Source organism: Vibrio profundi (genome assembly GCF_043642225.1).
Classification (GTDB): domain Bacteria; phylum Pseudomonadota; class Gammaproteobacteria; order Enterobacterales; family Vibrionaceae; genus Vibrio; species Vibrio profundi_A.
In genome coordinates this window covers 1-57,671 of the sequence record NZ_JBHZSF010000011.1, presented here as the reverse complement: position 1 = coordinate 57,671, position 57,671 = coordinate 1, and the positions used below count along the sequence as shown (strand labels likewise).

Sequence of the window (57,671 nt, the reverse complement as noted above, 5' to 3'; positions counted from 1 at the left end):
TCTGGTATGCTACTGCACGGAAGAATATGATGCTTCTAGGCTCCGTGAATTCTTGATTCTTCGTTTTCCTTCCTTGCCCATCCATGGCTGTTCAACCTGCAAAGGTGTAATGACAGAAAAAGGCTTCGAAGAAGGGCCAGTTGTTGGAATGTTAGCGGTATATGACAGCGGTATTAACGCATATGGAACGGGACTATGTGAATTCTCTGGCAACATCAGTGACAGTGTAACCAAGGCAATTGATATCGCTTTAGATAAAGCAGACCGATGTGGAGAAGTTCCTGAGCTTATTTTACTTCACTCAACGCCAGGGCATGAAGAAGCAGTTTTAGGCGCAATTGATCAAAAATTTGGCACCTTGGTTCCTATCATTGGCGGAAGCGCGGCGGATAATAAAGTTGCTAAACAGTGGAGCGTCTTCACCGAACAAGCATATTCTACCAACGCAGTTTCACTGACTGTCTTCTTTGCCTCTCAATCTATTTACACCTCTCTTAGTGCTGGGCATGCCCCAACTGCGCACTCAGGCATAGCAACTAAAGTCAATGGTCGAGTTTTATTAGAAATAGATGGGCAACCTGCGACTAAGGTTTACCACAACTGGACCCAAGAGCACGTAAAGGAAGAAGACAATTACCTATTTGAACGTGCCACAATCTATCCATTAGGTAGGTATGTAGGCTCCGATCTAACGAGACCTTACTTCAAGTTATCACACCCAATCCGAGAGACAGCTGAGCACGGCATCGAGGTTTTTACAGATATAAAAGAAGGCGACAAAGTCTATTTGATGTCTGGCTGTAAAGAGCAATTAGTTAGTAGAGCCGCTGACATCATTCGTGCCTCATATTATGAAGGTGTAGAGTTAGAAGAAAAGCTTGGTGGTATTAATATATTCTGCGCAGGTCCAATGATTTACTTAAAACAAGATATGCAGCAAGTATGTGACAGAATCAATCAAGCCTTAGACGGTCAGCCATTTATTTGCCCATTTACGTTCGGCGAACAGGGCCGATTGTGTGGGGGCGAAAGTGCACACGGGAACCTGATGGTATCATCAGCAACGTTTTATAGGTTAAAAGTGTAAATGGATACTCAAGAAACCGAAAAGTTGAACGAGACTCTGATCGAGCTGCAAAGAATGAAGGCTAGGGAAGCTAGGCTATCGGAAGAAAACCGAGCGATATTGGCTGCCATTTCTGCAATCAGTCGAGCGACCAATCGGCATGAAATATTCGAAAGCTTGAATAGTGTTCTTAACAAATATATCGAGTTTGATGACTTTATCGTGATTGCGAAGAAGTCCAACCAAAAGACATTTAAGACGTTGCTATCGACCAACCGTATATTTAGCGACCTAGACTGGCCACATGACAGCAAATTCGCTCGATCAATTAACGGTGAGTGCACAATATTATTTGAGCCATATAAACTGAAAGAGTTTAGTGAACTCAACTCAGTAGTGTTAGATCAAATCGGCACAGTATTGCTTACCGGAATTGAGACTGAGCTTACTCATTCCGTCATTATTTTGATTGGTTCACACGCAAAAAACTTTAGCGTAAATACAAAGCACACTCTCAAACGATTTCGTCCTTTGATTGAAAGGGCAGTAATAGACATTGAAAGTAAAGAGAGTCTTGAACAAACAGTTCGTTTGCGAACTGAGGAGTTGTTTCAGGCACAACTAGAAGCAGAGAAAGCAAACCGAGCGAAATCGGAATTTCTTGCAATGATGAGCCACGAAATAAGAACGCCACTCAACTCTGTTATCGGCTTATTCGATGTACTACAACGAACTCGGTTATCTGAGGAGCAACTAGACATTATTTCTAAGATGGAATTTTCGTCTGAGCTTCTTTCTACCATCATCAGTGACATCTTAGATTTGTCCAAGATTGAATCCGGAAAATTTTCCCTTGATTTACAATGGATTGATTTAAATGACACTGTAACATTTGTAATCGAGGAGCAGCAGCGACTCGCTAAAGATAAAGGGTTGTTTCTCAATATTGTAAACGAAATTGACCCTGAACTAAGCTACTACCTAGATCAAACTAGGGTGGCACAAATACTTTTCAATTTGATTGGTAATGCAATTAAGTTCACTCAGGTTGGTGGAATTACCGTAGAGATAAATGCTTGTTCGAAAGAATTGCGTTTAAAGGTGTCAGATTCAGGTATTGGAATTAGTGCAGAAAAACTATCACTGTTATTTAAACCGTTTAAGCAGGCTGATAGTTCAATAACAAGACGTTTTGGTGGCACTGGCCTAGGTTTAACTATTACAAAGCACTTAGTTCAATTAATGAATGGAGCCATTTCTGTTAGTAGTGAACCAAATGTTGGTACAGAGTTTTTTATCTCGATTCCAGTATTAACGAACTTTTTAGATAAACCAAAGCTAAGTCAGAAGGAAAGCTTACAACCGATAAAGACGCATAAAACTCTTTCAATACTTGTTGTAGAAGATAATCCAACAAATCAGATGGTGATACGACTGATTCTAACTCGTATGGGTCATAACGTTGAAATCGTGAGTAACGGTTCAGAGGCCGTAATGTTTATGAAAGAGAACCACCAATATATAGATTTAGTATTCATGGATGTATCGATGCCGGTGATGGATGGTTTAACGACAACGCGTTACATCAGAAGAGATAGTATAGAGACACCAATAATCGCTTTAACTGCACATACATCTACAGGTGATCAAGAAGAGTGTTTAGAAGCTGGAATGAATGCATTTGTTGGCAAACCAGTAAGAACAGCTGAAATTGAAAGAGCCATCAAGTTTGTTGGGTTGAGTTAACCTAATAATCTTAAGCTTAATCGAAGATTAGGATAGTGATTATTAGGTATTTTATGGTAAATAGATTTATGTTCAATAATGTCAGGCTGATATTCAAGTTAGGGGCTTTTACGCATATCAAACCACCACCGCAACACTCAATTTAACATAATATACATAATACGCACTGAGCTAGGGCTTATTTGGTGGGTTCTTAGCTTCATTCAACGGTTCTAAACGTCGTTACGCCAAGACTTTTACGTGCATGCTCCATTGCTTGTTGGCCTGTCTCATATGGCCCATGGATTTTTACGTTGTGGTTTTCATCTTCTCCAACATCTGCAACCGACATGACCCAGTCACCAACCAAGAATATCTCGTCAGCAAGTTCATTCACTTCTTGGAAGTTTAAGCCGACTACATTCGACACCATGCATTGCACTCGGGTGGCTTCATCTCGAAAGCTGAGTATTATCAATTCGTAGCTGGTTAGACGGCACAGTTACCATCACAACGATGAAGGTTATTCTAGTAAGCTGCTCAGACTTCTAGACTATCTAATTACACACAAAAAGTCACACCGTCACGAACCTAATTGTGATGGCATTTGGTTACAACATAGATCGAGTCAGCTTCCCTGGAGACTTAAATTGAGTTTCACGCAATACTGAGCCAGACATTTGAACTTTCGCAAACCAATAAGGTTTATGTTTATCAGAAAAAGCGTTACTTCGCATAAGGCCATCATATATTGAATACGCCCTAGCCTGACCTAATGCAGCACCATAGACACTACGATGTTCAACTGGAGAATCTTCAATATCTTCGTAAAGAGCTTGCTTAATGTAGTTTGTAGACTGATCCCACTCCAAATGATCCACGAGCTTTCTAACTAATGCTTTTTCCATTTTCTCAATGACATTGGGTATAAACGCAAGGTTTGGGGCAATTTCAGAACATGCATAGTATTCTTCTTTTTTATCCGCTTCTCTAAATTTTGTCATTGTATAGACGAGTGAATCTTCAAAAACTTGTGTGAAATGATTACAAATTAAAAATGTAGGCAAAACTCTTAAAGTACCTAGAAGTATCCCCACGTCGGGGTCTTTAACCTCGGTATCTTGCAAGCGCATTCTAGTGACATTAGATGTAACGATAAGATGCTGCCACATTTTAGGAGCGATAAGCTTCGTGTTTTCGTCTGACCATTTTAATGTCTGTCTTGCCATCAAAATTGGGAACAGTAACCGACAATTTTCAATTCCAATCTGGCCAATAGCGATCTTAGGATCAGACACTACTTTATTAGACTTGCCGAATCGTTCGCTGAATTTAGGTTCAGACACAAAATCAATAATACTTGAGCCCAATTGATGGCTCATAACCGTCATATCGTTTAGCTTTGGAAAGCTTAGTGATGGCGAATACGCAATAGATGCAAAGTGAGCAAAATCAGGCAAGCCACTAAATAGATATTCTATATCAGTATCTTGTAGCTTCTGGCACATCATTTTTTCTGCAACTGAAGCGACAGAATCAATGACGTTTTTCAGGGTTTTCTGCTTATCAGCCAATTTCTGCTGTTTAGCTTTTACTTTTTCCTGTTCGCAGTTGAGCAGTATTCTTTGGTTTCTTGTAATTCTATCTTCTTCATTAAAGATGACGTCTTCGCAGTAGCGTCCTTCTAGGCTCAAAAGTGTATCAACTTGACTCTGGTCTACGACAAATTTTTTAGCCGCTAGCCACTTTGCATGACGCTCTTCCACGTTATGCGAAATTTTGTTAGCTATCTTAATGGCTTCATCTGTGTAGTGTTTATTTGTTAGCAACAACCTGCTTACCTGCTGTATCTTTTTTATATGTGAGGCTTATTCAGAATTTTAATTGAAAAGGTCAATTATTTCACTTAGATATATGAATTTAACTTAAAACAAATTAGTTATAGTGCACTATATGTTAGTAATGTGAATGCGTATAAACTTTTCTTTATATTCATACTTGAATCTAAGCCCCTTCCTCAGTGAACGTTTACTGGCTTTACATAATTTGTAGTCTCCTGATGAGGAAACGCGATGAATAATCGCAACCCTACCTTTATGCCGCATTTCAATCATTAGGTCGCAGTAACCTTCATATACGTCACCATTTAACCTCTTAATCGATTTAGTTACTTTATTTTTGATTTGCTTCGCGACCATATTAGTTTCAGCATCATCCGCCCAACAATTGGTCATCGAAAACCCCATAACAAGCATCAACATATACTTCATACAATACCCTCTAAGAAATTGGTTCGTTCATGTTGAATACAAATCAAATTCTTCCAATGCAAAAAGTAAAAAAACGCTTCCAATGAAGCGTTTTTTTGTAATGAATATGTTGAATCAAAATGATTTATGCTTTCTTCGTTCCTTTGGATTTCAACCCTTGGTGAGGGAAGACATTTCGTATTCTTTGTTGGATTTTCTTAGGGATGCCCTTGGAAAAGTTAAGCTTATAACCCGAACGTTTGCTGTATACCTTCATCACACCATCAAAAGATTGCTTATCTCCAATTTCGATTAAATTGTGTTTAAATGATGGAGGTAAATGACCTTTAAATGATTTGATTTCGCCAGACTGAAACTCAACTTTTAGGATCGGTCTGTCTACGCCGACCAACCAAAAAATCAATATTACGGCAATAATAACGACATAAAGCATAGGCTCTCCTAATCTGACAACAGTTTACTCAAATCTTCTTTCAGGCTTGTAACCGTTTTACTGGCCTTTTCGCTCCTGGATGCCTCACTAACCAAGTACTCGATCGCGTCTGACAACGTGCAACCTAACTCGCTAGCTCTTTGAGAAAGTTTCTCCCAAACACGGTAGTCCAAATCGATCGATTTTTTCTTGGTGTGAACCTGCTCTGCATTAAAGTGACGCTTTCGCTTAGCTCGAATGGCTTGCTTAAGCTTATTCTCCAGCTCAAGAGACATATGATCTTCAATCCACTTGAGAACGAGTGTTGGCTCATGTTCAATCTTCCTAAGTTCAGAAATGGCAACGTCAGCTTCACTAGTATCGATATGTCGTGTTATAGCCTCACCATCTTTCCATTTTTTGATTAAGTACTGCCACTTCCAACCACATTCCAAATTTTCTAGCTGCTGATATTTCATTTTTCCACCCCAAAAACACACCTTGGTGACAGCGTAACCCAAGACCATTCAATTGACAATAAATCCAATCGACAAAGCGACTTAGATCAATATTTATTCCCTTATGCAAGTAAGATTATTCTATTCGATAATTCAATTTTTCTATATACTCTTCTGCTCGATCCTATATACAGATTTCTCGATGACTCAAGTAGATTGGCGCTTTGTCACACCGCAATATGATCAATTTAGCACTCAGCTAGCTCATTACGATCAAATAGAATTACAATCCTTTTTAGATTTACAGCCTCGCGCAAGGTCAGCAATTCAACGCTTCCATGAACTGGATAGCTTGTCAAAAGTGCTAATAGTAAATGCGCCGGATAACGCGGTCTATCGCCAGCTACTTGTCGAAAGCTTACGCTCTAGCGTAACTAGTGAAAATGTCCCGGTGTTAAAGACTGAGTCTTTACGTGCTGAAACCTTGTTTGATCAAATTGAAGTTAACGACAATCAAACTGTTAAGAAACCAGGTCTACTCACCCAGGTCAAAAATGGTTACTTAATTGTATCGGCAAACTTGATATTGGCTAACCCTGGTTGTTGGTTATTACTAAAGTCTGCTTTGCTTGGTGAACCCATCGAAGACCTGAACGTCAACTCTAAACGAATTTCTTCTAACAGTTCTTTTTCTACGTATGACGCCAAGCTTGTAATAGTTGGAGACAGAAATCAGTTAGCCGACCTCGACTACCTAGATTCAGATATTCAAAGTGGCTTTTGCTTGTTTAGCGAATTAGAAATGGCTCTCAAACTATCTGAAGCCTCTATTACGAATTATCTCGGCTATTTAAAGTGGCTAGGTCAAAGGTTCAACTTACCCGAAATTTCATCTAGTGCACTGAAACCAATCCTAATCGCTGGTGCTAGAGAGACTGAAGACCAACATTACGTTCCGCTATGTTTAGTTTGGCACAATGCCTTACTGTCAGAAGCAAAATTAGAAGCAGAATCGGGCTTAATCGAAGAAAGTCACATACTCTCAGCACTTGTTCATAAATCTAATCGAGAAGCATATTTACCGGAAAGAGCGCTTGAAGATATCCTTGATGGCCAAGTGATAATTGAAACCGATGGTGAACAAGTTGGCCAAGTGAATGGCTTAACCGTCATCGATGTGCCTGGTCACCCTGTATCTTATGGTGAACCCGCTAGAATTTCATGCGTGATTCATTTCGGTGACGGTGACATCTCTGACGTAGAACGCAAAGCAGAATTAGGCGGTAACCTACACGCTAAAGGCATGATGATCATGCAAGCATTTTTGGGAAGCTCACTCAACCTTGATGAGCCTCTGCCTTACTCTGCTTCTATTGTATTTGAGCAATCCTACTGCGAAGTCGATGGTGATAGCGCTTCACTGGCGGAGCTATGTTCTCTTGTGAGTGCCCTATCTGAATACCCTATCGATCAACAAATCGCGGTAACCGGAGCTGTCGACCAATTTGGACGAGTTCAAGCTGTAGGCGGCCTTAACGAGAAGATTGAAGGCTTCTATGAGGTGTGTGCTCATCAAGGGCTTACCGGTTCTCAAGGCGTTATCCTGCCTAAAACAAACTTAAAGCATCTCGCGTTAAAGCAAGAAGTCGTAGAAAGCATTAAAAACGGTCAGTTTCATATTTGGTCAGTCTCTACAGTTGATGAGGCAATACCACTAATTATGAACAAGCCATTTAGAGATGAAAATGAAGAAAGCGTTCTCAATAAAATTGCGGAACGTATTGAAAACTTTGAAAGACATGAACATCCCCCTGGATTTGTGGAGCGCATCAAAAACTGGTTTGTCTAGTACTGATCGGACTTGTTTAGCGTACACCTGTTCACTAAGATGCACCTATCAAAAATTGGAGTAATTGATAATGCAAAACAAACGTGATTCTTACACTCGTGAAGAACTTCTAGCATCAAGCCAAGGCGAATTATGGCCACAAGGCCCTCAACTACCAGCACCAAACATGCTGATGATGGATCGCATCACTAAAATGTCTGAAACCGAAGGTGATTTCGGTAAAGGTTTGATTCTTGCTGAGCTAGATATTACTCCTGACCTATGGTTCTTCGATTGCCACTTTCCAGGTGACCCTGTAATGCCTGGTTGTCTAGGTCTAGATGCTATGTGGCAACTTGTTGGCTTCTACCTTGGTTGGGTTGGTGGCGAAGGTAAAGGTCGTGCTCTAGGTGTTGGTGAAGTGAAATTTACTGGCCAGATTCTTCCGACAGCAAAAAAAGTGACTTACGAAATTCACATGAAACGTGTTGTGAACCGTCGTTTAGTTATGGGCTTAGCTGATGGTCGTGTTTTGGTAGATGGCAAAGAAATCTACGTCGCAAAAGACTTAAAAGTTGGCCTTTTCCAAGATACTTCTTCTTTCTAGTAAATAAATCTAATTTAGCAGCTTTCGGGCTGCTTTATTTTACTCCAAAATATTTAGTTATAGTGCTTTAGATGCAAGACTCATAAAAAAGGCTCATCAACATGAGCCTTTTTCGAATTCCTTATCATAGTATGTGGGATTATTTGTAGAGACCAGCTTGTTTATCATCTCTGGCATCACGCCAACCGCCCAGCCAATAAGACCGCGAATCCATTTGATTATAAGGGCATGCTTCCTGTGAGCGGCCATTTAGGCCAGCCTTATAACCTTGGGATTGTGCTCGTTCTAAGCGATCACGCTTTTGTCTCTTCATAGTTCAGTCCTCATACGGGTGTTAAATTTACTAACGTACAACTATTAAACTTCTATGGAGGATTTGTTACTCCACAATTAAGAATCGACCACATTTGGGTTTTTCTCAAGACAAAAAAAAGCACAGATTCAAAAATGTGAACCTGTGCTCTAGTTTACAAAAATTAACTATTTTCTACGGAACCCCAAGAAACCAAGAACAGTCAATACGAAGATCCCTACGCCAGCTCCTTGTCGCTCGACGTTTTGAAAATCTGTACCTCGAGTTTGAATGTCAGCAGCCGTCGCACCAGCGATAGGAACCAACTTAACCGCTACAATCTCTTCTACAGCCGATGATGACGCGTTTCCACAATAAGAGTTGTGTGACGTAGTGTCGTACTGCTGTGGTATGCCATTAACTGTACATTTGATGGCTGTAGCAGAAATTACACCAGCATCGTTTATATCTGATGCATCGATAATACGGAAAAAGTTATTCTGGTCTGAGAAATCTTGCCCATCAGAATTAACACCATTGGTAAGGTCGTCTAACCACCAAGCCTTGCTATCAAACAATGCTATTCTTGAAGCATCAGTGCCATCTGCTTGATGTGGATAAATGAAACCACGATGACGACGTTCACTACCATCGACTTCACGGTTTGTGTCTGCATCAACCTGACCTACAAACTCATTGAAGTTATTAACAGCCTTGGCTTCTGAGCCTGCACCAGAGAAAAATATTGAACTTTGCAAATTAAAGTTCGCAGACGGAGAACCGACTTCAATACTCTCAACGATGAAAGCCTTGTTCGCTACTGAGCCATTCTCAGGAACATACCCGTTGCGTTTTGCATAACCTACCGCTAACAAGTTTTTATTAACATCGGTCACTACCGAGTTACTAAATATAGCATCATCGCGCGATGAGCCTGACTTCACCTCAGCTCCAGACACAGATGTCGTTGTCCAGGTAACAGAGGAAAGATCGATAGGTGATGAAAAATCGAGAGCATTACTAACAAAGATACTCGCGTTTAGATCATGAAGATCACCGCTTCCGCTGACAGTATTGTACCCCACACCGTATAGTTTATTGCCAACTTCAACCAAGCCACGCATGCTGCCTTGAGCAAAGTAGTCACCAGTTCGCGATGGATAACTGTCATTGTTACTCCAAGCAATTTGGTTATTTTCTGTAGCATTCCACAAAGAGGCTTTAGAGCTAAAAGTGGTACTAGACGTGCTCGTACCTGCACCTTCTTCGGAAATACTACCGTAATTCAATTCAGTGCCTTCCGAGAGAGTTAAAGCGCCCCAAGCTCTTGATTCAGAGTCAGAAGTTAACGTTACCGTAGATATAGCGTTGTTTCGTACACTATCTTCCCCATTAGAATCGCCTTCTGAAGCGACGCCGAGGGGCTGAGCAGTAGTATCTAACGCGTTGATAACTGAGTTATATTGGCTAACGCTAGACGTTGAACCTTCAACAAATGCTTGAGCATTGACATGTGTCAAGTCATTAATTTCTAGCTTCCACGTATTCCAACGCTGTAAAGCCCAACTTTCACAAGTTGAATATCTCAATTCACGATTACAGTAGTTTTCAAAGTCATTAAATTCTTGGATATATTGAAACGCAGCATCCATCGCAAAAGGGACTTCTTCACGGTAGCTAACCGCTTCTACAGAATTACGAGTTTCGCCCGCTAGCTTATACCCGTCACATTCAGCGCTAGTAGCATTCTCATCAAAACATCCAAGGTTGCCTAGTGCACTTCCAGTTGACGGCTGGATGGCAACACCATAAGTCTCATTGGCATCTATAGGGCTTTCGACTTCTACCACAGTATAAAGCGCAGCATTGGCTTGAGTTGCCGCTAATACTAAAGCGGCAACTGTGGTTAATTTAAATTTAGTACGACTCATCAACGATTAACTTTCCTGTTGTAGTGCTTCGAGCTCTTCCCATCGCTCAAAGGCAACTTCAAGCTCCTGCTCAGTAGCAGACAGCTTATCTAATATCACTTTGGTCTCATCTACAGGCTTACTGAAAAACTCAGGGCTATTCACCTGTTCCTGTAGTGACTCAATTTCGGCTTCCAATTCTTCTAAACGCATAGGGAGCGCTTCTAGTTCTCGTTGTAGCTTATAGGATAATTTCTTCGTCTTAACTTTAGCTGGTGCAGTTTTGGGAGTTTCCTCAACTACTTTTTCAGGCTTTGCCGGCTTTTCAACCTGTCGAGCCTGTAACACCTGAGCTCTTTGTTGCTGGGCATCATGATAGCCACCAACAAACTCTTCGATTACGCCGTCACCTTCAAAGATCCAACTTGTCATTACGGTATTATCTACAAACTGACGATCGTGACTTACTAGAAGTAACGTACCCTGATAGTTGGCAAGTAAATCTTCCAAAAGTTCCAATGTTTCGATATCTAAATCGTTAGTTGGTTCATCGAGAATCAATAGATTGTTTGATTTAAGGAAAATACGAGCAAGCAATAAGCGGTTTTTCTCACCACCAGACAGTGCTTTCACCGGCGTACGGGCGCGTTTTGGAGAAAATAAGAAATCTTGCAAGTAGCTCAATGCATGACGCTCTCGCCCGCCTACCGTGACTTCTTGCTTACCATCCGCTAGGTTATCGATAACCGACTTCTCTGGGTCAAGAATTTCACGGTATTGGTCGAAATAAGCCACTTCAAGCTTAGTACCGCAATGTAGCCGACCAGAGTCAGGTTTGAGTTGGTCCAATAACAATTTAAGAACCGTACTCTTACCACAGCCATTTGGCCCAATAAGCGCAATACGGTCACCACGCATGATATTGAAGCTGAAGTCTTTAACAATCTCTTTGCCTTCAAAGCCAAAGTTAATGTTCTCGGCTTCAAATACAATCTTACCTGAACGCTGAGCATCATCGATTTGAATAACCGCTTTGCCCAGCACTTCTCGGCGATTCAAACGCTCCTCGCGTAGCTTCTTAAGCGCACGTACACGGCCTTCGTTACGAGTTCGACGCGCTTTGATGCCCTGACGAATCCACACTTCTTCTTGTGCGAGCTTTTTATCGAATTCCGCGTTCTGCATTTCTTCAACACGAAGTGCTTCTTCTTTCTCTACCAAGTAGTTTTCGTAATCACCAGGGAAAGAACTCAATTTACCGCGGTCAAGGTCGACAATACGTGTTGCCATTGATTTGATAAACGCACGGTCGTGAGAGATAAAGATGATTGAGCCACGGAAATCTTTAAGGAACCCTTCTAACCATTCAATGGTCGCAACATCTAGGTGGTTAGTCGGTTCATCTAGTAGAAGAACATCTGGGTCACACACAAGCGCACGAGCAAGAGCTGCTTTACGTTGCCAACCACCCGACAAATCTGTCAGTTTGGTTTCTGCGCTTAGCTTCAGAGCCGCCAAAACATTACTTACGCGGTCCTCAAAGCGCCAAGCATTCGCATGATCCAATTGCTCTTGAACACGAGTAAGACGGTTTAGATTCTTTTCACTCGGATCCTTAGTAATGAGATCCAAAAGATCATGATAGATCTTTAATTGTTCGCCGATTTCCGCAAGGCCACCAGCTACGTAGTCATAAACTGTTCCTTGCTCATTACGCGGTGGATCCTGTTCCAAACGAGACACAACCACGTCTTGCGTGATCTGCATCTTGCCGTCGTCCATGATGATGTTTCCAGATAGGATTTTCATCAAGGTAGACTTACCCGCACCATTGCGCCCAACTAAACACACACGCTCGTTTTCTTGCAGCGCGAAGTCTGCTCGGTCTAATAACGGGTGATCGCCAAACGCCAATTGCCCATTATGAATTGTAAGTAATGCCATTCTTCTTTAACCAATCATTAAGTTCTAACAAGCCAAATGGCCAGTTAAGCTCTGAGCTTTGAGAACCGTCAGAGCTTTCAAATTTGAGCACAGGAATAGTGACCCCGTAACGGGAAAAGAGCTCATCGTCGAATGCAATGTCAACAACATTGACATGATGGCTAATGTTTAACTGTTCCGTGAGTTGGAATGCCATCTCACATAGATGGCACCCTTCTGTACTGTATAAAGTCAGCACTATATATCCTTATACAATCTCTTGATTACTTATGTGTAATCAACCAGCAGTTATGAATATGCTTATTACGAGAGAAATCTAGAGGCAAAGTCTTAGAGGAAATATTCTGAGCTTTAAGACCCAGTTCCTCTAATGCTTCTAAATCCATTTTGAAGTGGCGTTTATTGTTAGAGAAAACAATCGTGCCTTCTTCACGAAGCAGACGCTTAAGGTTCTCCATCAATTGAATATGATCACGTTGAACATCAAAAGATTGATCCATACGCTTCGAGTTTGAGAACGTTGGTGGATCAATGAAGATCAGATCATACGAGCCCTGTTCTTTAGCTAACCATTGTAAGCAGTCAGCTTGAACAAATTGATGTTGACGACCAACACGGCCGTTAAGCTCCATGTTTTCTTTCGCCCACTCTAGATAGGTATTAGACATATCAACAGTTGTTGTAGAACGAGCTCCACCCACAGCAGCGTGTACAGATGCACTACCTGTATAAGCAAACAGGTTTAGGAAATCCTTGCCTGCCGCCATTTCACCGATACGACGACGAGTGATCTTATGATCAAGGAATAAACCTGTATCTAGGTAGTCGTGAAGGTTAACAATCAGCTTAACGCCGTACTCATTTACTTCTAGGTTCGATGAATCTTGAGAAAGCTTCTGGTATTGAGAGCGGCCTTTTTGCTTCTGACGAACTTTAAGCACAACGTTATTGGCCTCAACGCCGGTCACTTGAATAGAAGCACGGATGATATCGGTTAGGCGACGTTTTGCTTTCTCTTCCGGTACATCTTTAGGTGCTGCGTATTCTTGAATCACCAGATGACCTGGGTATACATCAATCGCTACATTGTATTCTGGTAAGTCAGCATCGTAGATACGGTAACAATCTAGTTGCTCTTTCTTAGCCCACTTGCCAATTTTGCCAATGTTCTTTTTAAGACGGTTCGCGAAATCAGGAGCAATCATCTGCTCTTTTTGTTCTGTTGGACGCTCTGACATCGGACGGTCGGAAATTGAGTAGTTCTTTTGGTGACACGGTAACGCACCGTTATTCAATTTGAACTGTTTATCTGCACGCATACGCAAGCAGCTTAGAAGCTCGTCTGAGCTAGAGAAGATAGATGCGTTGCAACCACCAAACTCGGCTTTTAGCTGCGCGCCAAATGCGGTGTAAAGTGCAATCAAGCCAGGCTCTGTACCTAGACGCTCACCATAAGGTGGGTTTGATACAACCACGCCATTATCGAATTCAGCAGGACGCTTAACAAGTGCAGCATCGCCTACTTCAAATTGAATTAAATCTTCAACGCCAGCACGACGCGCATTATCACGAGCAGTTTTGATCATTCGCTCGTCATTGTCATAACCGTAGAACTTACACTCTACTTTCTTCACGCCACGGCGACCTTGAACATTCGCTTCTGACTTAATTTCAGCCCATAGCTCAGGTTCGAAGTCTTCTAGAGATTCAAAGCACCATTTCTGACGCTTAACACCCGGAGCCATGTTCGCAGCCATCATCGCAGCTTCAATAACAAGCGTACCTGAACCACACATTGGGTCTAAGAATGGTTTCATTGCATCCCAACCACTACGAAGAAGAATTGCTGCAGCCAATGTTTCACGCAATGGTGCACGGCCTGATTCTGGACGGTATCCACGTTGGTGAAGACCGCTACCCACCATATCCACACCAAGAATCGCTTTATCACGGTGTAGACGAACGTGGATACGAACATCTGGGTTCTCTTTACTAATCGAAGGTCGAGGCAGTGACTTCTTTTCGAAGCAATCGACGATAGCGTCTTTCACTTTCATCGCGCCGTATTGGCTGTTTCGGATTTCGCGGTTAGTACCGTTAAAGTCGACAACAAAACGCTTACTACTGTGGAACTGATTCACCCAGTTAACCGCCATCGTTGAAAGGTAAAGATCCATATCATCTTGGCAGGTGAATTCAGATAAAACACGAACAAATCGAGACGCTAGACGACTCCACAAACAACAGCGATATATTTGCTCATTGGTCGCTTTGAATTTAACGCCTGCTTGAACAGGTTTCGCATTTGAAATCCCTAATTGGGTTAGTTCTTCAACTAGTAAATTCTCAAGGCCATTTGAGGTAACCGCTAGATATTGATTCATAGTGTTCTTGTATTGATAAAAATGAACTCGATTATACCTGACTTTCCTTCCATATCATCACACTAAAGCAGTCTTTTCTTAGTCAATCTAAGTAATTGCTTACCAAATAACCGTTCGAATAAGCATGTTCACTCAACCCCATATTTAGTCACTCAGAGAGTTGGTGAGTACTTGCTCAAGTGTGAGGTGAATAGATATTCACATCAATTTTGGTATATACCAGGTCACATTTACAGCTGAAAGTTAACGACAAAAGCCTTTAAATAGGGAACTTAAGAGGCATATTTGACCAGATCAGGTTCAGAATAGTGGTTACAAAGCACTCAAAAAGTGTGCTATTACTCCCAAATAAATTTTGGCCTTCAAAGGCCAAGGCGGGTTTTCATTTATTTTAAGCAAAAAAAATCAGCCATAAGGCTGATTAAACACTAGGAACGAATTTATTTATTGATAGGAAAAGAGCTAGCCGACGAGGGCCATTGGAACCGACGCTGTCATCGAGTTTGCGCAAACCATTCGGTCATGCATGACTTTTATAAACTCGCCAAACTGAAGCACTTTGCTTCCGCTCAGCGTGAAATCAGCTAGCTCTATTGACGCACATAAACTAGAGCTCTCCCCGACTTCAAGAATAATAAACAAACCAGAACTCATATCATTGCTCAACTGAACGATATCCCCTTCGTTTGGAGAATGATGGTGATTATTTTGAGTGTTGAAAAACCAGCTCTTAGGTTGAACAGGCTTATGAAAACGCTTTGCAGCGACACAATATAAGGTAAGTTCAGCTTGTCTTGGCTCAGAAAGCTCTAAACCGCTTATTCTCTCTTTGAAAGTTTGATAGGAAGATGCGTCATCAACTGTGAATTCATTCTCTTGGAATGCGCATTGCACCAACGTCTTCTTAGCAAGATTAGTTTTGAACAACATATCTTGCCCTAGATTCAGCATTAATGAGCCGTGCTGCTCATCGTAGTACCAATTCCATGTATCGCTGGGTTTAAGCATTGCATCGTCTCACACTGATTAATGTTTCATTAGGTAAAACGCTTAATTACCTTCCTAATATTCGTAATTCTACTAACCAGAAGACAAAAAAAAAGAGGAAAACAATTCCTCTTCTTTTCATTTAAATATGTAAGTTCAAGCAGTTACATCGATAAAATTAAAGATTTTTAACGATATCGCGGACTAAACCAGGGCCTTTATAGATAAAGCCTGAATACACTTGTACTAATTGAGCTCCAGCCATCATTTTCTCTTTAGCTGCAACATAAGAGTCAATACCACCCACACCAATAATAGGTAATTTGTCTCCAAGCTCCTCATGTAGGCGGCGCACTACTTCAGTACTTCTAGATTGAACCGGACGACCACTCAAGCCCCCCGCTTCACTTGCATGCTTCATCCCTTCTACGATACTACGATCTAATGTCGTGTTCGTCGCGATCACGCCATCGATCTTATTTTTGATCAAAGACTCGCAAATTTGGCTGATTTCATCATCACTAAGATCTGGTGCGATCTTCAGAGCTAATGGAACATACTTACTATGCTTTTCTTCGAGTTCTTTTTGTTTTGCTTTCAATTCAGATAGCAAATCATCCAGAGCTTCACCGTATTGAAGTGAACGAAGGCCAGGAGTATTTGGTGATGAAATATTAACAGCGATGTAACCAGCGTACTGATAAACCTTTTCCATACAGATTAGGTAATCTTCAGCACCCTTTTCGATTGGTGTGTCTTTGTTTTTACCAATGTTAATACCAAGGATACCGTCATAGTTAGAACGCTTAACGTTCTCTACAAGATGATCAACACCTAGGTTATTGAAACCCATTCGGTTGATGATACCTTCAGCTTCAACTAGGCGGAACAAGCGTGGCTTATCATTACCTGATTGAGGACGTGGAGTAACAGTCCCTACTTCGACAAACCCAAAACCCATTGCACCAAATGCATCGATGCACTCACCGTTTTTATCAAGGCCGGCTGCTAAACCAACTGGGTTTTTGAAAGTGAGTCCCATACATTCAACAGGTCGGTGTGGCAACTGCTGACGGTACATCAAATCGAGAGGAGTACCAGTGAAACGTTTGAAGTTTTGAATTGCAAGATCATGTGCCTTTTCGGCATCAAGTTGAAAAAAGCCAGTTCTGGCTAGACGGTAAAGCATTGTGCCTCCGAAAGAAAAAAGCCCCGTATAAACGGGGCTGTATTATTTACTCATTTGAGGAACAATTCAAATTTAATAGCATTAATTCCCGTAAAGCGACCGAGAATTTTGCAAATTCATGCACTGAACCGACTTTAAACTCATTCAAGATGCTTTCCCAACGATGCAATGAGATTGAATTACTTTCCATCCACTCATCCAACGCTTTAATAACATCGAGTTCTTCAACAGTACAACCACAGTTAAGAACCTGCCCTGTCAGTTGACGTTGTTGCCAATCTAGATCTTCTCTAAACGCAGCTCGAGCCAATGCTTGCCAGTTGTTGTCCACCGCTTGACTGTTGATTTGCTTCAAGAACCAGTGCAAAGATAGACGGTCACCTAGATTAAAGTACAACTTAGATGCTTGTTGAACCGTTTTACCCGTTTCACGAGCCACTGTGGATATATCCAGTGCTGAGTAAAGGCTAGATAAACGAGCAACATAATTAGCAAGCTTCTCACCAACGCCTTTATCAATCCATTCCTGAGCGATAACGTTATGCTCTTCTACTTCTGATAGAACTAGCATGTCATCTAACGTTTCAGTAATTTCGTGAACATCACCTTGATAAAGTTCAACAAGAGCTTTAACTGACTGCTTACCTTTACGATTTCGTAATAACCAACGAGTTAAACGGCGCATGGTACGGCGTACATGGAAAATCAAATCATACTGAGCATCAGATCCTGCGATATTGTCCAAAGCACGGATTTCTTTCAGAATATCCCCTAAACCATAGATCTCTCGCGATGCCGCATAAGCGTTTGCGATATCAACAATATCTGCACCCGTTTCTTCTTGGAGACGAGTAATGAAATTACAGCCCATTTCGTTAACCATTTGGTTAGCAAGAGACGTAGCAATAATTTCAGCACGTAGTGGATGGTTATCCATGTGCTCCAAGTAGTTACGGCGTAACTCTGTTGGGAAGTATTGTGTTAGTTGCTGTGCGTGGAACTCGTCATTAGCGATGTCATCACATACTAGATCTTCTTTTAGTACCATTTTGCCGTAAGCAACTAATACTGAAAGCTCAGGACGAGTTAATGCAAAGCCCTGCTTCTCACGTTCTAATAGTGTTTCATCATCAGGAATATACTCTAATGCACGATCCAGGTAGCCTGCTTTTTCCATTGTGTGGATGAAGCGAATCTGTTCTTTCACTAAACCAACACCTTGGTGCTCTGTTACCGATATCGATTCAGCTTGGCAATACGCATCATCAAGAACAATTTCGCCAACTTCATCTTCCATAGATTCGAGGATTTGGTTACGTTGCTTAACGGTTAGATCACCGTTAGAAACAAGGCCATTTAAGAAGATCTTAATGTTTACTTCGTTATCAGAACAGTCAACACCACCAACGTTGTCCACAAAGTCAGTGTTAACGCGGCCACCTGTTAGTGCATACTCAATACGACCCAGTTGAGTCATGCCTAAGTTACCGCCTTCACCAACAACTTTCGCTTTTAGATCTTTTCCATCAATACGAAGCACGTCATTCGCACGGTCACCTACATCAGTGTGAGTCTCTGAAGAAGCTTTAACATACGTACCGATACCGCCATTCCAAAGTAGATCCACTTCCATTGATAAGATCATTTTGATCAAATCATTTGGTGCCATGGATGCTTTCTTTGTTCCAAGCATTTTTTGAATTTCTGGTGTTAGCGCAATGGATTTTGCTCGTCTTGAGAAAATGCCACCGCCTTTAGAAATCAGTTCTTTGTTGTAATCTTCCCAGCTTGAACGTGGAAGTTTAAACAGACGATCACGCTCTTCCCAGCTGGTTGCTGAGTCAGGATTTGGATCAATGAAAATATGCAGATGGTTAAACGCTGCTTGTAAGCGGATGTGCTTAGAAAGCAGCATACCGTTACCAAATACGTCACCTGCCATATCACCTACACCAATTGCGGTAAAATCTGTGGTTTGGCAGTTAATGCCCATTTCACGGAAGTGACGCTTAACAGATTCCCAACCACCTTTTGCAGTAATACCCATCGCTTTATGGTCGTAGCCGTTAGAGCCACCTGAAGCAAACGCATCACCTAACCAGAAATTGTACTCATCCGAAACAGAGTTAGCTAAATCTGAGAATGTTGCTGTGCCCTTATCAGCCGCAACAACTAAGTACGGGTCATCTTCATCATGGCGAACAACGCTCTTAGGTGGAATTACCTCACCTTCGATGATGTTATCCGACACATCTAATAGTGCGCGGATGAAGCGTTTGTAACAACGTTGGCCTTCAGCGAAGATCTCATCTCGTCCCGTCATCGTGTGTTGACGCTTACACACAAAACCACCCTTTGCACCAACCGGTACAATCACAGTGTTTTTAACTTGTTGCGCTTTCACTAAGCCTAGGATTTCCGTACGGAAATCTTCTTGACGATCTGACCAACGTAAGCCACCACGAGCTACTTTACCGCCACGAAGGTGGACACCTTCAATGTCAGGTGCGTATACGAAAATTTCAAATGCCGGAACTGGCGCTGGAATTTCTGGGATTTCGCTAGGCTTCATTTTAAGAGCTAGCCAAGGTTTAAACTGCTTATTCGCATCAAGCTGATAGTAGTTGGTACGAAGCGTTGCTGTGATCATTTCCATATAACGACGGATAATACGATCATCATCTAAGCTTTCTACTTGATCTAACTGCTCAGTGATCTTCTTGATCAGGTCAGCCTGACCTTTTTTGCTGCCTTTGTATTTAGGATCAAAACGTTTTTCGAATAACGCAACTAGCCCTTTAGCCAAATCTGTATGTTGCGAAAGAGTCTCTTCGATATAGTGTTGGCTGAATGGGAAGCCAACTTGGCGCATGTATCTCGCATAAGCACGAAGGATTGAGATTTCACGGCCTGATAGACCAGCACCAAGAACTAAGCGGTTAAATCCATCGCTCTCTAGCTCGCCCGCCCAAATTGCGGCAAATGCTTGTTGGAACAAATCACGAGCTTCACGTAAATCGACCGTTTGTTCACTCTTATGAAGCATTGAGAAATCTAGGATCCAATAGGTACAGCCATTGGTTTTGCGAACTTCATATGGAGATTCACCAATAACACGCAAACCTAAGTTTTCTAGCATTGGCATAACGTCAGAAAGGTGAATCGGATCATCACTGTGATAGAACAACTTCAAACGTACTGCTTTGGAGTCTGCCGCCTCTTCTTGTGGACGGTAGAAAAGCATTCCTAGTTTGTTGTCTTCACATAGTTCTTCAAGACGTTCGATGTCTGCTACTGCAGAACCTGGCATCATGTCTTCTTTATATGAACGAGGGAATGCACGTAAGTATTCTTTTGAAAGAGGCAGTCCCTTACTTTCACCAAAGTTTGCGATAATTGATTCTGATAAACGATCATCCCAAGATGAAGATACTTCCATTAAGTTTTGCTCTATTGTCTTAACGTCTACGTCCATGTTGTTGTTATCAACACGTACGATGTAATGCGTTCTTGCTAGCGGGCTTTCAGAAAAGTAAGTTGTAAACTCTACTTCTTGCTCACAGCCAAAGTACTGCTTGAGAATTCTTTGTGTTTGACGACGAAGTTCTGTGTTGTAACGATCTTTTGTCACATAAACCATGCAGCTAAAGAAGCGGCCAAACGGGTCTTTACGCACAAACAAACGTAATAAGTCACGGTCTTGCATTTGTACAACACCGGTACCGACTTCTAACAAGTCTTCTTCTCGAGCTTGAAGTAATTCGTCGCGAGGGTAATTTTCTAAAATGTTGTGAAGTGCTTTATATGAGTATGAACCATCACGATAGCCACTTGCTTCTAATATACGATCTACTTTTTCACGTACCAAAGGAATGGTTTCGACCGTTTGATTATAAACCGCAGAGGTATAAAGACCTGTAAAGCGGTGCTCACCTATCACTTTTCCTTTGGAGTCAAACTTCTTAATACCAATGTAATCCGTATAAGCTGGGCGGTGAATTCGAGATGCTTTGTTACCTTTGGTCACGATCAGTACAAAAGGTTTTTTCGCTTCAAGTCTTGCTGAGTCAGAGAATTCAGACAGCTTAACGCCTCTTACTCGTTCTGGTTTCGCAAAAAGACCCAAGCCTTTGTCTTCAGTCGGGCGCAGTTCAGTGTCACCATCCACACTCACTAGGTCATACTCTTTATAACCCATGAATGTAAAGTTGTGATCACCTAGCCAACGTAGGAAAGCAAGCGTTTCATCAAATCGCTCACTGTCTACTGGAATATTCGCTTTCTGTGCTTCTACCTGGTTTGTCACTTCTTCTAAGCGTTCAACCATAAGAAGCCAATCATTAACCACAAGACCAGCATCTGTAAATATATCCAGTAGTTCAGTTTTAAGCGCTGTCATTTCTGCTTTGCTGCTTAAACGGTCTACTTCGATATGAAATAAAGATTGGAAAACACCGTCATCGTTATTAACACCAGTCACTTCACCACTTGGGGAGCGTTGAATTTGTGTTGGGTTGTGTAACATCAGGTGGGAAGAAAGGTCTAGGCGGTTTAATGCCATTTTTACTGAGTCCACAAGGAAAGGACTATCAGGTACAACAACTTCTACGATGGTATGTGTCGACTGCCACCCTTGGCGGCTTACCGTAGGGTTAAACACACGAACCGAAATGTCTTCCGGCTTCTTTTCATTAATATGGTGCCACAAGCTTACAACAGCGCCATATAAGTCAGATTCATTCCTTTGGAATAGATCGTCTTGAGAAACATTGCTAAACATGTGTTGAGCAAGTTGAGTTACTAGAGGTCGATGAGCAAGGTCAAGTTTGTCCTGAATCAGCTTGTACACTTTTTCAAGTAAAACCGGTACCACAGTTTCACGTGCGGTCATAGTCACACTCCACAATTAGAATTGTATTTTATTATAGGGGGTTTACTCAGAAAACTAGTAAAAACAGATGTTTTTTTAAGCTAACTAAGCAATGGGTAATGCATCTATTTATTGTAAAAGCATTATTGATAAATAGTTAATAAAAATAGCGGTGGTAGGAGGTGAAATGTTTGATTATGTGATTAAGATTCCTTTTAACTCTCTAGAATTCATTGGGTTCACAGAGCTTCTAACTTTATAAACTTATTATTATGGTCAGTTGTTAGTCTAAACTGCCCTTTAACGCCCATTTGTGTAAGAAAAGGTCTGAATCGAGTTGCGGGTAATTGTAAGCGGATTCCATGATCAGTAATCACTTGAACTTGGCTCGCGGCACCTGAATAATGTGAAAGGAAGTGCTGATATGTGATGTTTAAAGTGAAACGATAGTAGTTCATAAAGTTTCTCAAAAGATAAGTGGTGTACTCTCATACACCACTTTATGTTTATAGCCTTAACGCAACTATGCTTCTAGTGCCTTAGTTACTTTTTCAAACAAGTCTTTTGCTAAATTATCCATGGCTTTAAGTGCTTCAAGCTCTTTTCTCATTAGAGCCTGACGCTCTTCATCATAAAGTCTGTACTTTAACAATGGATCGATTAAACGAGACGCAACTTGTGGGTTACTGCTGTTAAGTTCTTTTAGAATCTCACCAGCAAACTCATAACCTTTACCAGACTTATCATGGAACTGAACAGGGTTTTGCGTTAAGAATGAACCAATTAGATTACGTGTGCGGTTCGGGTTTTTCAAGCTAAACGCAGGATGCTCCATCGACGCTTTGATCGTTTCAAGAACATTTGAATCTGGGTTACTGCCTTGTAACGCGAACCATTTGTCCATAACTAACCCATCGTGTTTCCACTTTTCGCTGTAATCTGCCATTAGTGATTCACGACACTCTAACTGAGCACCATTTGCCGCCGACATTGCAGCAATCGTATCAGTCATGTTGTTTGCTTGTTCATACTCAGCAACAACCAAGTCATTACCTAAGTCAGTAAAGGCTAAGTAGCTTAAACAGATCTTACGCAGAGTACGCTTGCCAATCGCATCGTGATCGACAGTGTATTGGGCTTGTACATGGCTGTGGTAAACCGCCACCAGCTCGTCCACAAGTTCTGTCGCCAATGTCATTTTCATCTGTTTCAAGACTAACGCGATAGAATCCACATCTACCTGAGTATACCAACCAGCCACTTCATTTGAATTTGGCAATGCTAGCATTTCTGCAATGAATGCAGGCTCTAATTTGTCGCTTAATAGTACGCCACGGAAAGCATCAACAACCGCATCAGACAGCTCGAATGACTCACCATTTTGAACCCTCAATACGTTGGCACGAATGTATTTTGCCAACAACATCTGCCCTGCATCCCAGCGAGCGAATTCGTTACGAGCATAAACCATCAAGAAAATAAGCTCGTCATCAGAATAGTCGTAGTTCAATTTTACAGGCGCAGAAAACTCTCTCAATAGAGATGGAACAGGCTGTTCAGTGACGTAATCAAATACAAATGTTTGCTCTGATTCAGTTACGTTGAGTACATGGTGCACCGGCTTCCCGTTACATTGTAACTCAATCACATCGCCATTGGCTTTATACAGCTCGATATCAAATGGGATATGCAAAGCTTGTTTAGTTTCTTGCTCATGAGTAGCTTCAGTTTTTTGGCTGATTGTCAGCGAGTATGTTTTTGCTTCAGCATTGTAGCTACTTTCTACATTGACAGATGGTGTACCAGACTGGCTATACCAAAGTCTGAATTGTTTCAGATCTACGCCCGATGCGTCTTCCATTGCAGCGACAAAATCTTCACAAGTAGCAGCCGTTCCATCGTGGCGTTCGAAGTAAAGTTTCATACCTTTTTGGAAACCTTCTTCACCCAGAAGTGTGTGCATCATACGAATAACTTCACTACCTTTTTCATACACGGTCAAAGTGTAGAAGTTATTCATCTCAATCACTTTCTCTGGACGAATTGGGTGAGACATTGGGCTCGCGTCTTCTGCGAACTGCGGACCTCGAATAATGCGCACGTTATTGATTCGATTAACCGCACGAGAACCTAGATCTGAAGAGAACTCTTGGTCTCTAAATACCGTTAGACCTTCTTTTAAACTTAATTGGAACCAATCGCGACAAGTAACGCGGTTACCTGTCCAGTTATGGAAGTATTCATGGCCAATCACAGCTTCGATGCCAAGGTAGTCAGTATCGGTTGCAGTTTGGTCATTGGCCAACACGAACTTAGAGTTAAAGATATTTAACCCTTTGTTCTCCATTGCTCCCATGTTAAAGAAGTCCACAGCCACAATCATGTAGATGTCTAGGTCGTACTCTAGATTGAAACGTTCTTCGTCCCATTTCATTGAGTTGATTAAGGAAACCATTGCATGGTTTGCACGATCTAAATTTCCTTGATCTACAAAGATCTCTAAGTCTACTTTGCGTCCTGACTTAGTGGTAAATTCATCGCGCAATACATCAAAATCACCCGCGACAAGTGCGAACAGGTACGCTGGTTTTGGGTGCGGGTCTTCCCATTTTACCCAGTGGCGCCCACCTTCCAAGTCGCCAGAGTCAAGTCTGTTACCATTACTCAATAAGTACGGGTATGTTTCTTTCTCAGCAATAACTGTCGTTGTGAACTTAGCTAAAACATCCGGGCGATCCATGTAGTATGTAATCCGACGGAATCCTTCCGCTTCACACTGTGTACAAAACGCACCGCCAGATTTGTATAAGCCTTCTAGAGCACTGTTCCCTTCAGGGTCAACTTCCGTCACGATTTTGAGTTCAAACTCACTTGGCAAGTTTGTTAACGTTAGCTGTGTCTCAGATTGCTCAAAGCTTCCCCAAACCTCATTGTTAACTTCTAGTGAAATTAACTTTAAGCCCTCTCCTTCTAATACTAGCGTCGAGCTTTCACCTTCTTGTTTTACACTCGATACCGCGGTAATAATTGACGCCGTATCATGCAAATCGAAGGTTAAGTCGATGTCAGAAATACTATGAGATGGAGATTGATAATCTTTACGATATTTGGCTTGTGGGGTATGCGCCATGTGTTAGTCCTTTTCGATCGTTTACTATTAATTTATTTAGCTTGTCTATATCTAAGGGCGAGGTCAACAGAAGACAAGGTTCAAAATAAAAAAACGAGGTATCTGTGGAAAATACCTCGCAAACTTGCTGTAAAATTATACTGACCCATTATGAAACACTATAAGTATGCACAAGGGCGACATATTTTGTTACTACCTTATCCTGTTTAAAACGGCATACATATCACCTTCTTCTCCCTCAAGGGTCAGAACATCGCTGTTCAAAGTGTAAGTGGTATCGTGCTCTCCATTTTCATATAAAAGAACGAGATGATTACCTTCAGTGTAATAAACACCTCGATGAACAGCCTCACCACCAACATCGTCAGATACCCGGAACATAAACACAAAATCAGGTTGTAATATCAGATCCATTTTTTGAACATTGCTGGCCAATAAATCCTCGCCGGCCAATACTTCGCTCGACCAAATTCCAGCTAGCGCATTCGGTAATGCTTTTGTAAACATAACACCGTTAAGGTTTAGCATGTTGTGATTGCTACTGTAGGCGTAGACTTGAGGCTCCGAAGAATCTAAACCCAATATGATGGTATCTTCGTTTGCTGTATATAAACCTTCCCAATGATCCACACTGTAGTCTTTCTTTTGGATATCTATTTTAAACGAGTAATTTGAATTTAAGCTAAGTTTAATAGCCAGGAAGTTTTCACTTCCTTCGTCAGGATTTTGATTAACTAAATACCAATCCCCTAGTAGTAATGGTTGGTCAAAGTAAGAAAGATCACCTTTATTCGTGCTTTCATTACTGGCTACGCCCAAACTTATGCAGGCAAGAAAAATTAACATCCATCTCATAAGCGTCACCCTCGCTTTTTCTTTAAGCTTAGGCATGGATTTTGGTTAACGCTAAAAATTTGATCTAAATCACTTAATTTTTGATGCAGCTAAAACAAAAAAAGCGAGCTTATTGCTCGCTTTTTATTTTAAAACAATATGTTACTTAGCTTTGTCTAAAAGCATATCAATCATGATAGAAACAGATTCATTTAAATATGCATCCGGAACTTCATAATCTTTAGGCACATCATCTAAGCTTGCGTACAAATCTTCCTTAGCCGCTTTCTGACGTAGGTTAATTCGTTCAAGGCGTAATACATCAGCTTCATCAGACTCTTGCTGACGAATCTTTTCACTCAGAGACAGCTTATTGTCATCTTTGTCTGCCTTGTATTTCAGGATATCATCGGCAATAAAGTTAAATTCCATGTCATTCGCGATACGTTTCTGATGCTTCTCTGTAAGAGATGCGATTTCAGCTTCATTACGCTGTAACACTTCATATTTTGCTTTATCAATACTATCCCAAGGCAGTGCGTTATCCTCAACACTCTCACCTGTATCTGCAGGTTCGATTGGTGTTGGATAGGCAATATCAGGAACTACCCCTTTGTTCTGAGTACTACCACCATTAATTCGATAGAACTTTTGAATCGTGTATTGAACATAACCCAACTCTTTATCGAACAAGTCATAGATATGATTCAAAGAACGATGTTGTTGAACCGTTCCCTTACCAAACGAGTTTTCACCCAGAACAATTGCACGACCGTAGTCTTGCATTGCCGCGGCAAAAATCTCAGATGCAGAAGCACTGTAACGATTCACTAAAACAGTCAATGGACCCTGATAACTGATTTCACCATCAGTATCACTGTTCACCTTAACTCTGCCATAGCTATCTCGAACCTGAACAACCGGCCCTTTCTCGATAAATAATCCAGATAGAGCTGTCGCTTCCGTTAGAGCACCGCCACCATTGTTTCTTAGATCAACGATAATGCCTTCTACGCCTTTTTGTTTCAGTTCGGTAATCAACTTATCTGTGTCTTTAGACAGCCCAACGTAAAAACTCGGTACTTCTAACACACCGATCTTACGGCCATCTTGTTCAATAACCTCAGACTTAACCGCTCTGTCTTCAAGGCGAATCTTATCTCGAACAATTGTGACAACGTGACTTTTTGCATCTTTACCATCAGGTAATATCTGCAGCTTAACCTTCGTCCCTTTAGGGCCTTTGATCAATTGCACTACGTCATCTAAACGCCAACCAATGACGTCGACAATTTCTTCTCCGTCTTGACCAACACCAACAATTCTATCGCCTTCACCGAGTTGCTTGCTATTTGAAGCCGGGCCACCAGCAACTAAAGAACGAATAACTGTGTAGTCATCAGTCATTTGTAAGACAGCGCCAATACCTTCAAGCGAAAGGTTCATTTCTGATTGGAACTGTTCAGCATTGCGAGGAGACAAATAGCTAGTATGCGGATCAACTTCTCGAGCGAATGCATTCATATAAAGTTGGAAAGCATCTTCATTATGCGATTGAGTAATACGCTTCATCGCATTGTTATAACGCTTTTCAAGAACTTCTTGAATTTCAAGCCACTCTTTACCCGTCAGCTTGAGGTTCAACGCGTCATACTTAACACGCTTTCTCCATAACTCATTAACTTCTTCTAAGTTCGCTGGCCATGCAGCTTCACTACGATCTAATTCGATGCTTTCATCAACATCAAATTTGATTTCATTGTCGAGAAGAGATAACGCATATTGAAAACGTTCAAACCGCTTTTGCATCGATAGGTTATAAACATCGAACGCGACTTGATTGTTACCCGATTTCAACTGCTCATCTAAGGAGATTGATCTTTCTTTGAAAGAATCAATATCAGCTTGAGTGAATATGTTGCGGTTATAATCGAGCATCTCTATGTAGCGATTGAAAATAGCTTGAGAGAAATCGTCGTTAAGATTGAAGTGTTTGTAGTGAGAACGAGTAAAACGAGAAGTAACTCGTTTGCTCGCAGTTTCGTGTTGAATTTCTGGAGCGAGGACAGGTAAGTCGTCTTTATTTAGTTTGGCTTCTAGAGCCTGAGCTGAAGCTGCTAGCCATAAGCTAGCAGCAATCAGTGTCAATTTTGAACGGCATTTCATGCGTAGGAGTATCTCCTTTATGCGCGCAAGTGCTCCGCTTTAACAACCATTTGTAGGCCGTTTGCTAGTTGAACACGTACATCTTCCTTATTGATTTCAACAATGGTCGCAGCCATGTTTCCTTTACCCATGTTCACATTTACTTCTTTGCCAGTGATGAACTCATCAGCATTTAGAGCACGTGTTTCTACAGGCTTTTCTACTTTTGGTGCTTTAGGCGCTTGACGACGAGGCTGTTGAGCTTTCTTCGCCTTAGCTTTCGCTTTGCCTTCTTCACGAGCTTTCTGAGCTTGCTCTTTACGACGAGCTTGTACTTTAGCTTTGCTTTCTGCAAGTGTCGCTTTCGCGTGTTCTACGTGTTCTTCTTCAAGTTTGCCACATGCATTACCGTCTAAATCTACACGTTCTGCATCTAGTTTAACACCATGAAGATAACGCCATGATGAAGTGTACTGTCTTAACGCTGCACGAAGTTGAGTCTTACTTACTTTTTCATCTTCACTTAGACGTTCAGCAAGATCTTGAAAAATACCAATTTTAAGTGGCTTTGCTTCACCTTCTAAAGTAAAGCATTTAGGGAAACATTCAGCAATATATGCGATAACTTCTTTGCTGTTTTTTAACTTTTCAGTGTTTTCCATGAGGGTTCCTGGTTGTTGCGGTCTTTCCGCGAGCATTAAGAAAATATTTTTTACGTATTATAGAGAGATGCAAACGAAAAACCACTCTAAGAGGTTAAATTATGCTTTGTTCGCGTGTGAATTGAGCAGCTTTTCCACTTCGAGCATCAAATTTGTTAACCCTTCTTCATCAATTTCACTAAAACGACCAACATTTGGGCTATCGATATCTAAAACACCTGCGATTTTTCCACCGATTGAAAATGGAATGACTATCTCTGAGTTACTTGCAGCATCACAAGCGATATGACCTTCGAATTCATGAACATCGTAAATACGTTGAACTGTATTCGTCGATACCGCTGTTCCGCATACCCCTCGCCCAACAGGTATACGAACACACGCAGGCTTACCTTGGAATGGACCTAATACTAATTCACCTTCTTTCATTAGATAGAATCCAGCCCAATTCAAATTGTCCAGTTCCATAAATAAAAGTGCGCTAATGTTTGCAAGATTTGCAATCAAGTCATGCTCAGATTCAATTAATGCTGCGGCCTGTTTGGTTAAGCGCTGATAATGTTCTATTTTCATATTAACTTCCGTTCAATTGAGACTTCCATTATTAAGAGATCTACGTAGAATGCGTCGCAATCAATCTAAATAGGACTTATTCTCATTATAATGACAAATGCAAATGACACTATTAGCCGTTCCTGGTTAATAACTCAAGTAAAAAAACACAAGTCCAAGCTCTTGTTTGCAAATGGTATTGCCGTACTAGCGACTTTAGTTAGTGTCCCTATCCCACTACTTATGCCTTTAATGGTTGATGAGGTTTTATTAGACCAGCCAGGTTCTGGCCTCGAGTTGATGAATCTAGTCCTTCCGGCCTCAATGCAGACTCCTACCGGCTATATCGCGCTAACATTACTTTTAGTCATATTGATGAGAACGGTTAGCCAAGGTTTCAACATCATTCAAAGCCGCCAGTTTACACTCGTATCCAAAACGATCACTTACCAAATGCGCAGCAAGATGATCGACAAGCTGGGTCGAATCAGTATTCGTCAATATGAAACAAAAGGTAGCGGCGGTATCAACGCCCACCTGATCACAGATATCGAAACCATAGACAAGTTTATTGGTTCTACTCTCGCTAAGTTTGTGATTAGCCTATTAACCGTGATTGGGACTGCTGGTGTCTTATTATGGCTAGAGTGGCGCTTAGGCCTGTTTATCCTACTCGTTAACCCAATAGTGATTTATTTCTCGCGTAAGCTCGGTGGCATGGTTAAACACCTTAAAAAAAGGGAAAACCAATCATTCGAGCGTTTTCAAAACCGCCTGGTAGAAACTCTAGATGGTATCTATCAACTGCGCGCTGCTAATAAAGAAAGAATATTCCTCGAAGAACTTAAACAACAGGCGGACCAAGTACGCCTAGATGCAGATAAGTATGCATGGCAATCAGAAGCTGCCGGGCGAGTCTCGTTCCTTCTATTTCTACTAGGATTTGAATTATTCCGCGCTGTCGCCATGCTGATGGTCCTATTTAGCGATCTGACTATCGGACAAATATTTGCCGTATTTGGTTACTTGTGGTTTATGCTTTCGCCCGTTCAAGAACTATTAGGGATTCAGTTTTCTTGGTATAGCGCTAAAGCTGCGCTTAATAGGATCAACGAACTACTGCAGTTAGAAGAAGAACACCGACCAGTTAGCAAGGTTAATCCCTTCTATGAAGGAAAAGAAGTGGATGTTTCTATTGAAAATGTTACATTCTCTTACAATATAGAAAACACTGTTTTAAATAATATTTCATTAACCATCCCAGCAGGACAAAAAGTGGCGCTTGTCGGAGCAAGTGGCGGTGGTAAATCCACTTTAATCCAGCTATTGATAGGTGTTTACCGAGCGAATGAAGGCCATATTCGTTACAATGGTGAAACGGTTGATGACATCAGTTTCGATGTTATCCGAAACCAAATTGCGGTTGTATTACAACAACCTATACTTTTTAACGATAGCTTAAGGCATAATCTCACTCTTGGAGAAGAGTACGATGAACTGTCTCTGTGGCGAGCTCTCGAAGTTGCTCAGATGCAAGATGTTATTACACAGCTAAGTGATGGTTTAGAGACGCAAATTGGACGTAACGGGATACGTTTATCAGGTGGCCAACGGCAACGTTTGGCTATTGCTCGTATGGTATTAAGTGATCCTAAATTTGTTATTCTAGATGAAGCAACCTCTGCATTAGATACTGCAACCGAAGCTGCGCTTCACAAAGCACTTGGAGAGTTCCTAAAAAATAGGACGACTTTAATCGTTGCTCATCGATTGTCCGCGGTCAAACAAGCGGATTTGATATATGTACTAGAAGATGGTCAGGTTACACAAACAGGGACGCATGGTGAATTGGTTGAACAAGAAGGGTTATATCAAACACTCTATGGTAGTGTGCAAACGCACGCCTAGGACCAAGTCATGCACCGCTCGTGATTGTAATGGGGAGGTCAAATGACCTTCCTTTCCCACTCTCCTCATGAGCAAGAGGCCACCAGAGTTAGGTTATGCCAAGGGTGTGAGCTACCCGTTGATATTGTAGAAGTTCCTAAAGGGAAATCAGCGTCCTGTCCTCGTTGCGGGACGCAACTCTATCGTGGCGGCTCTCCTAGCCTTTCTGGTAATCTAGCAATAGCGGTTACCTGTCTATTGCTCTTTATCCCTTCGCACTTTTTCGATTTCATTAGTATCCGACTAATTGGCGTTATGATCCCAGCAACTCTGCCATCAGGGATGCTCACCTTAATAGATGAAGGTTTTACTCTACTCGCTCTGTTAATCCTGTTTTGCAGTTCGATTGCCCCTTTTCTCGTTTGTTCATCGGTTCTTGTTGCTCACTTTTCACTAGCGCATCGTTTATTTGCCCCTTTTCGATATTCCCTAATACTTATTCAAGATCTAAAGCACTGGATGATGCTTGATGTTTTCCTTGTGAGTATCGCCGTATCGTGTTTTAAGCTACAGGACTATTCAGACATTTTTGTTGGCCCCGGATTGATTGGGCTTTTGTTGCTACAACTATTTAGCGTGTTGTTAGTCAGCAGAATTAGCGTGAGGCGATATTGGGAAGCATGGAAAGCTGAAAGTAGCTATGACTTTGAAATCAAAGAAGTACATTGCCAGAACTGTCACCTATCACAGCCAGAGGGGCATCGTTGTATTCGTTGCCATAAAGGTCTTCATCACAGAAAGCCTAACTCTATCCAGAAAACTTGGGCATACTTGATCGCTGCATCTGTTGCTGTTTTTCCTGCTAACATCATCCCAATTTCCATATTAATAACAAATGGTCAGCGACTCGAAGACACCATTTTTTCAGGTGTCGCCTCTCTGATAAATAGCGAAATGTATGGTATTGCCATCATTATTTTTGTCGCCAGTATTGTTGTGCCTGTCGCCAAGATCCTCGGACTCGGATACATACTACTTTGCATACATTTCAAACGAACGCTTTACCATCGACAAAGAATGACGATTTACTTCGTTGTTAAATGGGTTGGTAAATGGTCGGTTATGGACTTGTTTGTTATTTCTATAATGATGACATTAGTCGATCGTGGCCAAATTCTAAACTTCACCCCAGGCTACGGAGCCGTAGCCTTTGGTATGGTGGTTGTCTTCACCATGCTTGCAGCCGAAAGTATTGACCCAAGATTAATCTGGGATAATTACACATCTAAAGATGAGTCAATGAATGAACGATAAGAACGTAACGAATAAGTCTTACACTCCTGACATCAAAAAGAACAAAGGGGTCTCTCCCCTTTGGATTCTCCCGATTCTGACCGTGCTACTTGCTGGTTGGCTGGTGGTCAAGTCAATTCAAGATGCCGGTCAAAGAGTTCAAATCTATTTCTCTGATGCTGCAGGTTTGGTCTCGGGCAGAACCACAATCCGCTATCAAGGTTTAGAAGTGGGTATGGTACGAGATATTACACTTTCTAAAGATCTCACCAATATTTACGTAGACGCTGATATCTACCCAGAGGCTGCTAAACTACTGTCGGAGCATACACAGTTTTGGCTAGTGAAACCTACTGCAAGTCTATCAGGAATATCGGGATTGGATGCCTTGGTTTCCGGTAATTATATCGCGATACAACCTAGTGACATCGAAGGTGAACTCGAAACGGTTTTTCGTGCATTAGATAAAGCCCCTGCCGATCTGCATACCTCAAAGGGTTTAAACATTAGTCTTCAAGCAAAAGATTTAGGCGGTATTTCCATTGGTTCTCAGATCATTTACAAAAAGATCCCTATTGGAGAGGTTTATAACTACAAGCTTAATGACGATGCTAAATCCGTAACGATCCAAGCGTCAATTCAAGACGAATACAGCCATATCATTACCAATCAAAGCCGTTTTTGGAACGTGAGCGGCCTTGGAGCTAGCATCGGATTTTCAGGTGTAGACGTGCGCTTGGAAAGCCTTAGCGCCTTACTTGGCGGCTCAATCGCTGTCGATTCACCAGACGGTGGAGAGCCTGTCGATAAAGACACGAAATTCAGACTCTACCCAGATCTAAAGACTGCAGGGCGTGGTATCCCTGTCAGAATTTCAGTCCCAGACGATAACAAAATCAGTTCAACTGGTGCGCCAATCATGTATCGCGGTATCGAGATAGGACAAGTAACCGACCTCTCGTTAAGTAAAGGTCGCGAACAGATCATTGCTTCTGCGGCCATACAACCTGCATTTAGTGACCTCCTCAAATCTGGTAGTAAATTCATTTTAGAAGAAGCTAAGGTTTCGTTAACTGGCGTAGAAAACATTGCTAACTTAGTAACGGGCAATTTCTTGACCTTAGTGCCGGGAGAAGGCCAAAAGGCCCGCCATTTTAATGCGATACGTAAGCATGAATTCAACCAAGAGCAAGAGAAATCTATTGTCATCAAACTTACTTCTAACAACTCATTTGGGTTAGATGTCGGTGCAAACCTGCTCTATAAAGGGATTGTAGTAGGCTCGATAATCGACGTTGGCTTAGTCGAAAATGTTGGTAAGAGTAATGTCCAGAATGAAGTCTTCATGGATGCGCTTATCGACAATCAATACGCGCATCTTATCAGAAGTCATAACCGATTCTATGTCACTGGTAGCGCGACGGCCGAGCTTACCGAATCAGGTTTGAGTGTTACGGTACCACCCGCCAAACAGCTACTAACAGGCTCGATCAGTTTCGTAAGCGAAGGCGGCGATAAGGTCAGGAAGCAGTATCAGCTTTTCCAAAGTCAATCATTGGCCGAGCTAGCCAAGTACAATCAATCGGGGTCGCAAACGATCTCACTGTTTGCCAGTGAATTGCCGCCGATTTCAAAAGGAAGCCCACTGCTCTACCGTAACTTGCAGGTTGGTAGCGTTTCAGACTTTTACCTCACAGATGGTGGCGTAAAAATCAAAGCGACGATTGAAAATCGATACAAGCACTTAGTGACTTCTCAAACCGTCTTTTGGAACCGTTCTGGGGTTGAAGTCGACGCATCCCTATCCGGGATCAGCATTAAATCGGCGCCAATTAAGACATTAGTGCAAGGCGGTATCGCATTCGACTCATTACCTGGTATTGATAATAAAATTGGTAAACAGTGGAAGTTATATAAAGATCAAAACTCAGCGAGAAAATTTGGCCGTGCAATCAAACTCACTTCGGATGGAACGGCTGAAATAACAAAAGGCATGCCGATTAAATATCAAGGAGTAAAAGTCGGCGAAGTGACTTTAGTCGTCCCTAACTTCAAGCACGGCGGTATCGAAGTAACTGCGAGAATTCTCCCAGAGTATGTCGATGAAATCGCGATTTCAAATAGCCACTTTTGGGTTGCAGAGCCTGAGATTGGACTGAATGGCATAAAAAACATGTCAGCCATCATTTCAAAATATATTAATGTGCACCCAGGCAAAGGTGAAACACAACTTAGCTTTTCACTTAAAGACGGTCCTTTAACAAACAAAGGAAAGCGATTTACGTTACAAAGCGAAACGAGAGGTTCAGTCTCAGTGGGTACACCAATACTATACCGAGAGATAGAGGTCGGTACAGTAACTGATGTGCGTTTGGGAGAGTTTGCTGATCGCATAATTTCAACGATTGAAATTCAACCTCAATACGCTTATTTAATTCGCGCCAATAGCATTTTTTGGAATGTTTCGGGAGTTGACGTATCTATCGGGCTTTCTGGAGCCAACATCAAAGCCGGCACAGTTGATAGCCTGATTCGTGGCGGAATAACGTTCTCGACACCGGAAAAGAATGCTCTGCAGTCTATCGCCGAAGAAGACCAATCTTTTTACCTTTACCCAACTGGCGAAGATGACTGGAAAAAGTGGCGTACACCTATACCGAAACCATAGAATCTAAATACACTGGCTAAACAAAGGAAATGCAGCACTTTTGCTGCATTTTTCTTGTTTAGACTGATGTGTTTTTCATTTAGAATCCCCACTCTGACTTGTCTAATAAAAAATTGGAACATCCTTTTGCACGCTAACATCCATATCCCAGAAGATTTTCTCAAAAATATCGAAGAAACCATGCCTAAGCATTTAGACATGGAATCATTTATCGCAGCTTGTAAAAGACCTCTTCGTAAGAGTATCCGTGTTAACACCTTAAAGATTAGCGTCAAAGAACTCCTTATTAGGGCCGAGCAGAAAGGCTGGGCGCTAGAACCTGTACCATGGTGTGAAACTGGCTTCTGGATTAACGCAGATGAAAGCATCATTCCATTAGGAAACACCGCTGAACATATGGCAGGCCTCTTTTATATCCAAGAAGCAAGTTCAATGATGCCAGTATCGGCTTTATTTATGAACGAAGATAAATTCAATTCAGTTCTCGATACTGCGGCTGCTCCAGGCTCCAAGACCACGCAAATAGCGGCCAAAATGAATAACGAAGGCGTTTTAGTTGCTAATGAATATGCCGCTAGCCGAGTCAAAGTACTCCACGCCAACATTGAACGTTGTGGTGTTCGAAATGCAGCATTGAGTAACTTTGATGGACGAGTCTTCGGTGGTTGGTTACCTGAACAATTTGACGCCGTATTGCTTGACGCTCCTTGTTCTGGAGAAGGCATTATTCGAAAGGATGCCGACGCCATGAAGAATTGGAGTAGAGAGTCTGTTATCGATATCGCGGCAACTCAAAAAGACCTGATCGAAAGTGCTTTTCATGCACTAAAAAAGAACGGCACTTTAGTTTACTCCACCTGTACACTGAACTTAGAAGAAAACCAGCAAGTTTGTCATCACCTTAAAGAGACATTTGGTGATGCTGTCGAATTCGAACGACTAGACTCATTGTTTGAAAATGCAGATCAAGCGATCACAGAAGAAGGTTTTCTTCATATTTACCCTCAGGTTTTTGACTGTGAAGGATTTTTCGTTGCTAGAATCCGTAAGTTGGCCTCTGTAACGCCACCTGAAGTGAAAAAACGAATGGGCAAGTTTCCTTTTGAAAAAGCGTCCAAAAAGATTCTAGAAGAAATTAGAAGTGAACTTCATGCAACTCTAGATATTTCTCTACCGGATGATTCTCAAATCTGGTTACGTGATAAAGATGTATGGCTATTTCCTGCAGCTTTAGAGCCAATGATTGGGGAATTACGCTTTTCAAGAATGGGAATCAAGATCGCAGAGACTCATAAAAAAGGCTATAGATGGCAGCATCAAGTCGCCACTGCTCTTGCGACCGGACAAGAGAAACATTGCGTTCAACTTTCAATTGACGATGCGCGTGAGTGGTTTATGGGAAGAGATGTTCGCCCTGAAAATCAATCAGGAAAAGGCGAAGTTTTAGTGAAGCTAGAAAATGATGTAATTGGGCTGGGGAAATGGGTTGGAAACCGAGTTAAAAATGGCTTACCCAGAGAGCTAGTTAAAGACAAAAATTTATTCTAAATATTACCTTGGCTCAGCTCTATTTAAGTTTTCCTAGATAGAGCTGGCTATGCCTAACACCTGTACTACACTTACTGAAACAGCGCGTTTTATAAAGCATTCTGGTTGGATTTAGCAAACAATTAAGTCAACAGTCCAAACTTACATTTTAAGTTAGCGCAGGCTCTTTAGGAGCCATTTCCCCTAGGCCCAAAACATGAACGTTTCGGGCCTCTTTTTGTATAGGGCACTATTCGATAAGTGCCCTACCAAAATTATTCAGCGATACGAATACCATCTTTCTCAATCGTGATTTTGCCTTGCTTGTACAAACCACCAATTGTTTTCTTAAAGGTACCCTTACTCGTTCTGAACGCAGAGAAAATAGCCTCTGGTGTTGATTTATCATTGAGTGGTAAGAAACCACCTTTCTTTTCGAGCAAATCGATAATCTTAGTACTAAGGTCATCCATTTTAGCGATGCCCACTTTTTGAAGAGACAAATCAATTTTGCCATCTTCACGAATGTTCTTGATAAAGCCTTTTAAGGTTTTGCCAATAAACAGCTTACCAATAACATCCGAAGGGAAAATCATTCCCCAGTGTTCTCCATTTACAATCGCTTTATAACCAAGCTGGCTTCGCTCAGCGATGATAAGTTCTACTTGCTGATTTGGCTTATAGTTAGCAGGTGTGTTATCTAGCCATTTGTTAAATTTAGTCGTACCAACGATACGACCAGACGCTTTATCTGTGTATACATACACTAAGATGCTTTGACCTTCATGCAAACGACCACGCTGCTCACTAAAAGGAATCAATAGATCTTTTCCTTTCACGCCCCAACCAACAAATGCACCGATACTGTTCACGCCTTCTACAGTCATCAAGCCCCACTCGCCTACTTTAGCAATTGGTGTCTCAGTGGTTGCTGCGATTTGGTTATCAGAATCGATATACAAAAATACTTCTAGAGTTTGACCAATTTCAGTCCCTTCAGGAGTAAATCGTTTAGGCAGCATTACCGTTCCAAATTCACCTGCATCAAGGAATACACCGAAATCTGCTTGTTTTACTACTTCTAGGCTGTTTATTTGACCAACATTAATCATCAAAATTGTCTCTCATTAAATTTGGCGGAGATTATACGTGATCTCTGTTATGCTTTCGCTAGTTTCAATTAATATTTTTCATTATCTAGGAGCTTTAGTTGATCACCGTAGATAAACAGGATGCAATAACTCTAAAAATTAACCATGCCATGGCGAAAACCAAAAAGCTGGACATGGATGTATATCTTTTTATTCCCGGCGAACTTGGACTCTCACCTGAAGTTTTATCTGAAAGTGAATTTTACTATAGCTCTATTACGCAAAAACGCGCTTACTACAGTGACAAAACGCTGTTACCGCTAGTTCACAGCCGACTCGCAAAACGTGGTCGCCTTTCTATTACACAGTATCGTGTTAGTTTGAGTTTGTTCGCATACCAATATGTAATAGCGCTAGATAAAGCAGTTAGTGGCTTGAATAAAACACCTGGTGACAACGTCACTGCAGACGAAGTAGACGAAGTCATCGAACTCGCTTTAGATATCTTAAAGCGTCTAAGGCGTAGTATTCCGTATGAAGAGAACCTAAAGCGCTACTACGCAAATATTGATAACTACTTGTCTTGGTACACTGAACAGAAATTTCTTTCACTTGTCGCTCACCTCCCTCGCGGTGAGGAATATTCGACCATCAAAGAACGCTTAACGACCTTATGTGAAAAAGAAACGGCCCATAGAAAATTAAATCACTATAACTCTAAGCAAGTTCGCGATGACGTAACACGCTTGAGCAACAAAATGCGATTGCTAAGGCGTTTAATTGAACACCCAATCGTTCTTAAAGAAAAAACCACATCGATGGGTAAAAATATCAAGCGCGCCGTCAAAGGTATTGCGACTGGTTTAGTCATGGTATTCGTGACCACTACCGTTATTTTAGCCCGAGACTTCTTAGGAGAAATTACCGCTTCATTCATTGTCGCGATGTCTTTTATCTATGCTCTGCGCGAGATCTTTAAAGATGACCTTCGAGATATTCTCTGGCGTTGGATTCGAAAAGGTAAGCCGAAATGGAAGCGTCGCTACTATGATCCGACGACCAACAAATCTGTTGGACATAAACTAGAGTGGCTTGATTACTCTAGTTTTTCAAAATTAGCGGATAAAATTCAACTGATCAGAAAAAAGCGCGTAGTACAAAGAGAAGAACAAGTGCTTCATTACCGCTCGCACACTGAAATGTCGACGTCTACCTTCATGAGTGGCTATGAAGAAACGCGTGAAACCGTGTCGATCAGCTTACGAGCACTTACCCGCTTGATGGATAAGGGTTCAAATAAAATTTATAGGTTGAATGAAGGTCAAGTTAGCAGAGAATCCGTCGAAAAACGCCATCTGCTCAATTTAATCATCAAAGAAGATAACCATGATTCAGAACCAAATTACTACCGTTATAAGATAGTAATGAGCCGTTCGAAAATTGTTGATATCGAAGAAATCGACCAAGACTCTTAATAATAAAGGCGGTATTCGATACCGCCTTTATTGTTTATGCCACTTTTTTGATGGATAACGTCAAAGAAAATTCAGCCATTGCTTCTTCACCATGTAAGCTTGGACAAGTAGCAATAATAGTAACGTCTTGATTAATACGTTCGCCCGTTTCAAGCGTTGACTCAAGCATGTTATCAATCACACCTCCATCAACACACTTAAAGTGGACATCTGCTTCGGGCCTTTTGAAAAACTCACCTTTAACGCCTTTAAACGCTAAAGATATTTTCTCCCCTTGCTGCTCCGCCTTATTCATTGCCAGAAACCCACCTGCAACATCGGCCCCGACTGCCAATACACCAAAATACATGCTATTTAAGTGGTTCTTGGTACGTCTTTTTAAAGGGATTTTCACCTCGACTTCTTTGTCATCCAGCTTTAAAATTTTCGGTCGGCACAGCCAAATAAATGGGACTTTGAAAAAACCGAACAAGGAAAGGTAAAGGTTAGCTTTTTGAAGAGGAGATAACATGAATCTGGCCTAAAGTTGCAAGTAGTCAGACCAGTTAATTATGTTCACGGCGAGTTGTCAAAAAAATGTTACAAAAAAGAGATACTAACCGGGTCAGTATCTCCACTATTACGAACTACATTACAGTTACGCCGTAACTACAGTATCTACATTCTCTAGATCCGAAATATACCCTTGAAGCTTAGGATAACCGGATAAACCTTGAGTAACTAAAAGTACTGGCTTTTTAGTATGTTGAGCAGCTTTAACCATCATATCAACTAACGTAATCACAGATTCATTTTGAGGATCAAATTGATACTGTTGCTGTTCATTCTGTTTATCTACGCCCAACGCAAACTGAGCCAAGTTATCAACATTGACCACGACACCATCAAAATAGTGCAGCAAGCGTTCCGCCAACAATACCGACGAAGGAACATCACATGAGAATAAAACTTTTAGCCCGTTCAAGCCGCGAGGCAAAGCTTGCTCAGCAAGTAAATCAATAATTTTAGCCGCATCACTTAACATACGAACGAAAGGAACTACGACTTCAATATTCAAGCCTTGCTCACGCAACGTTTTGATCACTACGCACTCTAAAGCAAAAGCATGGCTGTATGCTTCAGTCGCATACAAGGACACGCCTCGTAAGCCCAAAGCTGGGTTCACTTCACTTTCAACGTTTGATCCACCGATCAATGAGTTATACGCGTAACTGTCTGCGCCACTCAGACAAACTCTAATCGTTTTATGAGTTGGAGAAATCGTCCCTTGAATCGCTGACACTAAAGTATCAACAAAATGCTCTGAGGCCGTTTTACCGTTTAAGATTGCTTCTAGTGAGGACTTGTCGAGTTCTGAAAGGGAGTCCAAATGATTTTCGATACTAGGGTGATAGAAGATACGCTCCATCACTAGTTCAGAAAGAGAAACATAAAGGTGGTCTGAATTATTATTATCATCGTAAGACGGTAAGACATCACCAAGCACTAATTCTGGGTGAAGATCGCCTTGATTTTCTTGGGTCATTGCTGCTCCAGCGATTTTTATGTTGTGTGATTCGAAAATACCGAGTGAAGCTAACGAATACAAGCACTAATCATACTTTTAGAGTCAACCAACTGATAAAATAGCCATTATTGTATTAATGATAGATAAGATTGACGTTAAGGAGTTTATTCCTAAGTGCAATTCCGTTATCTTTACTGCTTCGCAATAGAAATAAAAGCTATCACATGCCATTAAAAACTGATGAGTTGAGAACACAAGCCTTAGGGCCAATGCCAACTCCTGCCGAATTAGGCTCTGCACATCCCATTACAGATGATGTTGCTGAACGTATTGCAACGTCTCGTCGTCAAATTGAAGATATTCTAACAGGTCGTGATAACCGATTACTGGTTATTGTTGGCCCTTGTTCAGTACACGATACTGATGCCGCGCTCGATTACGCTGAGCGCCTAAGTAAGATTCAAGAACAATACAATGATGAGTTGTTCGTGGTAATGAGAACTTACTTTGAAAAACCTCGCACTGTTGTTGGTTGGAAAGGCCTAATCACAGACCCTAACCTAGACGGCTCGTATGCGCTTGAAGCAGGTTTAAACAAAGCACGTAAACTGTTGTTAGATATTAATAAACTTGGTCTAGCTACTGCTACCGAGTTTTTAGATATGATCACAGGTCAATACATCGCCGATCTAATCACATGGGGCGCTATTGGCGCTCGTACAACAGAATCACAAATTCACCGTGAAATGGCCTCAGCCCTTTCTTGCCCAGTCGGTTTCAAAAACGCGACAAATGGCAATGTGAAGATCGCCATCGATGCGATCCGTGCTTCTCAAGCGTCTCACTACTTCTACTCTCCGGACAAAAACGGCAGAATGACGGTATACCGTACATCTGGTAACCCATACGGGCACGTTATTTTACGTGGTGGAGACAAGGGTCCAAACTTCGATGCTGACTCAGTAAATGATGCCTGTGAACAACTGGCACAGTTCGACTTGCCACAACGTTTAGTCGTTGATTTCAGTCACGCTAACTGCCAGAAACAACACCGTAAGCAGCTTGAAGTGGCTGAAGATATTGCAGTACAAATCAAGTCCGGCAAAAACCAAATTGCAGGAATTATGGCTGAAAGCTTTATCGAAGAAGGCAATCAACCAATGACTGACATAAACAACCTTGAATATGGCAAGTCCATCACTGACCCATGCTTAAGCTGGGGTGATACAGCTAAGATGCTAGAAATCTTGGCGAATGCTATTAAAGAACGCAATTTAGATTAAGGAACATAGAACAATGCCTTCATTTGACATTATTTCTGAAATCGATACGGTTGAAGTGCGCAACGCCGTTGACAACGCTAATCGTGAACTCGCTACACGTTTTGATTTCCGTGGTGTTGAAGCTAGCTTCGAGTACAAAGACGAAGCCGTAAAGCTTTCTGCAGAACATGATTTTCAACTTAATCAACTTCGCGATATTCTCCGTGGTAATCTAACTAAACGTGGTGTGGATGTTAGTGCAATGGAGTCACAAAATGCCGATCAGTCAGGTAAATTCTGGCACCAAAACATCATTTTCAAACAAGGCATTGAAACGCCTGTAGCGAAGAAGATTGTTAAGCTGATTAAAGACAATAAAATCAAAGTGCAAGCTTCAATTCAAGGTGAGAAAGTTCGCGTAACCGGTAAGAAGCGCGATGACCTGCAAGCGGTAATGGCTTTAGTTCGCAACGGTGAACTAGGACAGCCTTTCCAGTTTGAAAACTTCCGCGATTAACGTAGCAAGTTTCAAGTAAATAAAAGGCCTCTATAATAGAGGCCTTTTTTAATATTCTGACGATACAGTAAGTCGCAGGTCATTTCCGATAAGTAAATTGAACGATGAGTCACCGGGTGGTACAAAGATACACACACGCAAGCTTTCGTTTTTCGCCTTTTCCAATAATGTAGACAGTTCACCACTGCCCTTATAAGTATCACGCTCAGCATCACGTCGGCATAGGTCAATAAAGGAAAACGGGCATTGCTCTGGATATAAAACAAATTCCGCTTCTTGCATTAGCCTTAACGCTTTAATTGATAGCAGCTCAACATCAGCGCCAAAATCTATCCAAGTCACTCTAGCCTTACTATCAATCCCCTGTTCCAACGCCTTTTGGTAAAGCGATTCTAACGTTTCCCTGTCTTGTGCTTGTTCCACCTCAGGTGAAGACAAGTAGCTTTCCCAGAATTTACGCCTTTCATCTACTGTTAAGAAATAATCTTTAATTGAGTTTCGTTTAGACGCACCAAAGTCTGCTAGTAACGATAAGTTTTGGGGAAGCGCAGTTTCAAGCTTTTCGCGAATGTTTCTAACTAGTACCGGAGAAGAGCCACCGCTGGAAACAGCAATTTGTATACGGCCTCTATTTATCATAGACGGTGTAATAAAATCACAATATGGTAAGTCATCTACGACATTAACGAGAATACCCAATTTTTTTGCATCTCTATGAACTTGATGATTAAGCTCTGGGTTGTCTGTCGTCGCCCAAACTTGCAAATAATCAGGAGAGATAAGTTGCGAAGAATAGAAGTTCTGAATCCAGTGTAATTTCTTATCATCTATAAGTGTTTTCAAGTAAGGTTCGACCTTAGGTGAAACAAGAGTTACTGCAGCTCCCGCACGTAACAATGAATCTACCTTTCTACATGCGACCTCACCGCCTCCAACAACTAATATTGGTTTGTTTTCAATATCTAAAAACAGTGGAAAATAACGCATTTTCTTCCTTGAGTCTGATAAATAACTATTCACTCATGCTACCAAATTTGGAGCATATTAATAACACCCAAAGACCATTTAAAACAATTAACGACCAAATTTTAAACTAATTGAAGACCATAACTTCAATCGATTATTACCAAAACAGACTAATCGCCTGATCTATTGATAAATTTAAAATCTAAATCCTGTTGCACCAACAATGTGATCTTTTGCACTATTTACATTCAGTTAACATTTAGTCATTCTAATTGTGTTCGGATTTGTGATTTCACTCAAAAATCTTTTTAAATTATATGTTTGTGAAACTCTAAATCCTTTCCTAATCTTATAAACGGTTGTTTCAAATTACTTCAGGATTCGTAATTTCAAACGCTTAGATATAGTAAACACAACTTAATTGAGCACGTGTATCAGGTGTCACCTGGTTTAACATTGATCATACAGGAAGGATACAAATGACAAATAAACTAACACTTCTTGCTTCAGTAGTAGCTGCATCAACTGCAATGATGGCAACATCAGCATCGGCAGCAGAAAGCACTCTGGACAAAGTTACATCTCAAGGCTTTTTAACTTGTGGTGTAAGTACGGGGCTTCCAGGGTTCTCTAACCCTAACTCAAAAGGTGAATGGGAAGGAATTGATGTTGAGTATTGTCAAGCTCTTGCTGCTGCAGTACTTGGTGATAAATCAAAAGTAAAATATGTACCATTAACAGCAAAAGAACGTTTCACTGCACTTCAATCGGGTGAGATTGACGTACTTTCACGTAACACAACTTGGACACTTCACCGTGATACAGCCCTTGGTCTAAACTTTGTGGGCGTTAACTATTACGATGGCCAAGGCTTCATGGTTAAGAAAGATCTTGGTCTTAAGAGTGCTAAAGAACTGGATGGCGCATCTGTATGTGTTCAATCTGGTACAACAACAGAGCTAAACCTTGCGGACTACTTCCGTAATAGTGGTATGTCATACAAGCCAGTTGTATTTGATACAGCAGCTCAAACCTCTAAAGGTTTCGATGCAGGTCGTTGTGACGTGCTAACAACAGACCAATCTGGTCTATATGCGCTTCGCCTGAACTTGAAAGATCCTTCATCTGCACAAGTACTTCCTGAAATCATTTCTAAAGAACCACTTGGTCCAGTTGTTCGCCAAGATGACGACAAATGGTTCAACGTTGCTAAGTGGACGCTATCTGCAATGATCAATGCGGAAGAGTACGGTATCTCATCTAAAAATGCAGAGGAAATGCTTAAATCTAAAGATCCAAATATTAAGCGTATTCTTGGTGTAGACGGTCCTAAAGGTAAAGGCTTAGGCATCCGCGATGATTGGGGCTACCAAGTGATCAAGCAAGTGGGTAACTACGGAGAAAGCTTCGAGCGTACTGTTGGTACAGGCTCTCCACTACAAATTTCTCGTGGTGTAAACGCACTATGGAATGCGGGCGGCTTTATGTACGCTCCACCTATCCGTTAATAAAAAATCAGTATCAAATTAGGGCGGAGCTTTCCGCCCTATTTATTAAATGGATTTGAGGTTATAGCAGTATGAAACCTAATGAAACTCTTTCTCCATCTCAGGAAAAGCCACAAGCTAAGAGTGCCAACCTTCTTTACAACCCTACCTTTCGATCGGTCGTTTTCCAGCTTATTGCAGTTGGAGCACTCGGCGCTTTCATTTACACCATTGTAAATAACGCACTCACAAATTTGGATGCCCGTGGTATTGCCACTGGTTTTGACTTTTTAACTCAAGAAGCTGGCTTTGGTATTGGCCTTACTCTTGTCGAATACGATGAAACCTATTCTTACGGTAGAACCTTTGTCATCGGCTTATTGAATACCGCTTTGGTATCGGTGCTAGGTATAATCCTTGCGACCGTTGTCGGCTTTACTATGGGTATTGCGCGTCTATCTTCTAACTGGTTAGTTAGCCGATTCGCCGCTGTATACATTGAAATATTCCGAAACATCCCTCTTCTACTACAAATCTTTTTCTGGTATTTCGCAGTACTACAAGCACTCCCTTCTACTCGTCAGAGTATGAGCTTAGGTGAAGCTATTTTCTTAAATGTGCGTGGTTTATATTTCCCTGCACCTATTTTCGAACAAGGTAGCAGCATTGTTATCGCGGCGTTTATAGCAGGCATCATCGCTACCATCATCATCAACATTTGGGCCAACAACAAACAAAAGCTAACTGGCCAACAAACCCCTATGGGACGTATCGCTTTAGCTCTAATAGTAGGTTTACCTTTAGTAACTTACTTTATTATGGGCATGCCGATTTCAGCTGAATACCCTGAGCTAAAAGGGTTCAACTTCAAAGGTGGTATCAGCATTATTCCAGAGTTAGCGGCTCTAATGTTGGCGTTAAGTATCTATACCGCATCATTTATCGCCGAGATCGTTCGTTCGGGTATCAACGCCGTGAGTCACGGACAAACAGAGGCTGCAATGTCTCTAGGTATTCCACGCTCGCGAACTCTTAAGCTTGTAATCATTCCTCAAGCATTAAGAATCATTATTCCACCACTAACTAGCCAATTCTTGAATTTAACTAAGAACTCTTCGCTTGCTATGGCGATTGGTTACCCTGACCTAGTTTCTGTATTTGCTGGTACAACCTTAAACCAAACGGGACAAGCGATTGAAATCATTGCGATGACGATGGGAGTTTACTTAACCCTAAGTTTGCTTACTTCTGCATTGATGAACGTTTATAACCGTAAAGTAGCTTTGGTGGAGAGATAAGATGAGTGTACATCAATTTCAACCTGATCTTCCGCCACCGGCTAATACGGTAGGTTTGGTAGGTTGGCTAAGAAAAAACCTATTCAATGGCCCAGTAAACAGCGTTGTGACTGTAGTTTTAGGCTATTTTGCACTGTCTTTGGTATGGACTGTCCTAGATTGGGCATTTATCAACGCAGACTGGATTGGAACCACACGCGATGCATGTACTAGCGATGGTGCTTGTTGGGTATTTATCAGCGTGCGCTGGGAACAGTTTATGTATGGCTTCTATCCAGAAGCAGAGCTGTGGCGCCCTCGCCTATTTTACTTCACCTTAGCTATTTTCGTTGGCTTACTCGCTTACGAAAGAACACCGAAACGTACTTGGATTTGGCTGTTCTTCGTGAATATTTACCCGTTCCTGATCGCAGGCTTACTCTATGGTGGCGTCTTTGGACTTGAAGTTGTGGAAACCCATAAATGGGGCGGCTTACTGGTCACACTAATCATCGCGCTTGTTGGTATCGTGGTATCGTTACCGATTGGTGTCGCGCTTGCTTTAGGTCGACGTTCAGAGATGCCAATCATACGTAGTATGTGTACGGTTTACATCGAAATTTGGCGTGGCGTTCCGCTTATCACGGTACTGTTCATGGCATCGGTAATGCTCCCTCTTTTCCTTACCGAAGGATCAGAGACAGACAAATTAATCCGTGCCCTAATTGGTGTTGTACTCTTTAGTGCGGCATACATGGCAGAAGTAGTTCGTGGTGGCTTACAAGCAATACCAAAAGGCCAATACGAAGCCGCAGATGCTCTAGGGTTAACCTATTGGAAGAAGATGGGACTAATCATTCTTCCTCAAGCTTTAAAAATTACAATTCCTTCAATCGTAAACACCTTTATTGGGTTGTTTAAAGATACAAGTCTGGTTCTCATCATCGGTATGTTCGATGTACTGGGTATCGGACAAGCAGCGAACACCGACCCTGAGTGGTTAGGTTTTGCAACAGAAAGTTATGTATTTGTCGCGTTAGTGTTCTGGGTGTTCTGTTTTGGCATGTCGAGATACTCGATTTGGCTAGAAAACAAACTTCACACCGGTCACAAACGATAATTAAGAAGATCAAGGACGTATTATGACGCAGCAACAAGACAATAATTCACAAGAACTCATGATCGAATTGAAGGACATGAATAAATGGTATGGCGAATTCCACGTACTAAAAAATATCAATCTTGAAGTTAAAAAAGGCGAAAAAATTGTAATTTGTGGTCCTTCAGGTTCAGGTAAATCAACCATGATTCGCTGTATTAACCGTTTAGAAGAGCACCAAAAAGGCCATATTTTCGTGTCGGGTAATGAGCTGACTGAAGATCTCAAGAATATCGAAGCGGTAAGACGTGAAGTGGGCATGTGTTTCCAACACTTTAACCTTTTCCCTCACCTTACTGTTTTAGAAAACTGCACATTGGCTCCTATTTGGGTGAAGAAAATGCCTAAAGAAGAAGCGGAAGCAATTGCAATGAAATATCTTGAAAGGGTTAAAATCCCAGATCAAGCCGACAAATTCCCGGGGCAATTGTCTGGTGGCCAGCAACAACGTGTAGCTATCGCTCGTTCCCTTTGCATGAGCCCACAAGTCATGCTATTTGATGAACCAACTTCAGCACTCGATCCAGAAATGGTTCGTGAAGTACTGGATGTAATGGTAGAGCTTGCTGAAGAAGGTATGACCATGCTTTGTGTTACGCATGAAATGGGCTTCGCGAAAGAAGTTGCCGACAGGGTGATCTTTATGGATGCGGGGGAAATCATTGAGGAAAATAATCCTGTAGATTTCTTTGAAAATCCACAATCAGATCGTACTCAGAACTTCCTAAGCCAAATTTTACATCACTAATATGTTGTAAATGTTATATCGAAAGGCGGCTTAGGTCGCCTTTTTGTTTATAATGTCGAAAGCAGTAACATTGTGTTACACCTTCAAAAACACTTAACCAGTTATTTTGATTATTATTTTATTTACTCATAGGGAATGAAAGACTTGATTTTCTGAACTTTCAGCCCCATAAATGAACTAATAACTATGAAGTCACCTTACGAGGAAGATTATGAACAGCCCTATGTTTACTCGCACAGCAACTAAAGAAAGTGCTTTGCAAACCAATAAAGTATTGCGTAACACCTACGCTCTACTTTCTATGACACTACTTTGGTCTGCTGTTGTAGCAGGCGTATCTATGGCGATGAACTTACCTCGTCCTGGTATTATCATCATGCTAGTTGGCTTCTACGGCCTACTTTTCTTAACTGAGAAAAACCGTGACAACAGCATGGGCCTAGTCTTTACATTCCTGTTCACGGGTTTCCTAGGCTACACAATCGGTCCAATCTTAAATATGTATGTGGGCGCAGGTATGGGTGACGTCATCCTAACTGCTCTTGGTGGTACAGCACTGGCGTTCATGGGCGCATCAGCTTACGCTCTGACAACTAAGCGTGACCTGTCATTCCTTAACGGTATGCTATTAGCTGGTTTCGTTGTTCTGCTTGTGGGTATGGTTGCGAATATCTTCCTGCAAATGCCTCTACTATCTTTGGCAATGAGCGGCATGTTCATCTTGTTCTCGACTGGTGTTATCTTACTTACAACGCAAAACATCATCCGTGGTGGTGAAACAAACTACATCTCAGCGACTGTTAGCCTATACGTATCTATCTACAACATTTTCATCAGCCTACTAAGCATCCTAGGCATCATGAATAGCGACGACTAATATTTAGCCAGTCACAAAAATACAAGCCCAAGAGTTAACCTCTTGGGCTTTTTTATTCCCGCTGAACCAATAATACTTGGGAAAAGCGCACACGCTCATGTACCCTAAAGATAAAAGTTACAATGTTTAATGGACAATCGCATGTTTGAATATCAAGGCAATCAAATAGAAACCGACGCACAGGGCTACCTACTCGATCACACACAATGGGAAGAAGGAATGATCCAAATCCTAGCTGACGATGAAGGTATCGAGTTAACTGAAGCTCACCTTGAAGTAGTCCATTTCGTGCGTGATTTCTACGAAGAGTTCAACACCTCTCCAGCAGTCCGTATGTTAGTCAAAGCAATGGAAAAGGCACATGGCCCTGAAAAAGGTAACAGTAAATACCTTTTTAAATTATTCAAAAAAGGGCCAGCAAAACAGGCAACAAAACTTGCAGGCTTACCAAAGCCAGCAAAGTGTCTGTAAGCGGTAGTCGCCTACCTATCTATAACTTGTTTAATCTGAAATACTGTAGCGGCTTGGCTCTACAGTATTTCAAATTCAGAAGTCGTTGATTCCAAGCTATCTCCTAACTCTCTAACATTCTCTACCAAAGCGGTCTTAGGCCCAGTTTCAAGCCACTTCCCTAGAAGAATAACTTTTTCTTCTTCGCCATTAGCTAACACCTCCACGTCGCCATTGGATAAGTTTTTAGCATAACCAGTTATTCCAAGTTTCACGGCTTGCTCTCTAGTAAAGTAACGAAAGCCCACCCCTTGTACGATCCCAGAAACGATGTAGAGTTTGCATTTATGTTTCATAACATTGCCTCTAAATTCTCATAAATGATATAGTTATTAAGATCTATTCAAAAATACACTATGTGAAAGCAATACACTGAGAGCAATAATTATGAAAGAAATGCCGTTTCGATGGATTGACAAGTATCTCATTCACCTAAAAATCCAAGAAAAGTTTTACTTACTTTTCCTCCTCCCACTCATCGCCTTAATAATCCTTACTCTCGTTTTAGATAGTGCAGCTGACTCTCTACTTGCACATTTATATCAAGATGAGCTTCAACTCATGAAAAGCTTAATCGAAGCTGGCGATTTAACTCGTGAACAAGTCGCGAATTTGCTAAGAAACTCCGATACGATTTCTATCGGTTCTGGTGCTGGTTCTATTTCTGTAATGAATGGAGCATTTAGCCTAGTCGCAACTCATGATCAAGACCTGTGGACATCTCTGACGACAACTCAAGTCACTATTATTGCTGTGACATTGTCACTGATAGCTTTAGGTGTTTACTACATCATGACGTTCATCGGCGGTGCAATGTTTGCTATGAACAAGTCATTAAATACACTTGCAAGTGGTGATCTCACAAGCCGCATGAACTACTTCCCTGTTAGAGACGAGTTCAGCGAAATCGCAATTACTATTGATAAAGTGGCTGAGCGTGAACAACAAATGGTGCTTTCTATCCAAGAGTCCGTCGCTTTGATGCAACAAATCAGTTCAGATTTAAACCTCTCTACACAACAAAGCTCTGAAATTTCGAACACTCAACAGGAGCATTTGAACGGTTTGGCGAGCGCAACAGAGCAAATGGCAGCAACAATTAGAGAAGTGGCTAACCTTGCTCATGAATCAAGCTCCCAAACTATGGATGCACGTGGCGTGGCTCAAAGTGGTCAAGTTAAGGTATCTAACACCCTGAATTCTATTTCCAATCTCTCAAATGAAATTCAATCTGCTTCTCAGGCAGTTGAAGAATTAGATGCAAATGCTGCTCAGATTGATGAAGTTGTAACAACCATCAACGCAATCTCAGAACAAACTAATTTACTTGCGTTAAACGCGGCGATTGAGGCTGCACGTGCGGGAGAGCAAGGTCGCGGTTTTGCGGTGGTAGCAGACGAAGTTCGAGCTTTGGCAGGACGTACGCAGCAAGCAACTGTTGAAATTCAAACCATGATCGAAGCTTTGCAACGCAACAGCCAGTCACTGACCAAGCTAATGGAAGTGACCGTAACTAACGCTAACGAAGGTCAAAACTTAATGGCTGAAGTGAACGTTGAGATTGGCTCTTTAGCAGAGAAAAACCAAACTATCTCTGACAGTAGTACACAAATTGCAACTGCAGCTGAAGAACAAGGCGTGGTAGCTGACAACATCGCACACAGCGTAGAAGAAATTCGAAATCAATCCAATAACGTTTGCGAAATGATCAGCATGACAAATAACAACGTCGATCAGTTACGTAAACAAAGTGATTCTATGGAAGGTCTATTAACTGGCCTAAAAGCGTAACTTACTTTACTTAACAAAAGGGCTGCAATCGCAGCCCTTTTTCATATTTGCTTTTCATCGACGCATCCACGACAATACAGCCCCTTCGAAGACAATTAAAAGATCTAACTATGACTCCAGCAATTTATCTAGCTAAAGGCCGAGACAAATCATTGCGCCGTAAGCACCCTTGGGTATTCTCTCGCGGCATCGACAAAGTTGAGGGCGAGCCAAAACAAGGTGAAACTGTCGATGTTTATGCTCAAAATGGCAAATGGCTAGCTAAAGCTGCTTATTCACCTTCATCTCAAATCAGAGCTCGTGTTTGGAGCTTTGAAAAAGAAGAAATTGACCTAAATTTCTTTATCAAACGTATTGAGAATGCTCAGCTCCTTCGTGAAGATATTATTGAGCGTGATGGTCTTACAGGTTATCGCCTAATTGCAGCTGAGTCAGATGGCCTTCCGGGAATAACTATAGATAAATATCAAGATTACTTGGTATGCCAACTGTTAAGCGCTGGTGCTGAGCTAAACAAACCAACTCTAGTCAAAGCACTTGTTCATTGTTTTCCTAACTGCCATGTCTATGAACGCTCTGATGTGGCTGTTCGTAAAAAGGAAGGACTAGAGCAAGCTGTTGGCGTACTTCATGGCGAAGAGCCTCCAAAATCCGTTGTGATTGAAGAAAATGGCGTAAAGATTAGTGTTGATATCGTTGAAGGCCACAAAACTGGCTTTTATCTCGATCAACGTGATAGCCGTAAGGAAGCAATGAAATACGTAAATGGAAAAGACGTATTAAACTGTTTCTCTTACACCGGTGGTTTTGGTTTATACGCGCTTAAAGGCAACGCAAAACGAGTTATCAATGCAGACGTATCGCAACCAGCACTTGATACCGCTAAACATAATGCCGAAATCAACCAGTTCGACATCTCTAAAAAGCGTGCTGTTTTCTTAAACGCAGACGTATTCAAGTTACTTCGCGAGTATCGAGACCAAGGTACGAAATTTGATGTGGTTATCATGGACCCGCCAAAATTCGTCTCGAGCAAAAACAACCTAACCTCTGGAGCTAACGGTTATAAAGACATTAACATGTTAGCAATGCAAATTTTGAAGCCTGGTGGCACGCTGTTGACTTACTCATGTTCTGGTTTAATGGGAACAGACTTATTCCAAAAAATCATCGCAGATGCAGCACTTGATGCTGGACGTAGTGTGAAGTTTGTAGAACGCTTTGAACAAGCAGCTGACCATTTAACGGACACAGCTTACCCAGAAGGTTTTTATCTAAAAGGCTTTGCTTGTAAAGTGCTTTAATTGTTTACTCCTTCTCCATGCACAAAAATGAAAAAGGGCCTTTCGGCCCTTTTTGTATAAACTAATCTTAGTCTGGTAGATTAATCATCAACGTGTTAACCAGGTTTGTGAGTTCTGCCCCTTCATAAACATTATCACCTCCAGCCAAACCACTTAAGTTAGTAGCCTGATCTTCTAACACGATTTTCTGTGTACCTTGGTCATTTGTCACTACAATTTCGACATCATTACCTTTAATCTCAGCTGTCAGGTGACCTAACAGTTCTTCCATAGTGTTATCGTCGTGTAGAAGTTCTGACAAATCGATGTGGTCTTTTCCAACTTCAAAGTCAGTAATAATATCTTCGTGATTGCTCAAAGGCTCATCTAACCACTTAAAGATATCGTCCCCTTCGTCACCGGTGAGAATATCACTGCCTTGACCACCGATTAAGATATCGTTACCTTCTCCGCCATAGATAGTGTCATCACCCGCACCGCCTAACAAAATATCATCGCCATCAGCGCCAAGCAGGACATCATTTCCAGCGTGACCCAGAATAATATCGTCACCGTCTGTACCTTGGTACTGATCATCTCCAGTTGATGCATTAAATGAAGACGTCGGTGCAATATTAACTTCACCATTAGGACTAAGATTCAAAGTAACAAGCTGTTGTGATTGAACGCCATCAGTGTCTTCAACGGTAACAAGAATTTCAAATGCTACTGCTTTTCCTGCCTCTATAGGCTGACTTTCACTTGAAGGCTGGAAGTAATAAGAACCATCTTGACCGATACGGAACTCGCCGTATCCAGTATCAACAACTAATTCATTACCAACGCTGTCTTTGGTAAATGAAAGACCTGTTGGAAGATTGACTATTGTGCCATCAGAATCAACTTTTTGAATTACTGAAGCTTTTGAATCGTCAATCATAACAGCAACCGCATCCAAACCAGAAAGCGCTAACAATAGCGAACCAGCGATACCAATAGTAGGACGTAACTTCGGAAGCTCAGTAGTTATCAATGAGTCAGGAATGTAAACAACTTTCCCGTTACTACCTGCGACTTCATTAAGCCCGTTAGCTGGAACGTTATTCGCGTTCCCCACGCCGACTGCGGTCACATCTTTATCGGCAATGAAACTATCCCAGTCAGTATTAATGTCACTATCCCAACCGCCGTTGTTTCTACCGTCACTCAAGAAGTAAACAACACCATTTACATCATCAGGGTTCATTGATGAAACTGGCGCAGAGTTATAACCATCGATTGCTGCTTCAGCTGCATCTTCATAATCAGTACCACCCTCAGCATCAAAGATTCCATTGTAACCGTAATCATCAACACCGTTTTTAGCAGTAGTCAGGATTGCAATGGCTTCATCTACTGTTTTCCAAGCGGTACTAGATGCATCTGAATCAAAATCAATCAATTGCACCAATACGTCTTGGCTACCTTCTTGAGAAGCAACATTTTGTAGAAGACTAATGGAAGCATCTAAGACATATTCAATTCGCATGTCCGAAAGCCCACTAGGGGTGCTAGCCATACTTCCAGAGGAGTCGATAATCAAAGAAATAAGTGTAGTAGGAACACTCCCACCTTGATCTGCCATCACATCATTGGTTTCAGCTACGTTGACACTTGTACTAGCAGTCGTATTGTTAGCATCCACAGCAACGACTTCTATATCGAGGTCTAGATTCTCTCCAGACGCACCTGTAACAACAAGGTTGTTATAGTCGATATGTTGTGTCGATTCCCCAACAATATCAATGACCCAGACGGATTCGTTATTTACCGTCACAAAGCCACCAATAACAGTTCCGGTGTCTTTATCAACGATTTCAGCAGATTCCGGAAGCCCAGTTATCTTAATTTCGTCCAAATATTCACTACCGTCAGTATCCGCTACCGTCGCAGTAACAGATAAGGCAACCTCTTGGACAACATTGAATGTTCCGTCTTCATTAAGCTCAACAATGGCATCTGCGAATATCAAACGCTCGATTTGGTATAGCTTGTCGCCAGTGCTGCCATATTCTGGCGTATCACGATTTAAACTATCTACAATCGTCCAATCGTGTAACGTTGTCGTATCACCAACGAAGGTTAGGTCATACTCAGAAAAGTTGCCTTCATAGACTGCGGTGTCAACAGCATCATCAGAATCAAGAGAACCTGTACCGCCAGTGATATGGTCATCGCCATCGCGACCAACGAAGATATCAGAACCTGTACCACCAGGATCGGTATTGGCATCACCAATCAAACTGTCACCGGACGCAACATCAGCACCAACTATCAGATCATTTCCAACAGTTCCGGTCGCTTGCCCGTATTTATTCAATACTGTATGTCCGAGCTCCGAATAATCACTTTGTGTAAACGTAGTATTGGCATTAGCGTTAACCAACTTACTATGTAAAGCATCGCTAATCGTTACGTTCGAAGCCTCACCGAATACCGCAGTTACATTCGGCGCATCTGCTACAGCATTAACCACAAGTGTCGAGGTACCAGTACTAGTATGAACGCCATCAGACACAGACACTGTAAACGGAACACTATCAAAGTGTTTGTCGGTTGCTGGTGTAAACTCTGCCGCAGTAACCTTGCCTTCAGCATCTGTCGTCAATTGAATCGAACCATAAGATGGGGCAACAGTAACGTCGGTAATATAAGTTTCGTCTCCGTCAGGATCGACGATGCTCAAAGTATCTAAAGACAAACTAACGGTCTTGTCTTCATCTGACGCAGTAAATTGAGAGTCATTAACAATAGGAGCACGATTAGTCGAAGCCTGAGTGCTAGACGTTGTAATGGTAATTACACCATCGTCAGTTCCTTTATCGCTGTCAATTGCCGTATATGAAATGTCTTCTGAGACAATCGCATCAACGACTTCAACACCTTGAAGAGTAATGTTTGAGTTAGATACGGTCGATTCGTCACTATGAACTGTATAAACTCGAATTTCATCGAAACCACTATCTAGCTGAATGTTCGCAGTAAATTCACCTGTAGTGTCATAGACAGCAGAATTCGTGTCATGGTCGAATACATATGGATCATCACCAACTTGAACACCATCTTTAAATAGTAAAACTTGAATCTCGGCGTCAGCTTCATGGTAATCCGCATAATGTGCCCAAACACTGCCAAAGTCTATATTAACCTCGGTAACCGTTACGTCAGCGCCGCTGCCTGAACCGACGTTAGAAAAATCAACAGATATATAGTCCTTAGTTGAAACGTCTAATTCACTATCTCCGACACCTAGCCCTGTCTCACCGACTACGTCATCATAATGGAGTGTTTCAGGTGTTAGGTGACTCGAAGAATCTGGCTTATCACCATCAAAACGCCCGCCAGATATTACAACACCGCTATCGAGGCTGTAAGTCGTCTGGCTTCCATCTATATTCGCAAAATCTTCTGAAGCGTTAAAAGACAAATCTGAGTTAACAGTCGAGTCAAGCTCATACACAATCTGTGAGTCTTCCTCTAAAACGGTGTTTTCGTCGACCAACGTACGTGTATTACCCTCGACGACATATAGATCACCAAATTCAGGTAGCTCACTAACGGTAACTTTAATGCCTTTTGAATCAGTACTACTAGCGTCATCTTCAGTATCACTAATATGAGGCTCAAATGTGAATTGAGCTGATTGCTCTGTTCCGAGATCAATTGAGAAGTCTGATGCGACCGGAGCTTCGTTAGTAAACAACGAGTCCGTACTGCTAAACTCACTACCTGCTGGTTGGTTCGGATAAACCAACTCGGCCACAATATTCAATTGACCGTCAGAAACAACGCCTGGGTTGACATCAAATGAGAGAGTTCCAGAGTCAATATCAGCCTGAGTAATAACTTTAGTCTCTACTACTTGACCTTCAACAGCAACTGACAGAGTCGCACCAATAACAACACCGACAGGAAGAGAAACATCATATGATACAACCGAGCGATCACTGTTGATAATGTCATCTTCGTCACGGTCTAGAATTACTGTTGGTGCAAATAGTTCGTCAAATGTCTTAGTTACGTCGGTAAATTCAAAGCTTTCAAATTCAATAAACGTATTAACATCACCATTGCTTTCGGTGATAGACACGGACCCGTCGGCATTAAGAACGACAACTGAAGAATCCAACGTAAAGTCGAAGACCGCTTTGTCTGTACCTGAACCACCATCAACCACTAGTCTATCGTCAGTATCATCTAACGTCGCATTAAACTGGTCATCACCCGCTCCCAATAGAACAAAGTCATCACTCGCTTCTTGCTGTGCTGGATCGAAATCACCATGGTAATAATGAACAGTATTAGATGAACTGCTTGTATTACCGTAGTCATCAACTTGCTTAGCTGTGAAAAACTCATTGTCATTAATCCCAGTATTAGACAAATTCGATATATCTGTACTCCAACTTCCATCGTTTCCAACAATAATCGGCGCTACGTTAACCGGGTTCTGATCTTCATCGAATAGGATAATCGTTGAACCTGGTTCGCCAGTACCGCGAAGCGTAACTATTGAATAATCGCTACCAGAAGAATCATCAGAAATATTAATAATGGCAGGTGCTTCTGGAATTTCAGTAAAGACAAAGTAAGGTTCAGTGCTCGTTGCGATGAAGTTATTTCCTGCCGCATCCGTCCCAGAAACAGTCGCTGTAATGCTAGCGGGGTTACCCATCACTAGGTTCGAGCCTTCAGTAACAAACTTATAAGTATTGTCAGCAAGTACTACTGTTGAACCGATAAGTATTTTATCCACTCCAGTTCCAACGTAAATATGAACAAAGTCACCAGTTGTGGCGTCCCCATCAACTTTGCCCGTTATCTCAATATCAGAGGTAGATTCCTCTGAATTCAAAATCCCGTCACCAGTAATTATATCAATATCTATTTGAGCCCCTGCGACCGTATCGATGGTCACTTCAAGCTCGGTCGACGTCGCGCTATTACCCGCATCGTCCGTTACTTTCACGCTCAAGTCGTAAGTGCCGTCTTCCAGCTCCGCGCTCGGCGTGAAGCTCCAAGTGCCGTCTTGCTCTTCGGTC

Annotated in this window: 43 protein-coding genes (1 of these 43 running past the window's edge); 19 read left to right on the top strand and 24 right to left on the bottom strand. The window is 41.7% G+C overall.

Annotated elements, in window-relative coordinates; genetic code table 11:
* Positions 1-1,087: the 3' portion of an FIST signal transduction protein gene (locus ACHUFI_RS16040; protein WP_394250900.1), read on the top strand. Its footprint begins 92 nt before the window's first position; the window shows 1,087 of its 1,179 coding nt (coding positions 93-1,179); its start codon lies off the left edge, out of view; the stop codon is at positions 1,085-1,087.
* Entirely contained in the window at positions 1,088-2,812 is a 1,725-nt protein-coding gene (locus ACHUFI_RS16035; RefSeq protein WP_394250898.1) for a response regulator, read from the top strand. It abuts the gene before it with no gap.
* 199 nt (positions 2,813-3,011) lie between these two features.
* Here the strand turns inward: ACHUFI_RS16035 and ACHUFI_RS16030 are convergent, their stop codons facing one another.
* The 4 genes from ACHUFI_RS16030 to matP all read right to left on the bottom strand — a co-directional run bounded on the left by ACHUFI_RS16030 (position 3,012) and on the right by matP (position 5,952).
* A complete protein-coding gene (locus ACHUFI_RS16030) occupies positions 3,012-3,224 on the bottom strand; it encodes a hypothetical protein (RefSeq protein ID WP_394250896.1) in 213 nt (70 codons plus the stop codon).
* A 178-nt stretch (positions 3,225-3,402) separates the two neighbouring features.
* Positions 3,403-4,623 carry a hypothetical protein gene (locus ACHUFI_RS16025; protein ID WP_394250894.1) on the bottom strand — a complete coding sequence of 407 codons (1,221 nt, stop codon included), beginning with the start codon at positions 4,621-4,623 and terminating at the stop codon, positions 3,403-3,405.
* A gap of 562 nt (positions 4,624-5,185) precedes the next feature.
* Entirely contained in the window at positions 5,186-5,494 is a 309-nt protein-coding gene (locus ACHUFI_RS16020) for a DUF3634 family protein (protein ID WP_394250892.1), read from the bottom strand.
* An 8-nt stretch (positions 5,495-5,502) separates the two neighbouring features.
* Entirely contained in the window at positions 5,503-5,952 is a 450-nt protein-coding gene (gene matP / locus ACHUFI_RS16015) for a macrodomain Ter protein MatP (RefSeq protein ID WP_394250890.1), read from the bottom strand.
* A 181-nt stretch (positions 5,953-6,133) separates the two neighbouring features.
* Between matP and ACHUFI_RS16010 the strand changes: the two genes are divergently transcribed.
* The gene (locus ACHUFI_RS16010) at positions 6,134-7,780 is read left to right on the top strand and encodes a S16 family serine protease (RefSeq protein ID WP_394250888.1); all 1,647 of its coding nucleotides are present in this window, start codon (positions 6,134-6,136) and stop codon (positions 7,778-7,780) included.
* A gap of 70 nt (positions 7,781-7,850) precedes the next feature.
* Positions 7,851-8,366, top strand: coding sequence for a bifunctional 3-hydroxydecanoyl-ACP dehydratase/trans-2-decenoyl-ACP isomerase (gene fabA, locus ACHUFI_RS16005; protein ID WP_137358237.1), 516 nt, complete (start codon positions 7,851-7,853; stop codon positions 8,364-8,366).
* A 139-nt stretch (positions 8,367-8,505) separates the two neighbouring features.
* Here fabA and rmf read toward each other — a convergent pair whose 3' ends face one another.
* The 14 genes from rmf to ACHUFI_RS15935 form a co-directional block, all read right to left on the bottom strand.
* Positions 8,506-8,679 (bottom strand): ribosome modulation factor, encoded by a 174-nt coding sequence (rmf, locus tag ACHUFI_RS16000; protein ID WP_394250886.1) that lies wholly within the window; start codon positions 8,677-8,679, stop codon positions 8,506-8,508.
* A gap of 167 nt (positions 8,680-8,846) precedes the next feature.
* Entirely contained in the window at positions 8,847-10,589 is a 1,743-nt protein-coding gene (locus tag ACHUFI_RS15995; protein ID WP_394250884.1) for a DUF3466 family protein, read from the bottom strand.
* A 6-nt stretch (positions 10,590-10,595) separates the two neighbouring features.
* A complete protein-coding gene (locus tag ACHUFI_RS15990) occupies positions 10,596-12,512 on the bottom strand; it encodes an ABC transporter ATP-binding protein (protein WP_394250882.1) in 1,917 nt (638 codons plus the stop codon).
* A complete protein-coding gene (locus tag ACHUFI_RS15985) occupies positions 12,490-12,750 on the bottom strand; it encodes a glutaredoxin family protein (RefSeq protein WP_394250880.1) in 261 nt (86 codons plus the stop codon). Before ACHUFI_RS15985 ends, ACHUFI_RS15990 begins: the two co-directional genes overlap by 23 nt.
* Positions 12,751-12,775: 25 nt before the next feature.
* Complete coding sequence (gene rlmKL, locus ACHUFI_RS15980; protein WP_394250878.1) at positions 12,776-14,896, bottom strand: bifunctional 23S rRNA (guanine(2069)-N(7))-methyltransferase RlmK/23S rRNA (guanine(2445)-N(2))-methyltransferase RlmL; 2,121 nt, start codon at positions 14,894-14,896, stop codon at positions 12,776-12,778.
* Positions 14,897-15,358: 462 nt separating this feature from the next.
* A complete protein-coding gene (locus tag ACHUFI_RS15975) occupies positions 15,359-15,904 on the bottom strand; it encodes a cell division protein ZapC (RefSeq protein WP_394250876.1) in 546 nt (181 codons plus the stop codon).
* A 157-nt stretch (positions 15,905-16,061) separates the two neighbouring features.
* Positions 16,062-17,072, bottom strand: coding sequence for a quinone-dependent dihydroorotate dehydrogenase (gene pyrD / locus ACHUFI_RS15970; RefSeq protein ID WP_394250874.1), 1,011 nt, complete (start codon positions 17,070-17,072; stop codon positions 16,062-16,064).
* Between the two features lie 46 nt (positions 17,073-17,118).
* Positions 17,119-21,963: an NAD-glutamate dehydrogenase gene (locus ACHUFI_RS15965; protein WP_394250872.1), complete on the bottom strand. Its 4,845-nt coding sequence runs from the start codon at positions 21,961-21,963 to the stop codon at positions 17,119-17,121.
* Between the two features lie 218 nt (positions 21,964-22,181).
* A complete protein-coding gene (locus ACHUFI_RS15960) occupies positions 22,182-22,400 on the bottom strand; it encodes a DUF2835 domain-containing protein (protein WP_394250870.1) in 219 nt (72 codons plus the stop codon).
* 65 nt (positions 22,401-22,465) lie between these two features.
* Positions 22,466-25,072 (bottom strand): aminopeptidase N, encoded by a 2,607-nt coding sequence (gene pepN / locus ACHUFI_RS15955; RefSeq protein ID WP_394250868.1) that lies wholly within the window; start codon positions 25,070-25,072, stop codon positions 22,466-22,468.
* Between the two features lie 192 nt (positions 25,073-25,264).
* The gene (locus ACHUFI_RS15950; RefSeq protein ID WP_394250866.1) at positions 25,265-25,927 is read right to left on the bottom strand and encodes a hypothetical protein; all 663 of its coding nucleotides are present in this window, start codon (positions 25,925-25,927) and stop codon (positions 25,265-25,267) included.
* Between the two features lie 141 nt (positions 25,928-26,068).
* Positions 26,069-28,072 carry a carboxy terminal-processing peptidase gene (gene prc / locus ACHUFI_RS15945; RefSeq protein ID WP_394250864.1) on the bottom strand — a complete coding sequence of 668 codons (2,004 nt, stop codon included), beginning with the start codon at positions 28,070-28,072 and terminating at the stop codon, positions 26,069-26,071.
* A gap of 17 nt (positions 28,073-28,089) precedes the next feature.
* Positions 28,090-28,713, bottom strand: coding sequence for an RNA chaperone ProQ (gene proQ / locus ACHUFI_RS15940; RefSeq protein ID WP_394250862.1), 624 nt, complete (start codon positions 28,711-28,713; stop codon positions 28,090-28,092).
* A 99-nt stretch (positions 28,714-28,812) separates the two neighbouring features.
* Entirely contained in the window at positions 28,813-29,286 is a 474-nt protein-coding gene (locus ACHUFI_RS15935; RefSeq protein ID WP_394250860.1) for a GAF domain-containing protein, read from the bottom strand.
* A 90-nt stretch (positions 29,287-29,376) separates the two neighbouring features.
* Here ACHUFI_RS15935 and ACHUFI_RS15930 point away from each other — a divergent pair, with 90 nt between their 5' ends.
* The 4 genes from ACHUFI_RS15930 to rsmF all read left to right on the top strand — a co-directional run bounded on the left by ACHUFI_RS15930 (position 29,377) and on the right by rsmF (position 36,661).
* The gene (locus ACHUFI_RS15930; RefSeq protein ID WP_394250858.1) at positions 29,377-31,173 is read left to right on the top strand and encodes an ABC transporter ATP-binding protein; all 1,797 of its coding nucleotides are present in this window, start codon (positions 29,377-29,379) and stop codon (positions 31,171-31,173) included.
* Positions 31,174-31,215: 42 nt separating this feature from the next.
* Positions 31,216-32,466, top strand: coding sequence for a PqiA/YebS family transporter subunit (locus ACHUFI_RS15925; protein ID WP_394250856.1), 1,251 nt, complete (start codon positions 31,216-31,218; stop codon positions 32,464-32,466).
* Positions 32,456-35,113 carry an MlaD family protein gene (locus ACHUFI_RS15920; protein ID WP_394250854.1) on the top strand — a complete coding sequence of 886 codons (2,658 nt, stop codon included), beginning with the start codon at positions 32,456-32,458 and terminating at the stop codon, positions 35,111-35,113. The genes ACHUFI_RS15925 and ACHUFI_RS15920 overlap by 11 nt, the downstream gene beginning before the upstream one ends.
* 126 nt (positions 35,114-35,239) lie before the next feature.
* Positions 35,240-36,661: a 16S rRNA (cytosine(1407)-C(5))-methyltransferase RsmF gene (rsmF, locus tag ACHUFI_RS15915; protein ID WP_394250852.1), complete on the top strand. Its 1,422-nt coding sequence runs from the start codon at positions 35,240-35,242 to the stop codon at positions 36,659-36,661.
* A 254-nt stretch (positions 36,662-36,915) separates the two neighbouring features.
* Here rsmF and ACHUFI_RS15910 read toward each other — a convergent pair whose 3' ends face one another.
* Entirely contained in the window at positions 36,916-37,752 is an 837-nt protein-coding gene (locus ACHUFI_RS15910) for a CvfB family protein (RefSeq protein WP_394251101.1), read from the bottom strand.
* 98 nt (positions 37,753-37,850) lie between these two features.
* On the opposite strand from ACHUFI_RS15910, the gene ACHUFI_RS15905 reads away from it, so the two are divergent.
* Complete coding sequence (locus ACHUFI_RS15905; protein WP_394250850.1) at positions 37,851-39,206, top strand: hypothetical protein; 1,356 nt, start codon at positions 37,851-37,853, stop codon at positions 39,204-39,206.
* A 34-nt stretch (positions 39,207-39,240) separates the two neighbouring features.
* On the opposite strand, the gene ACHUFI_RS15900 is transcribed toward ACHUFI_RS15905, so the two are convergent.
* Positions 39,241-39,717 (bottom strand): PaaI family thioesterase, encoded by a 477-nt coding sequence (locus ACHUFI_RS15900; RefSeq protein ID WP_394250848.1) that lies wholly within the window; start codon positions 39,715-39,717, stop codon positions 39,241-39,243.
* A gap of 126 nt (positions 39,718-39,843) precedes the next feature.
* The gene (locus ACHUFI_RS15895) at positions 39,844-40,731 is read right to left on the bottom strand and encodes a putative PEP-binding protein (RefSeq protein WP_394250846.1); all 888 of its coding nucleotides are present in this window, start codon (positions 40,729-40,731) and stop codon (positions 39,844-39,846) included.
* Between the two features lie 206 nt (positions 40,732-40,937).
* Between ACHUFI_RS15895 and ACHUFI_RS15890 the strand changes: the two genes are divergently transcribed.
* Together ACHUFI_RS15890 and ACHUFI_RS15885 are read left to right on the top strand one after the other, a co-directional pair.
* Positions 40,938-41,996, top strand: coding sequence for a 3-deoxy-7-phosphoheptulonate synthase (locus ACHUFI_RS15890; protein ID WP_394250844.1), 1,059 nt, complete (start codon positions 40,938-40,940; stop codon positions 41,994-41,996).
* A gap of 13 nt (positions 41,997-42,009) precedes the next feature.
* Positions 42,010-42,492, top strand: a complete 483-nt coding sequence (locus ACHUFI_RS15885; RefSeq protein WP_394250842.1) for a YajQ family cyclic di-GMP-binding protein — start codon at positions 42,010-42,012, stop codon at positions 42,490-42,492.
* Between the two features lie 48 nt (positions 42,493-42,540).
* Here ACHUFI_RS15885 and ACHUFI_RS15880 read toward each other — a convergent pair whose 3' ends face one another.
* The gene (locus ACHUFI_RS15880) at positions 42,541-43,479 is read right to left on the bottom strand and encodes a precorrin-2 dehydrogenase/sirohydrochlorin ferrochelatase family protein (RefSeq protein WP_394250840.1); all 939 of its coding nucleotides are present in this window, start codon (positions 43,477-43,479) and stop codon (positions 42,541-42,543) included.
* 458 nt (positions 43,480-43,937) lie between these two features.
* Between ACHUFI_RS15880 and ACHUFI_RS15875 the strand changes: the two genes are divergently transcribed.
* From ACHUFI_RS15875 to ACHUFI_RS15850, 6 genes are all read left to right on the top strand, one after another.
* Positions 43,938-44,966: an amino acid ABC transporter substrate-binding protein gene (locus ACHUFI_RS15875; protein WP_394250838.1), complete on the top strand. Its 1,029-nt coding sequence runs from the start codon at positions 43,938-43,940 to the stop codon at positions 44,964-44,966.
* Positions 44,967-45,037: 71 nt separating this feature from the next.
* Positions 45,038-46,243 (top strand): amino acid ABC transporter permease, encoded by a 1,206-nt coding sequence (locus tag ACHUFI_RS15870; RefSeq protein ID WP_394250836.1) that lies wholly within the window; start codon positions 45,038-45,040, stop codon positions 46,241-46,243.
* A 1-nt stretch (position 46,244) separates the two neighbouring features.
* Positions 46,245-47,342 (top strand): amino acid ABC transporter permease, encoded by a 1,098-nt coding sequence (locus ACHUFI_RS15865; RefSeq protein WP_394250834.1) that lies wholly within the window; start codon positions 46,245-46,247, stop codon positions 47,340-47,342.
* A 22-nt stretch (positions 47,343-47,364) separates the two neighbouring features.
* Positions 47,365-48,129 carry an amino acid ABC transporter ATP-binding protein gene (locus ACHUFI_RS15860; RefSeq protein WP_394250832.1) on the top strand — a complete coding sequence of 255 codons (765 nt, stop codon included), beginning with the start codon at positions 47,365-47,367 and terminating at the stop codon, positions 48,127-48,129.
* A gap of 211 nt (positions 48,130-48,340) precedes the next feature.
* The gene (locus ACHUFI_RS15855) at positions 48,341-49,006 is read left to right on the top strand and encodes a Bax inhibitor-1/YccA family protein (RefSeq protein ID WP_394250830.1); all 666 of its coding nucleotides are present in this window, start codon (positions 48,341-48,343) and stop codon (positions 49,004-49,006) included.
* Positions 49,007-49,147: 141 nt separating this feature from the next.
* Positions 49,148-49,477 (top strand): TusE/DsrC/DsvC family sulfur relay protein, encoded by a 330-nt coding sequence (locus ACHUFI_RS15850; RefSeq protein ID WP_394250828.1) that lies wholly within the window; start codon positions 49,148-49,150, stop codon positions 49,475-49,477.
* A 59-nt stretch (positions 49,478-49,536) separates the two neighbouring features.
* Here the strand turns inward: ACHUFI_RS15850 and yccX are convergent, their stop codons facing one another.
* Positions 49,537-49,812 (bottom strand): acylphosphatase, encoded by a 276-nt coding sequence (gene yccX / locus ACHUFI_RS15845; protein WP_394250826.1) that lies wholly within the window; start codon positions 49,810-49,812, stop codon positions 49,537-49,539.
* 91 nt (positions 49,813-49,903) lie between these two features.
* Between yccX and ACHUFI_RS15840 the strand changes: the two genes are divergently transcribed.
* Positions 49,904-51,307 (top strand): methyl-accepting chemotaxis protein, encoded by a 1,404-nt coding sequence (locus ACHUFI_RS15840; RefSeq protein WP_394250824.1) that lies wholly within the window; start codon positions 49,904-49,906, stop codon positions 51,305-51,307.
* A 110-nt stretch (positions 51,308-51,417) separates the two neighbouring features.
* On the top strand, positions 51,418-52,611 hold the full coding sequence (locus ACHUFI_RS15835; protein ID WP_394250822.1) for a class I SAM-dependent methyltransferase: 1,194 nt from the start codon (positions 51,418-51,420) through the stop codon (positions 52,609-52,611).
* A gap of 67 nt (positions 52,612-52,678) precedes the next feature.
* Here ACHUFI_RS15835 and ACHUFI_RS15830 read toward each other — a convergent pair.
* Positions 52,679-57,671: Ig-like domain-containing protein (locus ACHUFI_RS15830; protein WP_394250820.1), on the bottom strand; the 4,993-nt coding region annotated here is incomplete at its 5' end.

What these genes read in the sequence shown, in the direction of transcription:
- ACHUFI_RS15865 (WP_394250834.1), top strand. Translation starts at nt 46,245, where the DNA reads ATGAGTGTACATCAATTTCAACCTGATCTTCCGCCACCGGCTAATACG.
- ACHUFI_RS15890 (WP_394250844.1), top strand. Translation starts at nt 40,938, where the DNA reads ATGCCATTAAAAACTGATGAGTTGAGAACACAAGCCTTAGGGCCAATG.
- ACHUFI_RS15870 (WP_394250836.1), top strand. Translation starts at nt 45,038, where the DNA reads ATGAAACCTAATGAAACTCTTTCTCCATCTCAGGAAAAGCCACAAGCT.
- ACHUFI_RS15875 (WP_394250838.1), top strand. Translation starts at nt 43,938, where the DNA reads ATGACAAATAAACTAACACTTCTTGCTTCAGTAGTAGCTGCATCAACT.
- yccX (WP_394250826.1), bottom strand. Translation starts at nt 49,812, where the DNA reads ATGAAACATAAATGCAAACTCTACATCGTTTCTGGGATCGTACAAGGG.
- ACHUFI_RS16010 (WP_394250888.1), top strand. Translation starts at nt 6,134, where the DNA reads ATGACTCAAGTAGATTGGCGCTTTGTCACACCGCAATATGATCAATTT.
- ACHUFI_RS15930 (WP_394250858.1), top strand. Translation starts at nt 29,377, where the DNA reads ATGACAAATGCAAATGACACTATTAGCCGTTCCTGGTTAATAACTCAA.
- ACHUFI_RS15880 (WP_394250840.1), bottom strand. Translation starts at nt 43,479, where the DNA reads ATGCGTTATTTTCCACTGTTTTTAGATATTGAAAACAAACCAATATTA.
- ACHUFI_RS15935 (WP_394250860.1), bottom strand. Translation starts at nt 29,286, where the DNA reads ATGAAAATAGAACATTATCAGCGCTTAACCAAACAGGCCGCAGCATTA.
- ACHUFI_RS15965 (WP_394250872.1), bottom strand. Translation starts at nt 21,963, where the DNA reads ATGACCGCACGTGAAACTGTGGTACCGGTTTTACTTGAAAAAGTGTAC.
- ACHUFI_RS15835 (WP_394250822.1), top strand. Translation starts at nt 51,418, where the DNA reads ATGACTCCAGCAATTTATCTAGCTAAAGGCCGAGACAAATCATTGCGC.
- ACHUFI_RS16035 (WP_394250898.1), top strand. Translation starts at nt 1,088, where the DNA reads ATGGATACTCAAGAAACCGAAAAGTTGAACGAGACTCTGATCGAGCTG.
- ACHUFI_RS15975 (WP_394250876.1), bottom strand. Translation starts at nt 15,904, where the DNA reads ATGCTTAAACCCAGCGATACATGGAATTGGTACTACGATGAGCAGCAC.
- ACHUFI_RS16020 (WP_394250892.1), bottom strand. Translation starts at nt 5,494, where the DNA reads ATGCTTTATGTCGTTATTATTGCCGTAATATTGATTTTTTGGTTGGTC.
- ACHUFI_RS15995 (WP_394250884.1), bottom strand. Translation starts at nt 10,589, where the DNA reads ATGAGTCGTACTAAATTTAAATTAACCACAGTTGCCGCTTTAGTATTA.
- ACHUFI_RS15855 (WP_394250830.1), top strand. Translation starts at nt 48,341, where the DNA reads ATGAACAGCCCTATGTTTACTCGCACAGCAACTAAAGAAAGTGCTTTG.
- ACHUFI_RS15960 (WP_394250870.1), bottom strand. Translation starts at nt 22,400, where the DNA reads ATGAACTACTATCGTTTCACTTTAAACATCACATATCAGCACTTCCTT.
- pepN (WP_394250868.1), bottom strand. Translation starts at nt 25,072, where the DNA reads ATGGCGCATACCCCACAAGCCAAATATCGTAAAGATTATCAATCTCCA.
- ACHUFI_RS15895 (WP_394250846.1), bottom strand. Translation starts at nt 40,731, where the DNA reads ATGACCCAAGAAAATCAAGGCGATCTTCACCCAGAATTAGTGCTTGGT.
- ACHUFI_RS15990 (WP_394250882.1), bottom strand. Translation starts at nt 12,512, where the DNA reads ATGGCATTACTTACAATTCATAATGGGCAATTGGCGTTTGGCGATCAC.
- ACHUFI_RS15950 (WP_394250866.1), bottom strand. Translation starts at nt 25,927, where the DNA reads ATGAGATGGATGTTAATTTTTCTTGCCTGCATAAGTTTGGGCGTAGCC.
- rlmKL (WP_394250878.1), bottom strand. Translation starts at nt 14,896, where the DNA reads ATGAATCAATATCTAGCGGTTACCTCAAATGGCCTTGAGAATTTACTA.
- ACHUFI_RS15910 (WP_394251101.1), bottom strand. Translation starts at nt 37,752, where the DNA reads ATGATTAATGTTGGTCAAATAAACAGCCTAGAAGTAGTAAAACAAGCA.
- fabA (WP_137358237.1), top strand. Translation starts at nt 7,851, where the DNA reads ATGCAAAACAAACGTGATTCTTACACTCGTGAAGAACTTCTAGCATCA.
- prc (WP_394250864.1), bottom strand. Translation starts at nt 28,072, where the DNA reads ATGAAATGCCGTTCAAAATTGACACTGATTGCTGCTAGCTTATGGCTA.
- matP (WP_394250890.1), bottom strand. Translation starts at nt 5,952, where the DNA reads ATGAAATATCAGCAGCTAGAAAATTTGGAATGTGGTTGGAAGTGGCAG.
- ACHUFI_RS15925 (WP_394250856.1), top strand. Translation starts at nt 31,216, where the DNA reads ATGACCTTCCTTTCCCACTCTCCTCATGAGCAAGAGGCCACCAGAGTT.
- ACHUFI_RS15850 (WP_394250828.1), top strand. Translation starts at nt 49,148, where the DNA reads ATGTTTGAATATCAAGGCAATCAAATAGAAACCGACGCACAGGGCTAC.
- rmf (WP_394250886.1), bottom strand. Translation starts at nt 8,679, where the DNA reads ATGAAGAGACAAAAGCGTGATCGCTTAGAACGAGCACAATCCCAAGGT.
- proQ (WP_394250862.1), bottom strand. Translation starts at nt 28,713, where the DNA reads ATGGAAAACACTGAAAAGTTAAAAAACAGCAAAGAAGTTATCGCATAT.
- ACHUFI_RS15860 (WP_394250832.1), top strand. Translation starts at nt 47,365, where the DNA reads ATGACGCAGCAACAAGACAATAATTCACAAGAACTCATGATCGAATTG.
- ACHUFI_RS16030 (WP_394250896.1), bottom strand. Translation starts at nt 3,224, where the DNA reads ATGGTGTCGAATGTAGTCGGCTTAAACTTCCAAGAAGTGAATGAACTT.
- pyrD (WP_394250874.1), bottom strand. Translation starts at nt 17,072, where the DNA reads ATGCTTTACCGTCTAGCCAGAACTGGCTTTTTTCAACTTGATGCCGAA.
- ACHUFI_RS15885 (WP_394250842.1), top strand. Translation starts at nt 42,010, where the DNA reads ATGCCTTCATTTGACATTATTTCTGAAATCGATACGGTTGAAGTGCGC.
- ACHUFI_RS15920 (WP_394250854.1), top strand. Translation starts at nt 32,456, where the DNA reads ATGAACGATAAGAACGTAACGAATAAGTCTTACACTCCTGACATCAAA.
- ACHUFI_RS15840 (WP_394250824.1), top strand. Translation starts at nt 49,904, where the DNA reads ATGAAAGAAATGCCGTTTCGATGGATTGACAAGTATCTCATTCACCTA.
- ACHUFI_RS15900 (WP_394250848.1), bottom strand. Translation starts at nt 39,717, where the DNA reads ATGTTATCTCCTCTTCAAAAAGCTAACCTTTACCTTTCCTTGTTCGGT.